A 57,671-nucleotide genomic window follows, 5' to 3' on the forward strand; every position below is an offset into this window, starting at 1 on the left:
CTATGCGTCATGAGCTTGCGGATCATCTTACAAGCGCTATTCATCAAGAATTAAAAGAACTATATATGGAAAAAACGAAATTTGAAGTGAGAATTATGAAGAGGGTAGGAAATGTAGAAGAACCTCTCGTGGAAGGAACACCGGTAAAACTTACGGCGGATGGCTACGATCATGTGGAATTTTATATTTCAACGAATCCGGGTGAACCGTTAAAGCCACTTTCAAAGGTTGCTTCTGGCGGAGAGTTATCTCGTATTATTTTAGCTTTAAAAAGCATTTTTTCTAAGCATCAAGGTGTTGCATCTGTTATTTTTGATGAAGTGGATACGGGTGTGAGTGGTCGGGTTGCGCAGGCTATTGCGGAAAAAATTTATCGTGTATCAGTAAACTCGCAAGTACTTTGTATTACGCACTTACCTCAAGTAGCTTCAATGGCGGACTCGCATTTATTTATTAGAAAACAAGTAGCGAATGATCGGACGATTACATCGGTTACTGTGTTAAGTACGGATGAAAAAGTAACAGAAATTGCTCGAATGATTTCTGGTGTTGAAATTACAGATTTAACGACAGAGCATGCGAAAGAGTTACTTACGCAAGCGCATCATTTCAAACAGACAGCAGAGGCTATCCAGTAATGGATAGCTTTTTTTTCTCAAATGACGATTTCTTAATTCTTCCGGTTATAAATAAAGCACTGCAAGGAGAGATTAAAAAGTGAAGCCAAGAGGCTGAATGTGGGTAGGAGCGAGGAGAGTGAACAAATTGAAATTAGAAAGATTTCGAAAAATAATAGGTCTTTGTCTCCTTGTTTCTCTAGTTTTTATTGGATGTTTTAAACCGCTTCGAACGTTTATTTCATCGCCGAAGCAACTTGTTGTTTTTGAAGGACAACAATCAGAAATAGCATCATTACCAGTTTTTAAGGCTTCATCTACAAATCGTAATGTATTTACTGTAAGTTCAAATGAACAAGAACTTATGGTAAATTCTCACCAAAATGGTGAAGCTGATATGGTGTTTCAACTTGCTGGTTTTCCAGTGAAAAAAGTAAATGTGAAAGTATTAAAAGATTTTAAAGTTATTCCAGGTGGACAATCGATTGGTGTAAAATTGAACACAAAAGGTGTACTTGTTGTAGGCCATCATTTAATTCAAACTGAAAAGGGTAAAGTATCTCCTGGTGAAACAGCTGGTGTACAGATTGGAGATATGATTACTGAAATCAATGGTAAAACAATTGAAAGAATGAGTGATGTAGCACCATTTATTCATAATAGTGGAGAAACAGGTGAACCGCTTAATCTTGTTTTATTAAGAGATGGAAAATATATTCGTGCTAAGCTAACACCACAAAAAGACAATGGTGAATCTTCTTACCGAATTGGATTGTATATTCGTGATTCAGCAGCTGGTATCGGAACGATGACGTTTGTACATCCAGATTCTATGAAATACGGAGCGCTTGGTCATGTAATTTCCGATAATGATACAAAAAAGCCAATTCAAGTAGAAGATGGACAAATTATGCGTTCGACAGTAACGTCTATTGAAAGAGGAAGTCACGGGAACCCGGGAGAGAAATTAGCAAGATTTTCACCGGATCGTGAAGTGATTGGTAATATTACAATAAATAGCCCGTATGGTATTTTTGGGAAATTAAATACAAATATGACAAACGGCATAATGGATAAAGCAATGCCTATCGCATTATCCAATCAAGTAAAAGAAGGGCCAGCGAAAATATTAACAGTTATTAATCAAGATAAGGTGGAAGCGTTTGATATTGAAGTTGTTAGTACAGTACCACAAAAGTTCCCGGCTACAAAAGGTATGGTTATAAAAGTGACAGATAAACGTTTACTAGCAAAAACGGGTGGCATTGTACAAGGAATGAGTGGAAGTCCGATTGTACAAAATGGGAAAGTAATTGGTGCGGTTACACATGTATTTGTAAATGATCCAACGTCAGGATACGGTGTTCATATTGAATGGATGTTACATGAGGCTGGAATTAATATTTATGATCAAGAGAAAAAAGCGAGCTAATACATATTAGCTCGCTTTTCTTTTGAAAAATTCGTTGAAATTTTGTAAAAGCTCCGCAAGAGCTGTTTTTTGTTGTAAAATATAAGCAAAGGGTTGAACGTTTCGCTGTAATTCTATGATGGAATGTGTTGCGAAAGGAAAAAAATGAACGATAAACATATTTTTTTGTGATTTTATCGGAAAGTAAGAAACTTTAAAGGGAATTTTCACACAATTGTCGAACAATTCATGTAGCCTAGAAGCTTACACATGTCGGAAGAATCGATTCGGTAAGGGAGGAAAAACTGTGGAGAAAATTAAAGTATGTCTTGTGGATGATAATAAAGAATTGGTATCGATGCTAGAGAGCTATGTTGCTGCTCAGGATGATATGGAAGTTATTGGGATTGCTTACAATGGTCAAGAATGTTTAAACTTATTGAAAGAAAAGCAGCCTGATATACTCGTTTTAGACATTATTATGCCACATTTAGATGGTCTAGCTGTGCTAGAGAAAATGCGACATATTGAAAGGTTAAGACAACCTAACGTTATTATGTTGACAGCATTCGGACAAGAAGATGTGACGAAAAAAGCGGTTGATTTAGGGGCATCATATTTCATATTAAAACCATTTGATATGGAGAATTTAACAAGTCATATTCGTCAAGTTAGTGGTAAGGAAAATTCTACCATAAAACGTCCATTACCATCTTTCCGATCAGCAACAACGATTGATGGCAAACCGAAAAACTTAGATGCGAGTATTACAAGTATCATTCATGAAATTGGTGTACCCGCTCATATTAAAGGATATATGTACTTACGAGAAGCAATCTCTATGGTGTACAATGATATCGAATTACTAGGATCTATTACGAAAGTATTATATCCAGATATCGCAAAGAAATATAATACAACAGCAAGTCGTGTCGAGCGCGCAATCCGTCACGCAATTGAAGTAGCTTGGAGCCGTGGGAATATTGATTCTATTTCGTCCTTATTTGGTTATACAGTATCCATGTCAAAAGCAAAACCTACGAATTCCGAGTTCATCGCAATGGTTGCGGATAAGCTAAGACTTGAACATAAGGCTTCGTAAACGCTGATATAACAGTATCTGACGCGAATCTAACGTTAAAGATCGTTGAGCAATAAATATCTTTTTTGACCGATAAATAACACGGTCATTTGGTGATAAACACCGTTCTTTTGGTAGTTACTAAAACTATCGAGAGGGCGGTGTTTTTTTGTTGTCTGATTTCGGATTTCAAATCGAAAACTTTATGTTGTATTGTACGTCGAAGAATCTTTCGATTAAGACTTTGAAAAGTTACGAACAAACACTTAAGTTATTTTCAGCGTACATAAAGAACGAATTTGATATAAGTGAAGTCGATAAAGTTAAATCGGCACACATACGTCATTATATTAAGTATTTGAGAGAACGCGGTAAGTATACGGTAACAGTTAACGAAAAATCTGCGACAGTTAATTTTCCGCATAAGTGAGACGATTATCGTAAGCCTTTAAGTTCTACGACGATTTCTAATTATATTCGAAATATAAAAGTGTTTTTTAATTATTTATACGAAGTAGAGCGGGAGATACGCAAGAATCCAGTCGAAGCGATAGAAAGTATAAAGCCAACGCATATCATTCCCCGTGCGTCGTATAGGTCTAGCCGATTGCGGGCATTGTACGGCAAGGGTGGAAATACGTTGTTACTACGGTAACAGGGTGTATCGAAAGATTTACGCACTATGGGACGTTTTGTGGTGTAGAAAGTCGATATTACGAGAAATCGTAAAGGACGGGGAATGCGTTACTACGATAAACTACAAGCGATCCGATGCTAGTAAACCGCCTTACCTCTTATTCGCATAGAAACTACGAAATTACGATGAAGTTTAAACGCTTCGTTATTTTTTCATCAATGCGAATAGGGGTGAAAACTGCGCCCAACTCAACCTAGCTTCGCTCACCTCGGCTAGTCGCCGTCCACCGATTGTCAATAGCATAAATTCGGTATTAAACGCCACTAGCGGAAGTGAGTTGAATATCGAAGGTCGACACAGGGCGCTATAAGAGGCGGAGGACTTACGCATGGAAAGACGACTTAATATAAGACAATACGCCATAAAGGCGAAGACATAAACGCAACATTAAACAGATTAGCGACTTTAGCTAAGAAGGAAGTGGGAGATTGTTACACTGGAATATGTGATAATAATAAATATAGAACGAAGGTCGAGGCGCACTACATACCGCTGATCGAACGGCTAGCCAAAGACAATTGGTATCGTATAAACAATGAAACGCATTTTATCGAGGATTGTTTCCGTAAAATAAGGTATGCGATTAGATCGTTTGATATAGATCGAAGAGACTTCGACAATCGAGTTAGATGGCTAGTATATCAAAGTGTACGACATTATTGCGGAAGTAGAGGGAAGGAGCGAGAGGCGTTAACGTTGATCGGGGATATTAACGTATTGGAAACGTTAGAGAATTGTACAGATACTACGGAAGAAAAAGCGATCTATAATATAAGTACATATGAAGAAACTTACGCAAGGTTATACAAAAATATATGCAAAAAGGAAATAGACTTTATTGTGCTAGATACTATGATACATACGGCGGATAATTACGATAAGGTTACGGAGGCTGAAATTTCTAGAGCATTATCGAAAAAGACGGGGCGATCATTTGATTCCGCTAGAAGTACGATAAGAAGCTTTAAGGAGAGGCTGCGTACAAGGAATGCTAGAAGGGAGGATATAGCGTGAGAAACAAGCGTAAAGAGATGTATCTAATTATATTCGCATAAAAGTTTGGGACGGTATATACATTGGTTCTGGGCAAGTTATCGGAGGGATTGTAGAAGGATCTGATTCACTAGACGATACAGTAACAAAAGAAAATATTAAGTATGCTATAGGTCACCCTATAGAGACAATTTCTACTGCTTGGAATACTGTTTCGGATTCATTTATGAATGATTTTTGGCATGGTGATGTGGAAAGTCGTACAAAATGGGGAACAAGTATTTTTATGGGGCTTGGATTAGGATTGATTGGTGATAAAGGAATAAGTAAAGTAACTACAATCGCAAAAGGTGCGAATCTAACAAAATTCTCAGAAGGTATCTCGTCCGTTTCGAATCAATTACCATTGAAAGAACGATTTGCATTTGCAGGTACTAGTGGCTTTGGTAGCAATCAGATAAAAACTTTTGAAGCTTTACAAGAAGCCCGTGATACATTTATGTTTTCCAAAACTGGTGGAAGAAGTAGGGTCAAAGATGTTCAAGAAGTAATAAAGGATTATGCAGATAAAGTTCTTGATAGAGTAGATGTAAAAAATGATTATCCCGATTCGTATACAGCATCTAAAGTATTACGTGAAGAACTTAAGGATGCAGGGATTGAACCACCCCATACTCTAATGCAGCACATCACATCGGACCTTGGAATGATAAAAGGGCGGCACAGGTACAAGAACTATTAGAAGAGTTTGGAATACATCCTGATTCTGCTGCTAATGGGGTATTTTTACCATATAAAGTGAACGATTATGTAACTACTGAAGCATTACATATAGGTAATCATAGTCCAGAGTATATAAGAAAAGTATACAGAGTATGAAGCGAAGTTAAACGCTTTGGGGGTAATCAAGCAGATGCATTTGCAGCTTTGCAGAATATAAGAGAAAGGTTATTGGATGGTAGTTTAAAACTAAATCAACCTAAATAATCTTAATTATTTTACTAATTAAATTATAAAGGAGTAAAAGGTATGAAAATTTGGCAATTAAAAAGCTTATTTGATAACTATAAATCTTTTCAACTATTAAATTTGAAAGAAGACCGTAAAAAATATTTTGATGAAAAAATTGATTTGGCAATAAAGCTATCTGATTCATGGGGAGAAATTCTTGTTGAATGTGTAGAAGGAGATAATCATAGTGATTGTCCTATGTTCTGGGGGGAACTTGGCACGCCAATGGTTAGTAGAAAAGCAAAAGAGGTATTAGAACCTCTAATTTGCAATAATGTTGAGTTTCTTCCGCTAACCCATGATGTTACAGGTGAAGTTTATTACCTAATAAACGTTTTAAATACAATTGATGCAATTGACTACAATAAAGCAGTTTTTGAAAAACTAAGTACAGGATTAATAATAGGTTTCGAAAAATACGTATTTTTGCCTAATGTAGTTGAAGGGCAGATAATATTTAAAACCTATTTAAATCAAAGATTACACTCCTCTACTGTTTTAGTGTCTGACGAATTTAGAAATGCAGTTTTAGAGAGTGATTTAAAAGGCTTTGAATTTGTAGAGGTATGGGATTCGGAATCAAATATGTAGTTAAAATGACTTTCAAAAGCTGACAGACATTATAAAAAAAGCAGAACCTCAGCTTTCATCAGGTTCTGCTTTTTTGCTACCTACTACCTCACATATACATAGGCTTCATTTGCTGTTACATAGTATGTTTTGCCATTGTAAATGGTTAATTAAAATTAAATAAACCGAAGAAGGAATAATTTTATTTATGCTAGAAAAATAGTAAAGGAGAAAAAAGATGAAAATTTGGGAATTAAAGAGTTTATTTGATGACTATGAATCTTTTCAACTATTGGATTTAGAGGAATATTCAAAAAAGTATTTTGAAGGGAAAATTGATTCAGCAGTAAAAGTATCTGAGTCATGGGGAGAACTACGTATTAATTGTGTAGAAGAAGGAAATCACAGTGATTTCCCTCATTTTTGGGGAGAAGTTGGCACACCGATGGTTAGTGAGAAAGCTAAAAAATCCTTAGAATCTATGCTGGGTGATAATGTAGAATTTCTTCCCCTAATTCATGATGTGACGGGAGAAGTGTATTATATAATTAACGTTTTAAATGCAATAGATGCTATTGACTATGAGAAAGCTATACTAAAGAAATTACGTTCTGGCTTAGTAATAGATTTCAAAAAATACGCATTCTTACCTAATATGGTTAAGAACCAAACAATATTTAAAGTTTACTTAAATGAAATATTACATATTCCTTCCGTTTTGGTATCAGATGAATTTAGAAATGCAGTGTTAGAAAGCGATTTAAAAGGTTTTGAATTTGTAGAGGTATGGGATTCAAAAGCAAACATGTAAAAGAAAGTTCTAAAATAACTGATAGAAGTTGAAGCAATGGTTTACATTAACTAGACACTTACAAGATGGAGATAGTGCAGATATAACTTGGTCTATACCCAAATATAATACCTATCCTAAAGGAAAATAAATACTCTTAGAAAGAAGTTTTTTATATGTGGAAAAATCTGATTTTAGAAATTGAAAAAATAGAGAAAAGTTTTAATGATGAACTGAATACACCATCAACAGATAGCGAAGTTCAGAAATTAAGAGAACATGCAAAAGAGAAATTTAATGTTGATTTACCGAGTGAATACGAAGAGTTTCTTAAAACTGTAAATGGTTTAGATTTTAATGGACTGGTACTTTACGGAGTTGACCCTTCTTTACTAGAAATAGAAAAAAATGAACAAATTTGCGGCTTTATAGAAACGAATGAGATTTGGTATGAAAATGAATTTCAAAAAGAGTATCTTTTCTTTGGAGATTCAAATATTGCGTGGTTTTGCAAAAACTTATCAGACGGTACGTATCTAGAACTTGATAAACCATCTGGTACAGTGATGAACACATATAATGATTTCAATACAATGCTTGAGGAAGCGTTAAAAATAACCCTTCTTTAATAGGAGGTATTAAAATGAACAATATTACATGGTCCTTTATGAGTAAAACGCCAATTACAGATGAAGAAATCCAAAAAGTAGAACAATATTTTAATATTAAATTACCCAACGATTTTGTTGCGTGCGTGAAGAAATACGACGGGGGATACCCTAACCCAAAAGTATTTGATGTACCAGGACAAGATGAAAATGTATTCAGTGACCTCTTAACTCTTCATAGAGAAGATGAATATTCGATTGTCCAAAACTATGAAGGTATAAAAGATAGATTAGTTGATAAAGTATACCCTTTTGCTAGAGACCCATTTGGCAATTTATTATGTTTTGATTACCGAGATAATCCTGAAGCCCCAACGGTTGTATTTTGGGAACATGAGGAAGAAGAGATAGAAAAAGCAATCTATCCTGTTTGTTCATCTTTTACAGAATTGCTTAATAGCTTACGTGATTATGACGATGAATAATATGTTTCATAAAATATATTAACGATTTAGCTTTACAATAATCTACATCATAAGAGAATATCACTTCAATTGAATCTAATGGAGGTAGTAAAAGCTATGTTTGATTTTTTGCAAAAATATGTTGTAGCAGACAGAAGTATCCGTTCTAAACAAGAACCTATTTTCTATCCTATATATCAAGAGGAAATAGATGAAGCGGAAAGCCTATTACAAATGGAACTTCCAAAAGAACTGAAACGCTTTTATCAAGAAATAGGTTGTGGGTTTTTAAAGTCTGATAAAAGAACGTTTTTTAACAGATTTATGGACCCAATTTCAGTTGCAGATTTCCGTTTAAGACAAGATATTTATGAATACAATCCCAACCTAGATGGTGTAGACGATGAAGAATCATTAGTGTTTTTTGAAGTGACAGAACTTAGCTTCTTAACAATTAAATTTAAGCAAGCAAATGAATTAGGGCAATGCCCTATATATTATGGTTCAACGAAAATAGCTGGTTCTTTAGAAGAATTTTTAATTAAAATGGATGAAAATCCTGACTATTATATTTAATCTTTTTGAGACTTGCTTTAAGGCGTAGGATTTGAAAAATATCTAATCATGAATAAAAAGCTTATGTATAACTTGCATAAGCTTTTGTAATGTCCATTACCTTTTTTAACTGAAAGTACTTTGAATAGATGATAGAATCAAATTTAGGTAAGCGATAAATTTTACACGTCTAACCAATGAATTTTATGATTCGTTGGTCTTTTTATTTTGTCGAGAAGAAACGGAATAGTGAGTTTGATTTTATCAAAGTTTTTTAGGTTAATGAAAGGGAGTTATTTAATTTTATGAGAGGATTAAATAAGCACAGATAGGGAGAAGGAAAATAAAATATTAACTTGGCTAGGAATAGTAGCAATTATGGGAACTCTTGCTGTTGCAGTTACTTTTGAAATATTAGAACTTGCAGATAATCCAGCAGATAAACATGCGAGTGTTGAAATAGATAAAAAAGAAGAATCAGAGGTAGTAGATGGTGTTCATCCTGCACTGATTATTAATCTTCACCAATCGAGATTCCCGACCTAACGTCTTCGCAAAATTGTGAGGTGATTTAGTGAATGGATAGCGGAAATTATGTAAATATATGTAGAAAACCTTAAGAGCAAAGCAGATTATACAGGGAATACAATACGGTGGTTTGACAGTGTAATTTTGATAGCGTATCATTAATTGGGAAATGCTAGAGATATAGGAGAATATAAGAATGTCTGTAAAAAAAATAGTGGGTCGATCGTACCCAATCATTGTCATGACGGTATTTTTGTCTGTGTTTTCAATGATAGTAAGTAAATTTTTTATTCCGAAAAAAATTTTGATGAGTGGAGAATTTCCTTATCCGACTGAGGAGTATACTGCAAGTGAAGTAGGTGTTGTTATAGTAGCGACAATTCTTTTGTTTGCACTCTTCTTGATGTATTATAAATGGGTTATTAATAAAATGAAAAGAACGTCTACAAATATCATGATTACTTTAGGTATAATGAGCATTTTGACGATAGAAATAATTATTACTTCTATAGCATTTAACCCTGTTGTGGGAGATTATGCCATCCTTAAAGAAGGAATTGTTTCTGTATTTAATGGGGATAATCATTTTTTAGAAATGGGACAGCTTCTATTTTATCCATATAATACACACATTGTATTACTCGGTGGGTATTTTGCAAAATTAATAGGGAGCGTAGAATTAGCAATAAAAATATTACCGATCGCATGTATAACAGGTAGTATTATTTTAAATGTATTGATTGTAAGGAAAATTACAAACTTTAAAGTTGCTCACATTTCGCTTGTGTTATCTGTGCTAAACATTTTTATATATTGGCAGGCACCGGTTTTTTACACCCATACATTAGTAGTATTTTTCATTTCAGCAACGATGTATACATATTTATGTTTGAAAACGGCGAAAACAAAAAAAATGAAGATTATTTTATGGATTTTATTAGGTGTTTTCGCAGCTTGTACTTATATTATAAGACCGACAGCATTGGCGGTAGCATTAGCGATTTTAATTGAAAATATTTTAAAGTTTCGTAAGGAATATTCTGTAAAGGTATTAAGTAGTGTTTTATTTTGTTTAATTCTCATTGTAAGTTTTAAAGGTATAACGACAAAACTAAATCTCAGTACCGATAATGAAATTGAAAAAATTCCGTATTCCCACTGGGTAAAAATGGGTGTTAACAAAGATACGTATGGTGTTTGGAATCAAGCGGATGCAGATTATATTGATGATGAAAACATGAAGAATACGAAGGACTTGAATGAACACAATAAAGAAGTTATAGTACAGCGTTTCAAAGAACTTGGTGTAATGGGTTACATAGAACATCTAAATGAAAAAATAACTAGAGAATGGGTATCGAGTCAGTTCTCCATGTACCGTATTGGAGAATGGTTTGAGCAGAAGAATGATATGGTAACTAATTTCGTATCGAACTATAGTTCAACGAATAATAAAATCGTTACTATATATTCGTATGTTATCAAATTATTCGTGTATGTAGCTGTTATGGCAGCTGTTATACTGTATAAAAAGAAAGATGAAACTGAATCAGAAGTTATCCGGATTGCGATGGTTAGTACATTAGGGGTATTTACTTTCTTGTTACTATGGGAAACGGCCCCTCATTATACTTATGAGGCATTTGCATTTATGAATATCCCAGCTTCTTTAGGGTTATATAAATTGTTTGCGATTTTTAACAAAGAAAAGAAAACTGCATAATTTGAGTAGCTGAAATGAATGGTAAAAACCCCCTCTTTTATTAAAAGAGGGGGTTTAACTTATAATTGATTATGAATGATTGAAGGAAAGAAAGATTAAATTGGATCGCAGCATGTCCGTTAAAGAATTTTAGTAGGGAAGTCATCCATGATATAATAGAGAAAAATAAAAAGCCCTGCAAAACAGGACTATATTATTCTTCGTCTTTATTTTGTTTTTCTAATTCAACTAATTTTTGGATTAAAATATGCTGAGGCATATGCATAAGTTGTTCAAGTGGAACACCTAACGCTTTTGATAGGCGGACTGCAGTGTCTGGAGAAATTTGTAATGGTCTCATAGAAGTACCTCCTTTTTCGTATAGTATAGCATAAGATTGGGGGAGTGAGGATGACTCTTATATTTGCGCATCGTGGTGCGGCGGGAACGTATCCGGAAAATACAATGATTTCATTTGAAGCAGCAGAGGCTTTCGGGGCAGACGGAATTGAACTCGATGTTCAATTAACGAAAGATGGAAAAGTTGTCGTTATTCATGATGAAACTGTGAATCGAACGACGAATGGAAAAGGTGCTGTTCGAAATTATTTATACGAAGATTTATGTAAGTTAGATGCAAGTTATAAATTTAGTGAAAAAATAGGCTTTTGTAAAATTCCTCTTTTAGAAGAGGTACTGGAATGGCTTGAAAAAACGCAATTGCTACTTAATATTGAACTTAAAAATGATAAAATTCCATACAGAGGTTTAGAAGAAGAGGTTATAACACTTGTGCGTAAGTTTAGTCTGGAGGATCGTGTTATATTTTCTTCGTTTAACCACTATAGTATGAAACGGTGCCATATGATGGCTCCTGATATTCAAACAGCTATTTTGTATCGGGAAGGTTTGCATAGCCCGTGGGCATATGCAAAAAAGATGGGTGCTACTGCAGTGCATCCGAATTATCGTTATCTTCAAGATGCCATCGCTGAATTAACGATGGAAAGTGGTGTAGAGGTTCGTCCTTACACGATAAATGAAGAAACGCTTATGCGTAAATATTTTGATATGAACATATCGGCGATTATTACTGATTATCCTGAAACAGCAAGAACTTTATTACCGATAAAAAATGAGACCTAATATAATGGTCTCATTTTTTTATCGGTATGTGAAAACTTTGTTCTACCTTCTGAAGCGGGCTTGCACTTTATTTCTCTTACGATCTCTGTGTAAGACGAAGCCGCCGAAAATATAAAACCCGAGTGCAAAGCAAAGAGCGCCGATTAAAAATTGTAACCATAATATAGGGATTGGGGAGAATAAAATCCCAAATACAGTATCTCTCATTAGTTTAATACCAAGCACGGCTAATGAAATCGGGATGAGTGCTAATGATAGAGCGAGGTAACGCTGCATACATAACGCTCCTTTTCAGATTATTTTGTTTATTTTAATGATGTTATATGAAAAGGGGGTTTGTCAAGAGATTGCTGAACGAGTAAGATAAGGATGTGAAAAATTTTGCAGAGATACTTCGAGAGGAAGTGTAATGTATGAAACAAAAGGTGTTAATTGTTGGAGCGGGTGAAGGTGGGAGTATACTACTGAGTCTGTTACAAAATTCGAATATATTTCAAATTGTAGGAGTTATTGATATTAATCCAATTGCGAAAGGATTACAAATCGCAAAGGAATATGGGACTCCGATTGGTGATAGTGTAACTCCGTTTCTTTCTATGCATATTGATGTAATGTTTGATATGACAGGTGATTATGATTTACATAAAGTTTTATTGGGAAGCAAGCATAAAGACACCCTTCTTATACCAGGGGATATTGCAAAAATTGTTACGAGACTAGCGCATGAGAAGGAAAGCTTAATTGGGAAGCTAGAAGAACAGACGCAACAAGGGAATTTAATTTTAAATTCTACGCACGACGGTATGATTGTTATAGACCAAGAGGGACAAGTTCGTCTGTTTAATAAAAGTGCAGAGCGTATTATCGGATATAAGAAAGAAGAGGCGATAGGAAAATATATTTTAGAAGTTATTCCAACGAGTAAGTTGCTTCGGATTATACGTACGAAACAAATAGAAGTGAATCATGAACTGACGCTAGAAAATGAAAATAAGATCATTACAACGCGTATTCCAATATTAAAAGAAGATGGAGAGGTTCAAGGAGCATTTGCGATTTTTAAAGACATTACAGAAGTTGTAGATTTAGCGGAAGAAGTTACAGACTTAAAAGAAATTCAAACGCTACTTGAGGCGATTATTAACTCATCTGAGGAAGCGATTTCGGTTGTTGATGAGAAAGGAAGAGGACTAGTTATAAACCCTGCTTATACGAAGTTAACGGGTTTGACTGAAGAAGAAATTATAGGGAAGCCGGCTACAACTGATATTGTAGAAGGTGAAAGTATGCATATGAAAGTACTTCGGACGCGCCGAGCGGTACGAGGAATACATATGAAGATTGGGCAAAAAAAGCGAGATGTAATTGTAAACGTAGCACCGGTTATTGTTGATGGAATATTGAAAGGGAGCGTCGGGGTAATTCGCGATGTATCAGAAATTCAAAAGTTAACAAATGAATTGAATAGGGCAAGACAAATTATTCGAACGTTAGAAGCAAAATATTCATTTGATGATATTGTTGGTGATTCAGATGAAACGACGGCAGCTATTGAACAAGCAAAACTTGGAGCGAATACACCGGCAACAGTATTGCTTAGAGGGGAATCTGGTACGGGGAAAGAGTTATTTGCACACGCTATTCATAACGGTAGTAATCGAAAATACAATAAGTTTGTACGAGTAAACTGTGCTGCTATTTCTGAGACCTTATTAGAAAGTGAATTATTCGGTTATGAGGAAGGTGCGTTTTCTGGAGCGAAAAGAGGCGGGAAACGAGGATTCTTTGAAGAAGCGAATAATGGAAGTGTTTTTTTAGATGAAATCGGAGAGTTATCTGCAAATACGCAAGCGAAGCTCCTTCGTGTGCTACAAGAAAAAGAAATTGTGAAAGTAGGGGGAACGAAAGCGATACCTATTAATGTTCGAGTGATCGCTGCGACGCATGTGAATTTAGAAAAAGCTATTTTAGAAGGGAAGTTCAGAGAGGACTTATATTATCGTTTAAATAAAATCCCGATTCAAATCCCTTCCCTTCGTCAGCGTAAAGGAGACATACCAGCGATTGCAGAAAGGTTAATTCAAAAAATTAATCAAGATTATGGTCGTAATGTAGAAGGACTCACCGATTCAGCCATTTCGTATTTACAATCATATGAATGGCCAGGGAATGTTAGGGAACTTGAAAATATTTTAGGACGAGCTATTATCTTTATGAATTATAACGAGATATATATTGATGTACATCATTTACCGCCTTTACATAAAGAAGAACAAGTAGAGACGAAACAAAATAATTTATTACCTGAATTAGAAGAGAAGGCCCTTGAACACCTAGTGACAGAATTTGAGGGGAATATTATCCGTGAATATTTAGAGAAATTTGATGGGAACAAAACGAAGACTGCAAAAGCGTTAGGGATTTCAGTTCGAAACTTATATTACAAGATAGAAAAGCACGACTGTGCAAAAAATAGCATGCAATAAATTGCGCACCATGCAATTTATTGCATGGTATACAAAAAGTGACAAAACGAGACAGAATATTTAGTTGTTTTCCAAAGTATTGATTTTACTGCATTTTGAATGCGTTTTCATTATTGGTAAGACCAATTTTAAAAGTTGGCACGGTATTTGCTTAATGAATAGACGAGGGACGACGGAAAGGGTTGATTACAAAATATGAAGTTAGAACACTTAATTGATCAAGCAGCAGGACAACCTAAAAAAACTGTGGCTGTAGCAGTAGCTGAAGATCATGAAGTAATTGAAGCTGTAGCGAAAGCAATCAAGTTACAGCTAGCTCAATTTCGTCTATATGGAAATCAAGAGAAAATAATAGGGATGCTACAAGAGCATGGGTTACAAACTTCAGAACATATTGAAGTGATTGCAGCAGCGTCAAGTGCTGAGGCTGCAGAACTTTCTGTTAAAGCCGTAAGAAATGGCGAAGCAGATGTGCTAATGAAGGGGAACATCCCAACAGCAAATATTTTGAAAGCTGTATTAAATAAAGAGTGGGGACTTCGTAAGGGCAGCGTACTTTCACACGTTGCAGCGTTTGAAGTTCCAAATTACGATCGTCTTATTTTTGTTACAGACGCAGCGATGAACATTGCACCTGATGTAACACAAAAAGCTGCTATTATACAAAATACTGTAGAAGTTGCCCAGGCAATAGGAATTGATTTGCCGAAGGTAGCGCCAATTGCAGCGGTAGAGGTTGTTAATCCTGCGATGCAAGCGACAATTGATGCAGCGATGTTAACTCAAATGAATCGCCGTGGACAAATTAAAAATTGTGTCGTTGATGGACCACTTGCTTTAGATAATGCAGTATCACAAATTGCAGCAGAGCATAAAGGCATAGTAAGTGATGTAGCAGGTAAGGCAGACATTTTACTCGTCCCAACGATTGAAGCTGGAAATGTGCTATATAAATCACTCGTCTATTTTGCAAATGCAAAGGTAGGAGCGATGATTGCTGGCGCTAAAGCACCGATTGTTTTAACATCACGTGCTGATTCAGCAGAAACAAAAGTATATTCATTAGCATTGGCAGTTGCGACTGCTTCAAAATAAACCAAATAGGGTAAAACAATTAGGGGGAAACGACAATGACATTAGAAATCTTCGAATACTTAGAAAAATATGATTATGAGCAAGTGGTATTTTGTCAAGATAAAGAATCTGGTTTAAAAGCAATCATTGCAATCCATGATACAACACTTGGACCAGCTCTAGGTGGAACAAGAATGTGGACATATGATTCTGAAGAAGCGGCGATTGAAGATGCATTGCGTCTTGCAAAAGGGATGACATACAAAAATGCAGCAGCTGGTTTAAACTTAGGTGGTGCAAAAACAGTAATTATCGGTGATCCACGTAAAGATAAAAGCGAAGCGATGTTCCGTGCATTAGGACGCTACATTCAAGGACTAAACGGACGTTACATTACAGCTGAAGATGTTGGTACAACAGTAGATGATATGGATATTATCCATGAAGAAACTGATTTTGTAACAGGGATTTCACCATCATTCGGTTCTTCTGGCAACCCATCTCCAGTAACTGCATACGGTGTTTACCGTGGTATGAAAGCAGCTGCAAAAGAAGCGTTCGGTACAGATAACCTAGAAGGAAAAGTAATTTCTATTCAAGGTGTTGGTAACGTAGCATATCACCTATGCAAACATTTACACGCTGAAGGAGCGAAATTAATCGTTACAGATATTAATAAAGAAGCTGTACAACGTGCAGTAGAAGAATTCGGTGCAACAGCAGTTGAGCCAAATGAAATTTACGGTGTTGAATGTGATATTTACGCACCATGTGCATTAGGCGCAACAGTTAATGATGAAACTATTCCACAACTTAAAGCAAAAGTAATTGCGGGTTCTGCAAATAACCAATTAAAAGAAGATCGTCACGGCGACATCATTCATGAAATGGGTATTGTATACGCACCAGACTATGTAATTAATGCAGGTGGCGTAATTAACGTAGCAGACGAATTATATGGATACAATAGAGAACGTGCACTAAAACGTGTTGAGTCAATTTATGACACAATTGCAAAAGTAATCGAAATTTCAAAACGCGATGGCATAGCAACTTATGTAGCAGCGGATCGTCTAGCTGAAGAGCGCATTGCAAGCTTGAAAAACACTCGTAGCACATACTTACGCAACGGTCACGATATTATTAGCCGTCGCTAATCATTCATATATAACTTTTACAAAAGGTGTGGTTACCTCTTATGAGGTTCCCACTTCCTTTTGAATTTATTAGTGGAGGTAGCAACATTGTCTGTAAATCGAATTCTTGTTATTAACCCAGGTAGTACATCCACAAAAATTGGTGTTTTTGATAATGAAAGACCCGTTCTAGAAGAAACTATTCGTCATGACGTAGAACAGATTGGGAAATATAAGCGAATTATCGACCAATATGAGTTTCGAAAAGAAACGATTTTAGAAGTTCTACATTCTCATGGTATTAACATTTCAAAATTAAACGCTGTTTGTGGACGTGGTGGATTACTTCGTCCAATCGAAGGCGGTACGTATACAGTAAACAATGCGATGTTAGAAGATTTAAAAAATGGGTTTAGCGGTCATCACGCTTCAAATCTCGGGGGCATTCTAGCTTATGAAATCGCTTCGGGATTAAATATTCCTGCATTCATTGTGGATCCTGTCGTTGTAGATGAAATGGAGCCAATTGCTCGTATTAGCGGTATTGCTGGTATGGAACGTAAAAGTATTTTCCATGCATTAAACCAAAAAGCGGTTGCTCGTAAAGTAGCAGATGAATTAAATCACAAATATGAGGATTTGAATTTATTAGTTACACATATGGGCGGTGGTATTACAGTTGGTGCTCATAAAAAAGGAAAAGTTATCGATGTTAATAATGGCTTAAACGGAGAAGGACCATTTAGTCCAGAGCGTGCTGGTACAGTACCGGTAGGACAATTAGTTGAAATGTGTTTCTCTGGTGAGTATTACCGAGACGAAATGGTTAAAAAACTTGTCGGACAAGGTGGACTTGTAAGTCTTATCGGTACAAACGATGCAATTAAAGTAGAGCAAATGGTTGAAAAAGGTGATCCTGAAGCAACTCTTATTTATAAAGCAATGGCATATCAAGTTGCAAAAGAGATTGGCGGAGCTAGTGCTGTACTTCACGGGAAAATCGATGCAATCGTATTAACTGGTGGACTTGCGTACAGTAAAATTCTTGTCGATGAAATAAAAGAACGTGTTCACTGGATTGCAGATGTTATCGTACATCCAGGAGAAGATGAATTACAAGCGTTAGCAGAAGGAGCACTTCGTGTATTACGTGAAGAAGAAGCTCCAAAAGAATATGTTGTACGAGAAAAACAAACAGTAGCTAGGGGTTGAGATAATGGCAAGAGAATATGATTTAGTCATCGTTGGCGGCGGTACTGGTGGATATGTTGCTGCTATTCGTGCATCACAACTAGGGTTAAAAACTGCACTTGTTGAAAAAGAAAATCTTGGTGGTACTTGTTTACACAAAGGATGTATTCCTAGTAAAGCTCTTTTACGTAGTGCGGAAGTATACGCAACTGCTAAAAAAGGAGAAGAGTTCGGAGTTATTGCAAGTAATGTAGAACTAAACTTTGCTAAAGTACAAGAGCGTAAAGAGAAGATTGTAACGCAGCTTCATAAAGGCGTTCAGCATTTAATGAAACAAGGTAAAATTGATGTGTTTGAAGGTATTGGCCGTATTCTTGGCCCATCTATTTTCTCTCCAATGCCAGGTACAATTTCAGTTGAACTTGCAAGTGGAGAAGAGAATGAAATGTTAATTCCAAAAAATGTACTTGTTGCAACAGGTTCTCGTCCAAATTCATTACCAGGATTAGAGTTAGACGGAGAGTATGTAATGTCTTCGGATCATGCCCTAAAAATGGAAACGCTTCCTAGTTCGATCATTATTGTTGGTGGCGGTGTAATTGGTATTGAGTGGGCATCTATGCTTGCTGACTTCGGTGTAGAAGTTACAGTATTAGAGTATGCGAAAAACATATTACCACTAGAGGATAATGACGTTTCAAAAGAAATGCAGCGTCTATTCAAGAAAAAAGGTATTAAAGTGGTAACTGGTGCAAAAGTATTACCAGAAACATTGGTAAAAGATAATGGAGTAACAATTCAAGCTGAACATAACGGTGAGAATAAAGCATTTAAAGCAGAAAAAATGCTTGTATCTGTAGGAAGACAAGCGAATACGCAAAATATGGGCTTAGAGAATACAGATATTGTTGTGGAAAAAGGATACATTCAAACAAATGAGTTTTATCAAACGAAGGAATCTCATATTTACGCAATTGGAGATGTAATCGGTGGCCTACAACTTGCTCACGTTGCTTCGCATGAGGGAATTGTTGCTGTAGAACATATTGCTGGTAAAGAAGTTACACCAATTGATTATTCTATGGTATCGAAATGCGTATATAGCAGTCCAGAAGTTGCTTCTGTTGGTTTAACAGAACGAGAAGCGAAAGAAAAAGGCTATAAGTTAAAAGTAGGTAAATTCTCATTCCGTGCAATCGGAAAGGCACTTGTATACGGAGAATCAGACGGTTTTGTAAAACTTGTAGTTGATGAAGAAACAAATGACATTCTTGGTGTTCATATGATCGGACCACACGTAACAGATATGATTTCTGAAGCAGGTCTTGCAAGAGTACTTGATGCAACACCTTGGGAAGTAGCACATACAATTCATCCGCATCCATCATTATCTGAGGCGATTGGTGAAGCTGCATTAGCTGTAGATGGAAGAGCGTTACACGCATAAAAATGTGGATTTAGGAGGTTATGAAAAATGGCAGAAGTAAAAGAAAAGCGCCATGAAGAGTTTGGTTTAAGTGATGAGCAAGTATTAGAAATGTTCCGTACGATGTTACTTGCACGTAAAATCGACGAACGTATGTGGTTATTAAACCGTGCAGGTAAAATTCCATTCGTAATTTCTTGTCAAGGACAAGAGGCTGCACAAGTTGGAGCAGCGTTCGCTCTTGATAGAGAGAAAGATTATGCATTACCATACTACCGTGATATGGGTGTTGTATTAGCGTTTGGTATGACAGCAAAAGAACTTATGTTATCTGCTTTCGCGAAAGCTGGAGATCCAAACTCTGGTGGTCGTCAAATGCCTGGTCACTTCGGTCAAAAGAAAAATCGTATTGTGACAGGTTCATCTCCAGTAACAACACAAGTACCACATGCAGTTGGTATTGCACTAGCTGGAAAAATGGAGAAGAAAGATTTAGTAACGTTCGTTACATTCGGAGAAGGCTCTTCAAACCAAGGTGATTTCCATGAAGGTGCAAACTTTGCTGGTGTACACAAACTACCTGTTATTTTCATGTGTGAAAATAATAAATATGCAATCTCTATTCCGGTTGAAAAACAATTAGCATGTAAAAACGTATCAGATCGTGCAATTGGTTACGGTATGCCTGGATATACAATAGACGGAAACGATCCGCTTGCAGTATATAAAGCTGTTAAAGAAGCAGCAGACCGCGGTCGTCGTGGTGAAGGCCCAACTTTAATTGAAACAGTATCATATCGTTTAACAGCACATTCTAGTGACGACGATGATCGTGTTTACCGTGATAAAGAAGAAGTAGAAGAAGCGAAGAAAAAAGATTCAATTATAACATTTGCAGCTTATTTAAAAGAAGTTGGCGTGTTAACTGAGGAATTTGAAAAACAAATGTTAGATGAAATTATGCATATCGTAAATGAAGCAACAGAATATGCAGAAAATGCTCCGTATGCAGCACCTGAAGATGCATTGAAGCACGTATACGCAGAATAGGGGGGAACGTTTCATGGCTGTAATGTCTTATATTGATGCTATTACATTAGCAATGCGCGAAGAAATGGAACGCGATGAGAAAGTATTCGTTTTAGGAGAAGATGTTGGTAAAAAAGGTGGCGTGTTTAAAGCGACACACGGTTTATATGATCAATTTGGTGAAGATCGTGCACTTGATGCACCGCTTGCAGAATCTGCAATTGCTGGGGTAGCAATTGGTGCAGCAATGTATGGTATGCGCCCAATCGCTGAAATGCAGTTTGCTGATTTCATCATGCCAGCAGTAAACCAAATTGTTTCTGAGGCAGCAAAAATTCGTTATCGTTCTAACAACGATTGGACTTGTCCAGTTACAATTCGTGCGCCATTTGGCGGAGGTGTTCACGGTGCATTGTATCATTCACAATCTGTAGAAGCGATGTTTGCAAACCAACCAGGTTTAAAAATTGTTATCCCTTCTACACCATATGATGCAAAAGGCTTATTAAAAGCAGCAATTCGTGATGAAGATCCAGTATTATTCTTCGAACATAAACGTGCATATCGCTTAATTAAAGGTGAAGTGCCAGAAGATGATTACGTATTACCAATCGGAAAAGCAGATGTAAAACGTGAAGGTGATGATATTACTGTTATTACTTACGGATTATGTGTTCACTTTGCTCTTCAAGCAGCTGAGAAATTAGCACAAGATGGCATTTCTGCACACATTCTTGATTTACGTACTGTGTATCCGTTAGATAAAGAAGCGATTATTGAAGCAGCTTCTAAAACAGGTAAAGTTCTTCTTGTAACAGAAGACAATAAAGAAGGAAGTATCATAAGTGAAGTGGCAGCAATTATTGCTGAAAATTGTCTGTTTGATTTAGATGCGCCAATCGCACGTCTTGCAGGCCCAGACGTTCCGGCAATGCCATATGCACCAACAATGGAAAAATTCTTTATGGTAAATCCAGATAAAGTTGAAAAAGCAATGCGTGAACTTGCGGAATTTTAATCGGGGGGACTATACATGGCTGTAGAAAATATCACAATGCCTCAGCTCGGGGAGAGCGTTACAGAGGGTACAATTAGTAAATGGCTCGTTAATGTTGGCGATCACGTAAACAAGTATGATCCACTTGCAGAAGTAATGACTGATAAAGTAAATGCCGAAGTACCATCTTCTTTCACTGGTATTGTGAAAGAGTTAATAGCTGGCGAAGGTGAAACGTTAGCTGTAGGTGAAGTTGTTTGTGTCATTCAAGTAGAAGGCGCAGATGAAGTAGCAGCAACAACTGTAGAGGAAAAAACGAAAGAAGAACCAAAGGCAGAAGTAACTACGCCTGAAAAAGCACCGAAAGCAAAACAACCAACTGATGGAAAACCACGTTTTTCACCAGCTGTGTTAAAACTTGCGGGTGAGCATAACGTTGATTTAGATTTAGTAGAAGGTACGGGGGCAAATGGCCGTATTACTCGTAAAGATATTTTAAAGCTAGTGGAATCTGGAAATATTCCGCAAGCAGGTGCGAAGAAAGAGGCAGTTGTTGCAGTAGCAGAGCGCCCAGAAGCACCAAAATCAGTGGCAGTAGCACCGGTAGCACAAAAAGTAGAAGCTGCAAAACCAGTTTCTGTGCCGACAATGCCTGGAGATATCGAGATTCCGGTAACAGGTGTGCGTAAAGCAATTGCAGCAAATATGTTACGCAGTAAACACGAGGCACCTCATGCTTGGATGATGATTGAAGTAGATGTGACAAACCTTGTATCATACCGTAACTCAATTAAAGGCGATTTCAAAAAGCGTGAAGGCTTTAACTTAACGTTCTTTGCTTTCTTCGTAAAAGCAGTAGCACAAGCGCTAAAAGAATATCCTCAAATTAACTCAATGTGGGCTGGCGATAAAATCGTTCAGAAGAAAGACATTAACCTTTCTATCGCTGTTGCAACAGAGGAAGAACTATTTGTACCAGTAATTAAGCACGCGGACGAGAAAACAATTAAAGGTATCGCTCGCGAAATTACAGAACTTGCAGGAAAAGTACGCACGAAATCATTAAAAGCTGATGAAATGCAAGGCGGAACATTTACAATTAATAACACAGGATCATTCGGTTCTGTTCAATCTATGGGTATTATTAATTACCCACAAGCGGCTATTTTACAAGTTGAATCAATTGTAAAACGCCCAGTAATTATGGATAATGGTATGTTCGGTGCTCGTGACATGGTTAACTTATGTTTATCACTTGATCACCGTGTACTTGATGGTTTAATTTGTGGTAAATTCTTAGGACGTGTAAAAGAAATTTTAGAAAATACGTCAGAGAACAATACATCTGTATATTAATAAAAAGCTCGCGTTTGCGAGCTTTTTATCATTTCATTTCTTCATTTGTATCCTACTATATGTACAAACCTTTCCCAGTAATCTTACAATGAATGATCATGTATTAGGAATTTGCGAAAATACATTGCTGATATATGGTATATAGATATAAAATAAAAAAAGAATAATTTTTTGGCAAATCTTACTGATGAAACTGTAGTATAATATATTGTATTGTATGAAAAAGAGAGTTATTCTATATAAGTGTTTTATAGATAATGTGTAATCAGTCGTCAAAACATGAAGAATGTTGACTCCTGGTTTTTTATTTTGCTGTAACAATGTTTCAGGAGGATGTCATGAAAAGAAGTACCGAGTTTCTAAAAAGTTTAGATGTAAAATTAATTTTAATTTTGTGTGCACTATGTGTTACGAGTATAGCTGCTATATATAGCAGTCAGCAAACCGGACAGTATGGAGATGCAAACTTTGCTATGAAGCAGGGAGTTAACTACATAATTGGGGTTGTATTGTTACTTCTTGTTGCAAGCATCGACTTAGATCAATGGCAAAAATTGTCTTGGCCACTTTATATCGCTGGGTTTGGTTCACTTATTCTTTTGAAAATACTACCGGTTTCCAGTTTTACACCTGAAAAATTAGGTGCAAAAAGATGGTTTGTTTTTCCAGTAGCTGGACAAATTCAGCCATCGGAGTTTTTCAAAATTTCATTGCTTCTCATAATAGCCAGTTTAGCGGTGAAACATAATGCTCAGTATATGGCCCGGACATTCCAAACTGATTTGAAATTAGTCGGGAAAATTATGTTAGTATCTCTTCCACCTATGGCCGTTGTATATAGCCAACCAGACACAGGAATGGTGTTCTTATATGCAGCAGCTATCGCATGTATTTTATTTATGTCAGGAATTCAAAAGAAATTAATTGCGATATGTACAGTCATTCCGGTGACCATATTGTCTACATTAATATTTATATTTGTAAAATATCCAGATTTCTTCTTTAATAAATTAGTTACTCTGTTAAAACCTCACCAACAATCACGTATTATAGGTTGGCTAGATCCATTTGAAAATGCAAATGAAGGCTATCAAACGCAGCAATCGATTTTAGCTGTAGGTAGTGGAGGTATGGAAGGTAAAGGGTACGGTGAAGGGAGCGTCTATATTCCGGAGAAACACACGGACTTTATTTTCGCTACAATTGCTGAAGAAGGCGGATTTATAGTAGCAGCACTAGTTGTGTTCTTGTTCCTGTTACTACTTTATCGAACAATTATTATCGGTTATTCTGCTGATAATTTATTTGGTACATTATTATGTGCTGGATCAATAGGAATACTAACGGTTCAAATATTCCAAAATATTGGTATGATCGTTGGATTAATGCCTGTAAAAGGTATCGCGTTACCTTTCTTATCATATGGGGGAAGTTCCTTATTCTCGAATATGATTATGATGGGGCTCATATTATCGGTACGGAAAACGTATAAAAAATATATGTTTTCAGTTAAGTAAAAAAAAGCTGACTCGTTTTTAAACGAATCAGCTTTTTTACATATATGCCCTTAAACGTTGCAAACTAAGACAGAATTGTAGTTTGCGACGTTTAAGGAGTGCAAAGTTATGCATATTTTTGAAGGAGCACGGCATCTTTCTAATGGCGAATGGGTTATCCGAGCGATTATAGCTTATATATTTTTAATTCTTGTTGCGAAAGCGATGGGGCAAAGGTCTATTGCGCAACTAAGATTTTTAGACGTTGTACTAGTGTTATTATTAGGGGGGAATATTTCTAACGCATTATCAGATGAAAAGGTTGGATTACTCGGTTCGATGATTACAACGTTCATACTCGTTGTACTTCATATAATAAGCTCTGTTTTAATGTTGAAATGGGATAGGTGGAGACGTTTTTTAGAGCCTGCACCTATTATTCTTATACATAATGGTTCCATTGATTTTAGTAACTTAAAAAAAGCGAGAATTACGGTGGAGTATTTATTTTCGGAACTTCGCGTACAAAATGTGAGCGATATTAAAACGATTAAATTAGCATTGTGGGAAGCGAGTGGTGTTGTTTCTATATTTCAGTATCCAGAATATGAAGCAGTTTCTCGGCTTGATCTTAAAGTGGCGGGGAAAAAATATCCAGTTGCTTTTATATTAGTGAAAGATGGAAGAATTCAGCAAGATGTTCTCGCTTTATTAGGAAAAACAGAAGAGTGGGCGAAAGAGTGTTTAGAGAAGAGTGCAGAAATCGAATCCATTATGTTAGCTACAGTTGATGAAGCGCATAAAATAAATGTTTTGTTAAAAAAATGAAAAATATACGCATTTTGTCGTTTCATACATATGATACAATAGTGTGAACAACGGAAAAATGGGAGGTGTTTCCATGGGATATGTAGAGGAGTTACGAAAAGTAGTTGGTCATCGCCCTTTAATTTTAGTTGGTGCTGTTGTACTCGTTATAAATGAAAATGGTTATGTTTTATTACAACAGCGAACAGAGCCGTACGGAAAATGGGGGTTGCCTGGCGGGCTAATGGAGCTTGGTGAATCACCAGAAGAAACAGCTTACCGTGAAGTATATGAAGAGACAGGAATAGAAGTAAAGAACCTCCGATTAATCAATGTATTTTCTGGAGCGAACTACTTTACAAAATTAACAAACGGTGATGAGTTTCAATCCGTAACGACAGCCTATTATACCGATGAATACGAAGGGAATTTTGTTATGAATAAAGAAGAAGCGGTTCAGCTTAGATTCTTCCCGGTAACAGAGCTACCTGATTATATTGTAGGATCGCATAAAAAAATGATTGTGGAATATATGAAAATTATGGAAAAAAAGATATAATAGTAGTGGAAGAAATACAAAAACACAGATCTGGTTGGTAGTCCAGACGCATGATTTTATGTCAGTAACCTTCCCCTCCGGGATGTCCAGTATTTCTAATTTTTTTAAGGAGGGGCTGTCAATGGAGTTGACAGTATATCATGATGGTCAATTTTTTGTGGGAATTATTACTCGCAAAGAAAAAGGGAAGTTGTTTGGAGCAAAGTATATTTTTGGGACGGAACCATCAGATGAAGAAGTACTTATATTTGTAAATGGTCCAATGTTAGCGTATTTCCAGCACTTTGCAAGATTTGGTGTGGAGATTAAAGAAAAACAGCGCCCGAAAAATAGTAAGCGTATCATACGGCAATCGGCCAAAGAAGTAAATGAAAAACGTTATACAAAAGCGCAAGAGGCAATTAGTTTATCTTACGAGTTGCATAAACAAGAAAAGCGAGTGCAATCTAAAGAGAAACGAGAAGCTGAAAAGCAAAGAAGACGTTTAATAAAAGTACAAAAGGCAAAGCAAAAACATCGAGGTCATTAAGAAAAGGTGTTAGAGCAAGAGCTCTAACACCTTTTCTACGCTCAAATACAAGTAAACTTACTTGTATTCTCTAAACATTAACTGGTAAGATACAAATAGGTAGAATTAGAGGAGGGAAAAGATTGATTAACTTTAACTTTTTTATGAATGATGTTGTCCGTCAAGCGCGTGAAGAGATCGTTTCTGCGGGATATACAGAGTTGACGACACCAGAAGCAGTCGAAGAAGCATTTAAAAGAAATGGTACAACACTTGTAATGGTAAACTCTGTATGTGGCTGTGCAGGCGGTATTGCTCGCCCTGCTGCTGCACATTCCGTACATTATGATAAACGCCCTAACCACCTTGTAACGGTATTTGCGGGTCAAGATAAAGAAGCAACAGCAAGAGCTCGTGAATATTTTGAAGGATATCCACCTTCATCTCCATCATTTGCTTTATTGAAAGATGGAAAAATTGTAACGATGGTAGAACGTCATGAAATTGAAGGTCATGAACCAATGCAAGTAATTGCAAAACTACAATCTTACTTCGAAGATAATTGCGAAGAACTATAAGGAAGAGAAAAAGCGGTACGTTCAGGAACAAGTGGACGTACCGCTTTTTTATTTATTTTTTATAATGATTGGACATGCATAGAGATGTTGATTTATGCATGTTTTTATGCAGTGGAAACGAACTTAATAATGTTTTTGTGTTTATTTTTATTTTAAATGTTGCATAAAAATGAAAGTATTGATACAATACAAACATCGAATAAATATTCTATTTAACTTTTAAATATACATTATTAGGGGGAAGAAAGATGAAGAAGTTATTATCAATATCATTTGCACTTATTTTAATTGTAAGTATGTTCAGTGCTTGTAGTAATGGGGAAGAAAAGACGAAGAGTGAGAATAAAAAAGTACTCGTTATGGGGACTTCAGCAGACTATAAACCGTATGAATACGTGGAAGCTTCAAAAAGTGATGAAATTATCGGCTTTGATGTTGATATTGCAAAATATATCGGAAAAGAACTTGGGTATGAAGTGAAAGTGAAAGATATGGATTTTGGAGGATTATTAGCATCTCTTAGCTCAGGAAAAGTTGATTTCGTTATGGCAGGTATGACGCCAACTGCAGAGCGTAAAAATAATGCTGATTTCACAGATATTTATTTTGTTGCTAAAAATATGATTGTTTCAAAAAAGGGTTCTAATATTAAATCCTTAGAAGATTTAAAAGGTAAAACAGTAGGAGTACAAACAGGATCAATTCAAGAAGAAAAAGCAGAAGAATTTAAAAAACAAGTCGATTTCAAAGCAGAGGGACGTGACCGTATACCAGAAATCGTACAAGAAATCAAAGCTGGTCGTTTTGACGCTGCAATTATAGAAGACACAGTTGCAAAAAATTATTTAGAAAAAATGAAAGAACTACAAGGGGCTGAAATTCAAGAAGCACCAGAAGAAGTAGGTGCAGCAATTGCCCTTCCGAAAAACAGTGATAAAACAGAAGAATTTAATAAAGTAATTAAGAAAATGCAAGAAAATGGAGAAATGGATAAATTAGTGAAGAAATGGTTTGGCAGCGGAAAATAAGCTGCCTTTCACTTTTCTGTGAGGGGAATGAAAAGGATGAATCTAGATTTTTCGGCAATTACGCCTTCAATACCATATATATTAAAGGGCTTAGAAGTTACATTGAAAATTGTAGCTGCATCAGCTTTGGCAGGATTTATTTTAGGGACGTTATTAGCGCTTTGCAAAATTGCTAGAATAAGAGTACTAAACATTGCAGCAGATATTTATACGTCAATATTTCGTGGCACACCGCTGGTATTGCAATTAATGATTATTTATTTCGGTGTTCCGCAAATGATTGGATATGAGATACCAGCCTTTTTAGCAGCTGTACTTGCATTTAGCTTAAATTCAGGTGCATATATGTCAGAAGTAATTCGTGCCGGCATTCAAGCGGTCGATAAAGGACAAACAGAAGCAGCAATGGCTTTAGGTATTCCGTACAGTAAAATGATGAGAAATATTATTTTTCCTCAAGCTTTAAAAAATATATTACCAGCGCTTGTGAATGAGTTTGCGACACTTACGAAAGAGTCGGCTGTAGTAACTGTAATAGGAGCGACTGATTTAATGCGCCGTGCTTATATTGTAGGCGGTGAAACATTTAAATATCTTGAGCCATTACTGTTTGTTGGCCTTATTTATTATATATTAGTAATTATTCTTACATTAGTCGGGAAGGCAATTGAAGGGAGAATGAAGAAAAGTGATTAAAATTGACAACCTTCATAAATCATTTGGAAAAAATGAAGTATTAAAAGGAATTACAACAACGATTGAAAAAGGAGAAGTTGTTGCAATTATCGGACCGTCTGGATCTGGAAAGTCAACGTTTTTACGCTGTATGAATGTACTAGAAGCACCGACAGCTGGTCACATTTGGATTGGAACGGAAGAAGTAACGAATCCGAAAACGAATATTATGCACGTTCGTGAAAATGTCGGAATGGTATTTCAACATTTTCACTTATTCCCTCATATGACTGTATTGGAAAATATTACGTATGCTCCTATCAATGTAAAAGGAGTAACGAAGCAAGAGGCTGAAAAAAAAGCTGAGAAACTTCTAGAAAAAGTGGGGTTATTAGATAAGAAAGATGCATATCCAAATCGTCTTTCAGGTGGACAAAAGCAACGTGTAGCAATTGCAAGAGCGTTAGCGATGGAACCGGAAGTTATGTTATTTGATGAACCGACCTCTGCGCTAGATCCAGAAATGGTGAAAGAAGTGTTAGAAGTTATGAAATCATTAGTTACGACAGGAATGACGATGGCAATCGTTACACATGAAATGGGATTTGCAAAAGAAGTAGCAGACCGCGTTCTCTTTTTAGATGGTGGAAAGCTAGTAGAAGATAGTAATCCGGAAGAGTTTTTTACAGCACCAAAAAGTGACCGTGCAAAAGAATTTTTGCAAAAGATATTGTAATATGTAAAGGTTAAGTGAACAATAGATAGAAAAGGATGACATAGCGTCATCCTTTTTTTATACTATTTTTAAATACATTTATACATATAGGGGTAATGATATGTTTAAAATTGGATATAGAACAGTGAAAACAGCGCTTGGAACGGGTGCGGCAGTTTTTATTGCTCAGTTATTAGGATTAGAATTTTATAGTTCAGCTGGTATTTTAGTCATTTTATGCGTGCAAAATACGAAACGAAAATCCGTTCAAGTATCGTTGCACCGTTTTTTAGCTTGTGTATTATCGATGGTATTTGCGTTTTGTATTTTTGAAACGATGGGTTATACACCATTTGCGATTAGCATATTACTGCTTACCTTTATTCCGACTGCAGTTATGTGCAAAATTCAAGAAGGGATTGTCACGAGTTCGGTTATCGTTATGCATCTGTATTCATTAAAGCAAATTACATGGTCTATAGTTGGTAATGAAATTGCTATATTAACGATTGGAATTAGTGTCGCTTTATTAGTAAACATGTACATGCCAAGCAGTGAGAATAAACTGAAAGAGTATCAAGGGAAAATAGAAGACCATTTCAGAACGATTTTGTTTGAAATGGTCGTTTATTTACGAAATCGAGATAGTAATTGGAGTGGGGCCGAATTAATTGAAACAGAAATGATGCTGAAAGAAGCAAAAGATTTATCATTTAAAAAACTTGAGAATGCATTTATGCGAGAAGATGACTATTACTATCGTTATTTTAATATGCGTATGCAACAATTTGAAATTTTGGAGCGAATGATACCATTAGCTGCATCACTATCTTGGACGTATGAACAAGCTGATATGATTGCAGACGTAATTGAAAATATAGGGAATTCTATTCGTCCTGAAAGTACAGGGGTCATTTCGTTAAGACAACTTCAAGAAATGCGAGAAGTATTTAGAGAAATGCCTTTACCAGTCTCGCGAGAAGAATTTGAGATACGTGCGAAACTTGTTCAACTTGTGTATGAAATGGAGCAATATTTACTCATTAAAAGTCGTTTTAAGGGAAAGGATAATATAAAAGAACTTATTTAGAAGGTAGGAATTATATATGCCGTATCTTCTTTCTTTATTATTATGTCTTTCTCTATCACCAATCTGGCCTCTTGGTGATAATCCACGTGCTGGAGATCCTTTTATAATTGTAAATAAAGCAACGAATAAACTAGCTTACATTGATGATGGGAAGATCCAAAAGGTTTTTCCAGTAGCGACAGGGAAAACAAATGAATTAACCCCAGAAGGAACCTTTGACATTGTATTGAAGGCGAAGGATCCCTATTATATTGCGAAGGATATTCCTGGGGGCTCTCCAAAAAATCCACTTGGATCGAGGTGGATGGGATTTAATGCAAGAGGAACGGATGGAAGTAAGTATGGGATACACGGGACAAACCAGCCTAGTTCAATTGGAAAATATATTTCGCAAGGATGTATACGAATGAAGAAACATGATGTGGAATATTTGTTTGATCGTATTCCACTTGGAACGAAAGTATCGATTGTGAAATCGAAAAAATCATTTCAGCAATTGGCAAAGGAAAAAGGGGCCATAGCATTTGGAAAAGTCAACGAAACGGTTGGCTTTTTTCTTTTCTATAAGTTGTCTTGACATGTGTACATAACCATGCGTTAATGAGAATATATAAAGATAATTGAGTAAAGGGGTTGCTCATATGTATTTAAATCCAAAAATTTCTTACATGCAGTTTTGTGTTGGTTTTCTATTTGTTATTACATTCATATTGGCAACTTTTAATATATGCTCTTACGTTGTAGCGATTGTATTTATGGCATTACTCAATCTTACTTTTGTTATTGGGGCATTTCAGCAGAAACAATATACAAGTTTTGTAATAGCACTTGTAATGGCCTTTTCCTTTAGCATTGTAGCAATTGTAATATATATATAATAATAAAATGTTCAATACAAGATAGACTATCTCGATTTCGAGATGGTCTATTTTGTATGTGTAAGCAGTAAAAAAAGGACGAGTGAATCGTCCTTTTTACCAAAACATACTTGCGCCAGTAAGTAATGTTGTTACAAGCATAGAAATTAGCATTATATAAACCATAATTTTTTGAGCTTTTTTATGCATCGTTAAACCTCCTTGCAAATCAGTACAATTTCATTGTAACGAGAAATGAAATTGTGGACAAGGGGAGAGAAATGACAAATTTCGAGAAGTGTGTGTAAAGTAGAACAGGAAATGTGTGTGTGTGTAGAGAATATATTAAAAGATAGAGTACTAGTTTTTTGTTATGCAAGCATGAAGAATGGAGATACGATGATGAAAATATACGAAACAGATCGTTTACATTTAAGAGAAATTGATGAGTCGTATGCGGAAAAAGTTCTTCAATATTACGACAAAAATCGTGAATTTTTAAAAGCGTGGGAAGAGTATAGACCGGAGGGTTTTTTCACGTTAGATTATCAAAAGAAAAAGTTACAAAAGGATAGAAAAGAGTTCGCGGAAGGTAAGATAATCAGGCTTTGGATTTTTAAAAAGGGTGATGATACAAAAATTATTGGATGTATTTCATTTAATCTAATTGTTCGCGGAATTTATCAATCTTGTGTACTTGGCTATAAATTAGATAAGGAAGAATTGAATAAAGGTTACACAACAGAAGCGCTTAGAAAAGCAATTCAAGTTACATTTGAAGAATTTCATTTACATCGTATAGAAGCACCAGTTATGCCACGAAATTTAGCATCTATACAAGTAGTGACGAAGATAGGATTTCAATATGAAGGTGTATCTCGAAAAATGCTAATGGTAAATGGCATCTGGGAAGATCATATGCGCTGGGTATTGTTAAACGAGTAATAGAAGGCAGATGGGTATCTAGATGTGTTAACCATCTGTTTTTTGTCTTGTATTTCGAAACTTTTGCGAAATTCTGTTATAATTAATGTTGTTACATACATAATGGTAGTGCAGGAGGCGCAGTCTTATGATTAATCAAGAACGTTTAGTAAATGAATTTATGGAGTTAGTACAAGTAGATTCTGAAACAAAATTTGAAGCAGAAATTTGCAAAGTGTTAACAGAGAAATTTACTGCTTTAGGTGTAGAAGTATTTGAGGATGACACGATGGGTGTGACTGGTCATGGTGCAGGTAACTTAATTTGTACTTTACCAGCAACAAAAGACGGTGTTGATACAATTTATTTCACTTCTCATATGGATACAGTAGTTCCTGGTAATGGAATTAAGCCTTCTATTAAAGATGGATATATCGTATCAGATGGTACTACAATTTTAGGAGCCGATGACAAAGCTGGATTAGCATCTATGTTTGAAGCGATTCGTGTCTTAAAAGAGAAAAACATTCCTCATGGTAAAATTGAATTTATTATTACAGTTGGAGAAGAATCTGGTCTTATTGGTGCAAAAGCGTTAGACCGTGAGCGTATTACAGCAAAATATGGTTATGCATTAGATAGTGATGGAAAAGTTGGTGAAATTGTAGTTGCAGCGCCAACACAAGCGAAAGTGAATGCGATTATTCGTGGGAAAACAGCTCACGCTGGCGTAGCACCAGAAAAAGGTGTATCTGCAATTACTATCGCAGCAAAAGCAATCGCAAAGATGCCACTTGGTCGTATCGATTCTGAAACAACTGCAAATATTGGACGTTTTGAAGGTGGTACACAAACAAATATCGTTTGCGATCATGTTCAAATCTTTGCAGAAGCTCGCTCTTTAATAAATGAGAAAATGGAAGTGCAAGTTGCAAAAATGAAAGAAGCATTTGAAACAACTGCAAAAGAAATGGGTGGTCATGCAGACGTTGAAGTAAACGTTATGTATCCAGGATTTAAGTTTGCTGCTGGCGATCACGTTGTAGAAGTTGCGAAACGTGCAGCTGAAAACATCGGTCGTACGCCTTCTCTTCACCAAAGTGGTGGCGGAAGTGATGCGAACGTAATCGCAGGACATGGTATCCCAACAGTTAACTTAGCAGTTGGTTATGAAGAAATTCATACAACAAATGAAAAAATTCCTGTTGAAGAATTAGCGAAAACAGCAGAATTAGTTGTAGCTATTATCGAAGAAGTAGCGAAGTAAGTAAAAAAGACGTGTGAACCAATTATGGTTTACACGTCTTTTTTTATTTTGATTCAAGTGCTTTCACAAGGCGGATAAGCCAATATAAGAAGACCCATGGAAGTACATAAGTTGTTGTAAAACGTATGAAATGAGAGAAGATTCCTAAAGCGTAAATGTTAATGTTAAAAAGGGGAAGTAACAAATAATTAATCGCAAGGATTACTATAATAATAATAAATACATAATTGAGTTTATTATGTTGTTTCATAACGATTCATCTCCTTTACAATAATATCCATTTGTTACGTACAGTATAGCAAAAAATAGATAGAGAAAAGCCAATAATTAGTATAACTTTTAAAAAAATTTGATATAATGAAGGAACAAATGTTCTTTGAGGGGTGAGTAGTATGCGAGAAATGTATCCGAAAAATGGACGTGTTATTTTACATGTAGATATGAATTGTTTTTTCGCATCTGTTGAAATTGCTCATGACCCATCATTACAAGGAAAGCCATTAGCGATTGCGGGGAATGAAAAAGAGAGAAAAGGGATTATCATAACATGTAGTTATGAGGCGAGAGAAAATGGAATACGTACGACGATGCCTCTATGGGAAGCAAAGAGATTATGTCCGCAATTAGTTGTGAGGCATCCTAATTTTACATTATATCGAGAAGCTTCATTTCAAATGTTTCAAATTCTTTCCCGTTTTACAGAAAAAATACAACCAGTTTCTATAGATGAAGGGTATTTAGATATTACAGATTGCTATGCGCTCGGTTCGCCTCCTGAAATAGCGAAGATGATTCAACAAGCGTTACTAACAGAGTTACAGCTTCCATGTAGCATTGGAATCGCTCCAAATCTTTTCCTAGCAAAGACTGCTTCAGATATGAAAAAACCTCTTGGTATTACAGTACTTCGAAAACGTGATATCCCAGAAATCATTTGGCCACGATCAGTTGCAGAGATGCATGGAATCGGAGAGAAAACAGCTGAAAAATTAAAAGACATTCATATACATACAATTGAACAGTTAGCAAAAGGAGACGAGCATATCATTCGCGCTAAAATTGGAAAGCATGGTGTTGATTTACAAAAACGTGCAAAAGGTATGGATGACAGGGAAGTTGACCCGAATCAAATGGGACAACATAAAAGCGTTGGAAATTCGATGACTTTCTCAAAGGATATGGACGAAGAAAAAGAATTACTTGATATGTTAGAAAGATTATCGAAATCAGTAAGCAAAAGGCTACAAAAACGAACTCTCGTTAGTTATAACATTCAAATTATGATTAAATACCATGATCGCCGCACAGTAACACGGAGTAAACAATTGAAAAATGCAATATGGGAAGAACGGGTTATTTTTCAAGCGGCATCCCGTTTATGGAAGCAACACTGGGATGGTGATTCTGTTCGTCTGTTAGGTGTTACAGCTACTGAATTAGAGTGGAAGACAGAATCGGTGAAACAGTTAGATTTGTTTTCGTTTGAAGAAGATGCGAAAGAAGAGCCGTTACTTGCTGTTATTAATCAAATTAATGATAAATACGGAACAGCTCTTTTACAGCGAGGTAGTCAACTATTACGTAAGCAAGAAAAGTCGTTTCAGCAAAAATTAGAAAATAAGTTTATGTAGAAAGTTTTAGAGATTTAAACCCTTATTTTTTAGATGGAAGAGAGGATCTAGCCATGCGTAGAAGCGGTCAAATCCTTTTTCAGCCCCATGCCAAGTTGAAAACAAGGAGAACAAACGAGTATGGATATAAATAAAAAGCACTGTTTACAGTGCTTTTTATTATAGATTATGAGATTGTAGGATTTTCAAAAATAACAATCTCTGAGCTATTTGTTGTTGAAACGCGTTGTGCGTAATATGTTAAAGCTGAAGAAATATATGTTGGTAACGTCTCATTTGTATGTGATGTTGTATATTCATGAATTAATTCTTTTAAAGTCGTCCACTCTAGTTTTGCTGGGTGATCAGAAACGAAAGAACTTACCCAGCGATCAAATGAAGATGAAAAATCAGTTTGTAAACGAAATACTTCTTTCATAATAAAACGCTCCCTTTATATGTGATATAGTTATATTACTACAAAAAGCGAACGATTGTTGAGTTTTTTATTTAAACGTTCGTGTTATATAGTTGTCTAGATGATTGTCTATGTAAATTCAATTTGCCATTTGAAATAACATTCCGTAAGATGAAAGATAGATTATATAAAGAGCTGGAGGAAAGAAAGTGGAATTTGTATTTTTAGGAACTGGTGCAGGTGTTCCTTCAAAAGGAAGGAACGTTTCAGCAATCGCCTTACAATTGTTAGAAGAACGAGGGCAAACGTGGCTATTTGACTGTGGTGAAGCGACTCAGCATCAAATTTTACATACATCTGTACGCCCAAGACGCATTGAAAAAATATTTATTACTCATTTACATGGAGATCATATTTTTGGTTTGCCTGGTTTATTAGGGAGCCGTTCTTTTCAAGGAGGAACGACGCCGTTAACAGTGTACGGCCCAAAAGGAATTAAACAATTTATTGAAGTAGCATTATTAGTAAGTACGACACATGTTAAATATCCACTTGAAATCATTGAGATTACGGAAGAAGGTATTGTGTTTGAGGATAATGAATTCTGTGTAGAAACAAAAAGGTTATCACACGGAATCGAATGTTTCGGATATCGAATTGTAGAGAAAGATATACAGGGAGCTCTTTTAGTGGATAAGTTGCTGGGAATGGGTGTGAAACCTGGTCCAGTTTTTAAACGTTTAAAAGATGGTGAAGTAGTTGAATTAGAGAATGGCACAGTGTTAAATGGAAAAGATTTTATCGGCCCGCCTCAAAAAGGAAGGGTTATTACAATTTTAGGCGATACACGATATTGCGAAGCGAGTAGAGAGCTTGCGCAAGATGCTGATGTACTTGTTCATGAAGCGACTTTTGCGGCAGAAGATGAACAGCAAGCACATGACTATTTCCATTCAACAACAGAACAAGCTGCGCGTATTGCATTAAATGCAAATGTAAAGCGATTAATATTGACTCATATTAGTTCTCGTTATCAAGGAGATACATATAAGGAATTGCTGAAAGAAGCAAGAGAGTTATTTTCTAATACAGAAATCGCGATGGATTTGAAATCATTTCCAGTAGAAAAGTGATATTCAAAAAATGGTAACATACGTTTGCCATTTTTTTTTATTTATAATAAATTTTTTTTTACTAAAACTGTTATCATTTTATTTTTATATTGGATGACACAGAAAGTTTTAATGATGTGAAGATATAGGATGGAAATACACAATACCGATTATTTAGAAAAACTGTTATATAAGTCAGACGACATACAAGTGATACAAATAGCGAAAAAGGGTTTTTATTCAGAACTTTTAAAATTCAAAAAAAGTAAGCGTTTTATAAAATACAAGCTATAATGAGGGCAGATTATAATTTATTGTAGGCTACATGCGTTTTAGCCATTTGTCGTAACAAGTGAAGTTGACTAAACCGAGAGAGAGCAACATGGAGATTACAAAAGGATATTACTATTATTTGTACTAAGTCTTTTTTCGCTCTTTAGCTTTGAAGCACCAAAAGGTATGGAAGCAATGGGAGTTTCACTTGTTTATGCTATGCTTGTAAGGGGTTCTGTGTTAAACTTTGGATTGCTACCAGACTTTATTGTGGATTATCTTATATCATTTTTAAATGAAGGTAATGCTAAGTTTCGTATTTATTATTATAACTGGTATTATTTCAAGATACATTGGTTCATTGTTATTCAAAAACTATCCAATTCGTACAGCGGAACAAATTCGTGGTACGACTGGAAAAGCAACCGTTTCGGCAGCTTAATAGAATAGTAGAAAATAATTTTTTCATAGAGGTTTAGGGGGAGTTATGATGAAGTATCGCTCAGTGTTTGATATTATTGGTCCAGTTATGATCGGCCCATCAAGTTCACATACAGCAGGCGCGGCAAGAATGGGGCAAGTTGCTCGTCAGCTGTTTCGTCATGAGCCAGAGAGAGTTAGCATTTCATTATATGGTTCATTTGCAAAAACATACCGTGGTCACGGTACGGATGTAGCGCTAATCGGTGGAATACTAGGATTTGAAACAGATGATTTACGTATTCCAAGTGCGTTAGATATTGCAAAAGAACGCGGGATTGAAGTGGAATTCATTGAAGAAGATGCAAATGCTCCGCATCCAAATACAGCGAAAATTCGTCTGTATAAAGGTGAAGAGGAAATTGAAGTTGTTGCTTGCTCAATTGGTGGCGGTAAAATTGAAGTAGTAGAATTAAACGGATTCGATCTTCAATTAACAGGCACGAGTCCAGCACTACTTATTGTAAATAACGATCGATTTGGTGCTATCGCAGCTGTAGCTTCGATCCTTGCTAAGCATGAGATTAACATTAGTACAATGAGTGTTTCTCGTAAAGAAAAAGGAAGAAGAGCGCTTATGGTCATTGAAACAGATGAATTATTAGCAGATGAAGTAATCGCAGAAATAAATGGGCAACAAAATATTTGTCAAGTAACTATTATGGATTAATTGCAGGGGGGACACACCATGTTTCGGAACGCAGCGGAACTAGTGGCGCAAGCTAAAGAGCAAAATGTAAAAATCGCAGAAATTATGATTCAATGTGAAATGAAAACAAGAAGTATCTCACGTGAAGAAGTAATTGCTGGAATGGAAAAGAACTTAGTCGTGATGGAGCAAGCAGTAGAACGAGGTATTCGTGGTGTAAAATCACCGACTGGTTTAACTGGCGGGGATGCTGTGAAAGTCCAAGCGTATTTAAAGAGTGGAAAAGGCTTATCTGGAGATACAATTTTGGACGCAGTGAGTAGAGCTGTCGCAACAAATGAAGTAAACGCGGCGATGGGAATCATTTGTGCAACACCAACAGCAGGATCTGCTGGAACAGTGCCAGGTGTACTCTTTGCACTGCAAGAAAAATTACAGCCGACACGCGAAGAAATGATTGAATTTTTATTTACAGCAGGAGCTTTCGGTATGGTTGTTGCAAATAATGCTTGTATTTCCGGCGCGGCAGGAGGTTGCCAAGCTGAAGTAGGTTCAGCAAGTGGAATGGCAGCAGCAGCAGCAGTTGAGATGGCTGGTGGAACACAAGATCAAGCAGCTACAGCGATGGCGATTTCATTAAAGAATATGCTTGGTTTAGTATGTGATCCTGTTGCAGGGCTTGTGGAAGTACCTTGTGTAAAACGTAATGCAGCAGGAGCTGCGAATGCCATGATTTCAGCTGATTTATCATTAGCTGGTGTAACTAGTACAATTCCATGTGATGAAGTCATTGAGGCGATGTTTAGAATTGGACAAACGATGCCAGTAGCACTTCGTGAAACAGCAGAAGGTGGACTTGCAGCAACACCAACAGGTCGTCGTCTGCAAGAAGAGATTTTTGGTAAGAGTAATAACTAAAAGCATATCATATGATTAAAGTAAAAAACGGAGCTCAAATAAAGTTGAGCTCCGTTTTTTATTTTTCTTTTGCTATTTTTTCTAATGTTTTTCCAAGATCGTGTGATCGTTTCGTTGCTTGTTTAATACAGGAAATTAATGCTTGTTGAAAATCATGCTCCTGTAACACTTCAATACCTGCTTCAGTTGTTCCCCCAGGAGAAGTAATTTCTTTTCGTAAAATAGAAGGGTGTTTTTCGCTTGCTTTTAGCATTTCAGCAGCACCAATCATCGTCTGAAGAATAAGTGATTTTGCAACATCTTCTTTTAAACCAATTTTTTTTGCTGCCTCTTCCATTGCCTCTACCACGTAATAAATATAAGCTGGTCCACTTCCGGATAATGCAGTGACAGCATGCATATCTTCTTCTTCTACAACAGAGACGAGACCAATCGTTTCAAATAACGATGTAGCAATGCGAATATGTTCCTCCGTTGTGTGTTCTGAAGGTGAGATAGCAGTAGCGGATTTTAAAATGGCCGCAGATGTATTTGGCATTGCACGAATAATCGGAACGTCTTTTTGAAGTAGGTTTCTAATTGAATGAGTAGAAACACCTGCTAATAACGAAATAATAAGCAAGTCATTATTTATGTATTCTTTAAGAGGAATAATCGCTTCTGCGACATCTTTTGGCTTCATCGCTAGAAAAAGAATATTTGCATCAGCAAGTAATTCCTTTTTATTATGTGTGCCTTTGACACCGTATTTTTTATGTAACTCCTGTAATCTTGTCTCGTTAGAACGATTACTTACAGTGACATTTTCTCCCTTAACAACATTTGCGTTTAATAAACCACCAATAATTGCTTCGGCAATAGAGCCTGCACCGAGAAAGGAAATGTTTTGCATAGACATGATGTGCCTCCTTTGAATTTGGTTAGAAATGCTTATAAATGTACATACATTCGTTTTTTTATGGAAAACACCTCTTTTTATCTGAAAATAATGACAAATTTATAGGGAAGTTGTAAACTGAAGAGGTATTCATTTTGAACCGGAAAAAGACAGGGGGGGCTAAGCATGACGGCGATTCATCGAATGGAGATTCCTGTTCCATTTGCAGTTGAGACAGTGAATGTGTTTTTAGTTGAGGGAGAAACATTAACGTTAATTGATACAGGGACAAATACAGAAGAAGCAAAGAAGGCACTAGAAAGTCAATTAGGTGCATTAGGGTATAAGATAGAAGATATTGAAACGGTAGTGATTACGCATCACCATGCGGATCATTGCGGACTTTTAAATACATTTTCTGAAAAAGTAAAGATTATCGGACATCCTTGGAATGAACCGTGGATTACACAGAATGCTGAATTTTTAAAGAGGTATCATGAATTTTTTAAAGAGACAGCCTTGCAGTTCGGCGTTCCAGCAGCATTTCTGACTGGTGAGGCGTTATTGACGACGAAGACACTTAAATATTCTTGTAATAGGTCGTTAACACATACCGTGAGAGAGGGAGATCGTATAGATTCGTTACCTGGATTTACAGTGATTGAAACCCCGGGGCATGCTTCCACTCATATTTCATTATATAGAGAATCTGATGGAATATTAATTGGTGGGGATGCTCTCATTAGTCATATTTCTTCAAATCCAATATTAGAACCACCATATGAAGGGCAAACAGAAAGAGCGCGTCCTTTATTGCAGTACAATCAAACGTTAAAACGTTTAAGTGAAATGAATATTTCACGTATTTTATCAGGGCATGGGGAAGATGTTCTGAATATGAAACAACTTATTGAAACAAGATTACAAAAGCAAGAGACACGTGCGTTTAAAGTGCTTGAACTATTAAAGGAAAAGCCAATGACAGCATTTGAAGTATGTGTAAAACTATTTCCGGTATTATATAAAGAGCAATTGCCACTTACTATCTCAGAAACTGTTGGACAATTAGACTTTTTAGCATATAATCAACAAGTGATGATTGATGAATCTTCACAACAATTGATTTATTATGCAAAGTAGGTGACAGCAATGACGGGACGTTTACAAGAAAAAGTAATCGTCATTACAGGTGCTTCTAGTGGAATTGGAGAGCAAGTTGCAATGCAGGTTGCAGAGCAAGGGGCGACGCCGGTATTAATGGCTCGAACAGAAGAGAAGCTACAAGCATTAGCAGACAAAATTAAAGAAACTTATAATACGCCTTGCTATTACTATGTATTAGATGTAAGTGAAGAAACGAAAGTACAATCTGTTTTTTCAAAGGTATTACAAGAAGTAGGACGTATTGATATATTGGTAAATAATGCTGGGTTTGGTATTTTTAAAACGTTTGAAGATGCGTCAATGGATGAAGTAAAGGATATGTTTCAAGTAAATGTATTTGGATTAGTAGCTTGTACGAAAGCGGTATTACCTAATATGGTAAAAAGGAACGAAGGACAAATTATTAATATTGCTTCATTGGCTGGAAAAATTGCAACTCCGAAGTCGAGTGCTTATGCAGCAACAAAACACGCTGTATTAGGATTTACGAATAGTTTACGTATGGAGTTATCTAACACAAATGTATATGTAACAGCAATTAACCCAGGACCGATAGAAACGAACTTTTTTGAAATAGCCGATCAATCAGGTACATATGTGAAAAATATGGGACGTTACATGTTAAAACCAACATATGTAGCAGAACAAATCGTAAAGGCGATGCAAACGAAAAAACGTGAAGTAAACTTGCCGAAGTGGATGGGAATGGGGCCAAAGCTCTACGCATTATTCCCAGGTTTATTTGAACGCGTTGCAGGCAAATCATTAAGTAAAAAATAGGAGATTTCCATATGGAAATCTCCTATTTTTTATTTTCCAGTCACATAATCGTAAACGATATCCTCAACAGCCTCGTATACATCAATTTCAGTATTTGAATGAATTATTATTTGAATATGTTTAATTAGCATTTCCTGATCCTCTTTTGAAACAGGATTACATTGATATTGCCGAAAACTTTTTATAATCATTTTCTCAATTAATTTTTTATTCATGTTTTTCCCCGCCTGTATGTATACATGTATTGTTTTATTGTACTTGAAGTGAAATGAAAATGCTACTATGCACTATTTTTGCATAAAAATCCACTTGTATATATTGCTTTTGTAGCAAAGTTAATATTTTGAAGTTTTTTAAAATTATAAATATTTAATTGACTTTATAATTATGCAACATTATAATCAAACTTAATTTAAAGAATAGATATGAGGAGGAGCTTATGAAAGTCGCAATTATTGGAGCAACTGGATATGGAGGTATTGAGTTAATTCGGTTATTAGAGCAACATCCATATTTTTCGATAGCATCTCTCCATTCTTTTTCACAAGTTGGTGAATTTATAACAAATGTATACCCGCATTTTCGAAATGTTCTTGTCCATACGTTACAAGAAATTGATGCGGAGAAAATAGAGAAGGAAGCTGAAATTGTATTTTTAGCAACCCCGGCGGGAGTATCGGCAGAGTTAACACCAAAATTATTGGCAGTAGGTTTAAAAGTAATTGACCTATCTGGAGACTTTCGTATGATAGATCCCTCGTCATATGAATTGTGGTATAAAAGGCCAGCTGCACAGGAAGAACTTCTTAGGAAAGCGGTATATGGATTAAGTGAATGGAAAAGGCCTGAGATCCAAAATGCAAATTTAATTGCAAACCCAGGATGTTTTGCTACAGCTGCATTATTAGCGGTAGCGCCGTTAGTACGTAGCGGCATGATTGAAGAAGCTTCGATTATTATTGATGCGAAATCAGGAGTATCTGGAGCGGGCAAAACGCCAACAACAATGACTCACTTTCCTGAGCTATACGATAACTTACACATTTATAAAGTTAATCAGCATCAGCACGTTCCTGAGATTGAGCAAATGCTTGCAGAGTGGAATCGTGAAACGAAGCCAATCACGTTTAGTACACATTTAATACCGATATCACGAGGGATTATGATTACACTTTATGCGAAAGTGAAAGAGGAAATGAAAATAGAGCAACTTCAAAAGTTGTATGAAGAAACGTATGAATACTCAGCTTTCGTTCGAGTTCGCTCGCAAGGAGAATTTCCAAGTCCGAAAGAAGTAAGGGGCTCAAATTATTGTGATATTGGGATAGCTTACGATGAAAGAACAGAAAGAGTTACGGTCGTTTCTGTTATAGACAATATGATGAAAGGTGCGGCAGGGCAAGCAGTTCAAAATGCAAATTTATTAGCGGGACTAGAAGAGACAACGGGTTTACAGCATATGCCGCTTTATCCATAAGGGGGAAATTATGATTAAAGCATCGTCTATTACAAAATTAGCAAATGGTTCAATTGTCACACCAAAAGGCTTTTTGGCAATCGGTACTGCAAATGGTCTGAAAAAGGTGAAAAAGGATATGGGTGCAATCGTTTGTGAGGTGCCAGCATCATGTGCCGCTGTGTATACAACAAATCAAATACAAGCAGCGCCGTTGCAAGTAACGAAGGATAGCATAGCAGCAGAAGGGAAATTACAAGCAATTGTTGTAAATAGCGGCAATGCAAATGCTTGTACGGGGATGAAAGGATTGCAAGATGCTTATGAGATGCGAACATTAGGAGCGGAACACTTTGGAGTAAAAGAAAAGTACGTCGCAGTCGCTTCAACAGGTGTAATTGGAGTACCTTTACCGATGGATATCATTCGAAAGGGAATTGAATCTCTTGTGCCAACAAAGGAAGTAAGTGAAGCTTATTCTTTTTGTGAAGCAATTTTAACGACAGATCTTATAACGAAAGAAACTTGCTATGAGATGATAATTGATGGGGAAGCAGTGATCATTGCTGGGGTCGCAAAAGGCTCAGGGATGATCAAACCGAATATGGCAACGATGCTTAGTTTTATTACAACAGACGCCAATATAGAGCATGAAGTATTGCAAACAGCATTATCACAAATTACGAATCATACGTTTAATCAAATTACGGTGGACGGAGATACGTCTACAAATGATATGGTCATCGCTATGGCAAGTGGATTATCAGAAACGAAAACGATGAATATGGAACATGAAGACTGGGAAACTTTCGTAGTTGCTTTACAAAAGGTATGTGAAGATTTAGCGAAAAAAATTGCACAAGATGGTGAAGGTGCTACGAAGTTAATAGAAGTAAACGTGTTAGGGGCTAGAACAAATGAAGAAGCAAAGAAAATTGCAAAACAAATAGTCGGTTCCAGTCTTGTGAAAACAGCGATATACGGTGAGGACCCAAATTGGGGACGAATTATTAGTAGTATTGGACAGAGTGAAGTAACTATTAACCCAAATACAATTGATATCACTCTTCAATCTATCGCCGTATTAAAAAATAGTGAGCCTCAAATGTTTTCTGAAGAGGAAATGACAAAGAAATTACAAGAACATGAAATAAAAATTAATGTGTGTTTACATTTAGGAGATGAAACGGGATCAGCTTGGGGCTGCGACTTAAGTTATGAATATGTGAAAATAAATGCTTGTTATCGTACATAAGGAGAGAGAAGATGAGTGATTATATTGTAGTTAAATGTGGCGGTAGCATGTTGAATCGATTAAATAGTGTCTTTTTTGATTGTATAAAGAAATTGCAAAATAAGTATAAGGTTGTTATTGTCCATGGCGGTGGCCCAGAAATTGATGCCAAGTTAGAAGACTCTAATATCGAGATAGAAAAGAAAGATGGATTAAGAGTAACGCCGAAAGAGGTTATGGATGTTGTTCAAATGGTGCTATGCGGAAGTACGAATAAAAAATTCGTAATGAATTTACAAAAACATGATTTACTTGCGGTGGGGCTTTCAGGATGTGACGGTAATTTACTTCAAGTTCAACCTGTTGGCGAAGCGATAGGATATGTAGGAGAAGTAAGTTATGTAGAAACAGCCCTATTGAAAGGGGTGATAGATATGAATTATATTCCTGTCATTGCCCCAATTGGGATAAATGGTAATGAGGTTTATAACATAAATGCAGATACCGCTGCAGCTGGAATTGCAGCCGCACTATCCGCAAAAGAACTCATTTTTATAACGGACGTAGATGGAGTATTACACGAAGGAAGATTGGTAAAGAAAACGGATGAATATGAAATTCTTACTTTTATAGAACAAGGTGTCATTACAGGTGGAATGATTCCGAAAGTACAGGCGGCACTTACATCGTTAAAAATGGGAGTGAAAAAGGCTAGTATCGTAAATGGTACAAAGGATTTTACTGAGGTTACAGGAGAGTGTGTTGGAACTACGGTAACGAAAGGAGTGAGTATTCTATGACAAGCCATCTTTTTCAAACGTATGGCAGGAGAACTATTGAGTTTGTAAAGGGGAATGGAACAACAGTCATTGATAAAAATGGTACGCAATACTTAGATTTTACGTCGGGGATTGGCGTATGTAACTTAGGACATTGTCATCCTACTGTTGTAAAGGCAGTAGAAAAGCAACTTGGAAACATATGGCATATATCTAACTTGTTTACGAACTCCTTACAAGAAGAGGTCGCATCGTTATTAACAGAAGATACAGCATTAGATTATGTATTTTTTTGTAATAGCGGGGCGGAGGCAAATGAAGCGGCTTTAAAGCTAGCACGTAAGCATACTGGAAAATCTCTCGTAGTAACATGTGAGCAATCTTTCCACGGGAGAACATTTGGAACGATGAGTGCAACAGGGCAAGATAAAGTGAAAGAAGGGTTCGGTCCATTACTTCCGTCTTTTTTACATACACCATTTAACGATATACAAGCATTAGAGGAAGTAATGAATGAAGAAGTTGCGGCGGTAATGGTAGAAGTTGTTCAAGGAGAAGGAGGAGTAATATTAGCTGATCCATCCTTTTTGAAGGGAATTGAAAAACTATGTAATGAGTACAATGCTCTTTTTATTATAGATGAAATACAAACTGGAATAGGCAGAACAGGAACACTATTCGCTTATGAGCAAATGGGAATAGAGCCTGATATCGTTACCATCGCAAAGGCGCTTGGGAATGGTATTCCAGTTGGAGCGATGATTGGCCGGAAAGAACTAGGTTCTTCTTTTACTGCAGGGTCACACGGTTCAACTTTCGGTGGGAATTATATCGCTATGACTGCAGCGAAAGAAGTATTGCAATGCATTAAGGAACAATCGTTTTTTAAAGAGGTACAGGAAAAGGGCGAGTACGTATTAAAGAAATTGCAAGAAGAATTACGACACGTTGAATGTGTTCAAAATATTCGTGGTAAGGGACTTATGATTGGAATCGAATGTAAGCATGAGGTTGCAAATTTCATAGAACAACTAGAAAAAGCAGGACTTCTCGTATTACAAGCAGGACCTAATGTTATAAGACTATTACCACCACTTATTGTAACGAATGAAGAGCTAGAACAGGCAGTATATATGATAAAAGAAGTGGTTTGTACAAAAAATGCATCAATAATATAAGGGGGAAATTTCATGTCAACTGTACAAGTACCGAAATTAAATACGAAAGATCTTTTAACGTTAGAAGAATTGACGCAAGAAGAAATCATTTCTTTAATTGAGTTCGCTATATATTTAAAAAAGAACAAGCAGGAGCCTTTATTACAAGGGAAAATATTAGGTCTCATTTTTGATAAACATTCAACTCGTACTCGCGTTTCTTTTGAAGCAGGGATGGTACAGCTCGGCGGACATGGAATGTTTTTAAGTGGAAAAGAGATGCAAATTGGCAGAGGAGAAACGGTTTCAGATACTGCGAAAGTACTATCTCATTATATTGATGGAATTATGATACGTACATTCTCGCATGCAGATGTAGAAGAGCTTGCAAAAGAGTCCAGTATCCCAGTTATTAACGGTTTAACTGATGATCATCACCCTTGCCAAGCATTGGCAGATTTAATGACGATATATGAAGAAGTTCATACGTTTAAAGGAATTACATTAGCTTACGTAGGTGATGGAAATAATGTATGTCATTCACTATTGCTAGCAAGTGCAAAAGTCGGAATGAATATGACTGTTGCGACTCCCATAGGGTATGAACCGAATGAAGAAATTGTTAAAAAAGCGTTAGCGATTGCAGATGAAACAGGGGCTGAAATTGAGATTTTGCATAATCCTGAATTAGCGGTAAGTGGAGCGGATTTTATTTATACTGACGTTTGGATGAGTATGGGCCAAGAAGGAGAAGCAGAGAAATATACTTTATTCCAGCCTTTCCAAGTAAATAAAGAGCTTGTTATACATGCAAAGCAAACATATCGTTTCCTGCACTGTTTGCCTGCTCATCGTGAAGAAGAAGTAACTGGAGAGATTATAGATGGGCCACAGTCTATCGTTTTTGAGCAAGCTGGTAATCGACTGCACGCGCAAAAAGCGTTATTGGTGAGTTTGTTTAAAAATATAGAGGAGCCTTCCTAAAAGGGAGGTTTTTTTATGTTGAAATGTCTGATGTATATTTAGTTAATTATCTCTATATCATTTATAATAAAAAGAGAAAACTAATTTTATCCCGCTATTTGCCGGGCAGTAAAACTCCCACCTCAAAATTCGGCTGGAGCAAAGAAGTTAGGTGGGAGATAAACTGCCCGTAAACGCCCGATTGGTGAAGGCTAATAATCAGTGGGGGATGAACAAAACCCCCACTGATTATAGTTTCACTTTATTTTTCATATCATGTAAGGACATACTAGATAAAAAAATATAGTTAAAGAGATGATGAATTTGAAAACAACTCAGAAAACATATTCGTTTTTTCAACGAATGTGGAGAATATTAAAGTTTCAATATTTTAAGTTGCTTCGATCGCCAGAAGGAGCAAAGAAAGTGTCGTTAGGTTTTGCTATTGGATTTGGTTTAGAAATGTTGGTGATTTATACGGCATCGCTCGTATATTTAATATTTTATCCAATTGTCAGGTTAGCAAAGGGATCTTTTCCAGCCGCAGTCATTGGTAATATTATTGGGAAAATATCGTTTCTCCCAGTGTTTTTATTTCCGTTTGCTTATGCGTTAGGGAAAATGATTTATCCATTTCATGTACAGAAAATACATCATGAACCATTTACGATATCAGATTTGTTTTCGAGCCATATTTTTACGATGTTAAAGAGCTTATTACAGAGTGAAGTATATGTATTAATTGGTATGACGATAATAGGAATTGTGTTTGGGGTAATTTCATATTTCGTAGTGCATTATTTATATGAAAAGAATCGTAAGTTACGTTTGAAGAAAAGAAAGAAACAAGTGAGAGAACCACTTGTACAAATATAAAGAATGTCACATTCATTTTCTCCTTTGAATATGTTTAAGAAAAAGGGGGAGAGAATGAATGTATTATTATTACGTACCTCAAGTATATCCGTATACAAATTATTATGCTGTAAATGATATGAGGCAGCAATTCGGAGTGTATCCACAGCAACAAATACAGCAAATACAACAGCCTCAGCAGCAACCTGTTCAAGAACAAAAGCCGTATTTAATGACATGGCCATATTCAAATGTATACTATGGTAATTATTACGAATCATAAAGCTGCTTCTATTTAGAAGCAGCTTTATGCGTTTGTTTTCAAAATTAAATTTTGAATGGTTTTAAGAGAATGAATGAGCTTTTCACGCTCTTCCTCAGATAATGTTTGAAAATTTTCTTTTAGTTTGTCTAAAATGAATTGCTGATACTGATTTACTAGCAATTTCCCTTCAGTTGTTAGGGAAATTAAAATGACCCGTCGATCTTTTTCGCTATAATGACGCTCTATTAGTTCTTCTTGAATAAGTTTGTTTAATAGAGGGGTCATGTTAGGCCGTGAAATCGCTAGCCGCTTGCCAATTTCTGAAACTGCTAATGTACCATTTTCATGCAAAAGCAGTAACACTTGCGTATGCGATGGCGGCATATGTCTTTGAGAAGAAAACTCTCCAGGAAGCATAAATTTGCGATAAAAAAGAGGCACTAGCGAAAGAAGATGATCAACAATACGTTCCCACTCGCGTGATTCCATATAACGGCCCCCTTCCACTATCATTGTAACAAAAAAGACAAGGTATAAAAATAGAATTGTTTCATGGTAGCCTTAATATTTGTAGGATAACACTTGCTTTGTAAATGTATTGGCAATAATCGCATAACCGTTATCATTTGGGTGTACTTGGTCAAATAGTAACTCTTTTTTATCATTCGATATTAATTTGCGAATTGGTAAAACGATCGACGGTTGATGTGCTTTTGAAATAGAATAAATAGAATCATTCCAACCGTCTAAAAACATATCTGCATAACTTGCGATGGAGTCCTCTAGTTGTAAAGGGTTATAGAGTTCAGAGAGAATGAGTAAAGCATTCGGATTTTGATCTCGAACGGTCTTTACAATATTTTTTACATCCGTTTCAAAACGGGCTTTTTCTTTATTTAACATTTTAATACCATCTATAACACCTACATCACGATTTAAGCGGAATAAATTATTTCCTCCAATACTAATAGTAATGATATTTGCTTCCCTAATTTTTTGATGAACTTCTTCTGACTGGACTTTCTTAACGAGACGATCTGTAGTGAGACCATTTACACCGAGGTTTTCTACTGTAATTGGTTTATGAATTTGTCCTTCTAATTGTCTAGAAGCTAATTCGGCAAATCCACCTTGTGTTGATCCATATCCTTTAGCGAGTGAATCACCTAATACGAGGTGATAAAAGGAGTCGTTTGTTTGCTTATCAATCCAACTTGGAGCAGATGTTTTCTCTGTTTTTTCTTCAGGTTCGTTTTGTTTTGTCTCATCGTTCTTTTCAAAATTAGAATAAGAAATGATTAGAAGGAGGAGACAAACAATTGTTAAGATGACTTTTTTCATAAATTCATCCTCCTTGTAATTGGTAATTGTATCATATTCAGCAGTATTAGCAATGTAAGGGCATATTATATGTTTATGAAAAGTTTATAATAATTTTACAGAAAATTTGTTGAAGTTTGTCAAAAAATATTGACGATATGAAAGAACTTTATATATGATAATGTCAGATAAGGTGAAATTCTGCTTAGTGGGAGCTTTATTTTCCGTTAATTGTTAGTTTTCATCAATCGGGCGTTTAAGGGGACTACTCGTTAGCGCAGGATGAAATGAAAATCGTGTCTCTAATAGAAGAAAAAAGGTATGTGGTTAGAGGCAGATAGGGATTCATTTCATTATTTCTGGTAATTGTATAAGGGGGATTTTTTGTGAAAAAGTCAAAAAAAATGCTAGCTGGAGCAACTCTTGCTATTGGCGTTATAGCACCACAAGTGTTGCCAACAACAGCTCATGCGGATGAGAAAACTGGGGAGAGTACAGTTAACTTACGAATTCTAGAAACATCAGATATTCACGTTAACTTAATGAATTACGATTATTATCAAACGAAAACAGATAATAAAGTAGGTCTCGTGCAAACTGCAACACTTGTTAATAAAGCGCGTGAAGAAGCGAAGAACTCTGTCTTATTTGATGATGGGGATGCATTACAAGGTACGCCACTTGGGGATTATGTGGCGAATAAAATAAATGATCCGAAAAAGCCGGTTGATCCGAGTTATGTACATCCATTATATCGTCTAATGAATTTAATGAAGTATGACGTCATCTCTCTTGGAAACCATGAATTTAACTATGGCTTAGATTATTTAAACAAAGTAATTAGTAAAACGGAATTCCCAGTTATTAACTCGAACGTCTATAAAGACGATCACGATAATAATGAAGAGAACGATAAAAATTACTTTAAACCATATCATATTTTTGAAAAAGAAGTAGAGGATGAATCTGGTCAAAAGCAAAAGGTGAAAATTGGTGTAATGGGATTTGTTCCACCTCAAGTTATGAACTGGGATAAAGCAAATTTAGAAGGAAAAGTAAAAGCGAAAGATATTGTTCAAACAGCGAAGAACATGGTACCGAAAATGAAAGAAGAAGGTGCAGACGTTATCGTTGCGTTAGCTCATTCAGGTGTTGATAAGAGTGGATACAACGTTGGAATGGAAAATGCATCGTATTATTTAACAGAAATTCCTGGTGTTGATGCAGTATTAATGGGACACTCACATACTGTAGTAACAGATACATTTAATGGTGTTCCGGTTGTAATGCCAGGTGTTTTTGGAAGTAATTTAGGGATTATTGATATGCAATTGAAAAAGGTAGAAGGAAAATGGCAAGTACAAAAAGAGCAATCTAAGCCACAAGTTCGTCCAATTGCTGATAATAAAGGGAATCCATTAGTAGAATCCGATCAAAAACTAGTTAATGAAATTAAAGATGATCATGAAGCAACAATTAACTATGTAAATACAGCTGTAGGTAAAACGACAGCACCAATTAATAGTTATTTTTCATTAGTACAAGATGATCCTTCCGTACAACTTGTGACGAATGCACAAAAATGGTATGTAGAAAAGTTATTCGCTGAAAACGGACAATATAGTAAATATAAAGGAATTCCGGTATTATCCGCAGGAGCACCATTTAAAGCAGGTGGCCGAAACGGTGCTACATATTATACGGATATTCCAGCAGGGACGTTAGCAATTAAAAACGTAGCGGATTTATATGTATATCCAAATACATTATATGCTGTAAAAGTAAGCGGGGCACAAGTGAAAGAATGGCTTGAAATGTCTGCTGGTCAATTTAATCAAATTGATTCAAAGAAAACAGAAGAACAGCCACTAGTAAATATAGGTTATCCTACATATAATTTTGATGTTTTAGATGGCTTAAAATACGAAATTGACGTAACGCAACCAGCGAAATACGATAAAGATGGCAAAGTTGTAAATGAAAATACGAATCGTATTGTAAATATGACGTATGAAGGTAAGCCTGTAGCTGACAATCAAGAGTTCATTGTAGCTACAAATAACTATCGCGGAAGTAGCCAAACGTTCCCTGGTGTAAGTAAAGGCGAAGTTGTATACCAATCGCAAGATGAAACACGTCAGATTATTGTGAAGTACATGCAAGAAACACCAGTTATTAATCCAGCAGCAGATCAAAATTGGGCGTTTAAACCGATTATTGCAGATAAATTAAATACAACATTTGATTCTTCACCAAATGCACAAAAATATATAAAGAAAGATGGAAAAATATCATATGTTGGACCATCTGAAAATGAATTCGCTAAATATGCAATTGATATAACGAAGAAGAACGACGGTGGTAAGGAAACTGGTGGAGAGAATCCAACGACACCGCCAACAGGTGATGGCAATAATGGAGAGAATCCAACGACACCACCAACAGGTGATGGCAATAATGGGGAGAATCCAACGGCACCGCCAACAGATGAAGGTAATAATGGAAATGAACCAAAACAAGATGGAAACAACGCAGGATCTGGACAAACTACAACGGATAATCAAAATACAAAAGAAACAACAACTGTAAGTGAAAATAAAGAGGAACGTGATTTACCGAAAACAGGTGCGAGTATTGCTTCTACAATTGGAGTTGGTCTGGCGTTTGTTGGAGCGGGATTACTTATGTTATTTAGAAGAAAGAAAGCAAATAAATAGATAGTAAAGTGTTGTATGAAAAAAGGATTACCGATTACGGTAATCCTTTTTTTATTCTATATTATGAAACTGGTACTGCTTTTTCTTTCTTCCATGAAAGACCAAATCCAGTGAAACCAACAATAATTGTTAAGACTGGGCAAGCTAAACAGAAGATTGCGTATGGAACATAATCGAATGTTGGAACGCTAAGGACGTTTGTTAAGAATACGCCGCTTACACCCCATGGTACGAGCGGATTAATTACTGTACCAGCATCTTCTAATACTCGTGATAAATTACGACGTTCTAAACCGACTTCATCGTATTTGTTAGCGAATGCTTGTCCTGTTAAAACGATTGATAAGTATTGTTCGCCAAGTAAGAAGTTTACACCAATTGCAGTGAAAGCGGTAGAGACGATTAAGCGTGTACTATTTTTTACGAAGCTAGAGATGATATTCATCAGCTGCGTGATAATGCCCATTCCTTGTAGTAACCCCCCCATACAAAGAGCGAGGAAAATAAGAGCAATTGACATCATCATACTTTGTAAACCACCCCGAGATAATAAGCTATCAATATCTTTTATACCAGTTTTAGAAACGTAACCATCTTGCATAATTTTCATTAAATCAGCTAAAGAAGTACTAGGGTTAAAAATAAAGAGAATGATGATCCCTACTACGATTCCTGCAAGTAATGTTGGAACTGCGGGTACTTTCTTAAATGCGAATAGGAACAGTAATAAAATCGGAATAAGTGTAACGATAGAAATCGTTGCATTTTTTTCTAACGTACTAATAAAGTTTGTGAAATCAACGTCTCCTCTAGTGCCGCTTCCTAAAATGAAAAATGCGATAAAAGCAATAATGAAAGCAGGGACTGTTGTCCAAAGCATGTTGCGAATATGTTCAAATAAATCTACACCAGTTACAGCTGGAGCTAAGTTTGTTGTATCAGATAAAGGAGACATTTTATCCCCAAAGAATGCACCAGAAATAATTGCACCAGCAATAAGAGCTGGATCGTATCCGAGAGCACTACCCATTCCCATAAAGGCAAGCCCTACTGTTGCTGCAGTTGTAAATGCACTACCGATACTTGTTCCAACAATTGCACAAACAACAAAAACAGTAGGAACGAAAATTTTTGGAGATACAAGTTGGAATCCGTATACCATTAAAGTTGGAATTGTTCCAGCTGCGATCCAAACACTAATTAATACTCCTACAAGTAAGAAAATAAAAATAGATGGAATACCAGCTGAAATACTACTTATCATCCCTTTTTCCATAGTAGACCAAGAGATTTTTTTCATAAATCCAAACGCTAATAAAATAACGATGCCGAATAAAATTGGGATATGTGGTGAAACTTCTAATTGAATAACACTAAAGCCAATACAGAAAAAGATAAAAAATGTTAAAAGAATAGATTCAATTTTTGAAATCATTGTTTTCCCCTCCTAATTAATCTAAAATAGCTCTTTTTTATATAAAATTCGCCAATACTGTATATTCCTTTATGAAATTTAGAATCTTGTGACAAATTACCGGTAATTGTTTTTCATCATAAAGTTTAAAAAATCGGGATTTATCAAGCTTTGTATCTCTCCTATCTCAAATTTTTAGGATAATCGCTCAATAAAGATTGGAATAAAAAAACGCCCCTGCATATAATTATGCAGGGACGAAGAAATCGCGGTACCACCCTAGCTTGTGAAAGGAATGTATCACAAAATAAAGGACCATATGATATGCGCTAATAAAATAAAAACGCCCCTGCAATATATGCAGGGACGAAAAATTCGCGGTACCACCCTAAATTGTGAAACAGTGTCGTTTCACCACTCTTTAGACATAACGGTCTAAACCGTCTTTCACTACTCCTCACGTTTCGTAAAAGAAGCTCCAGGGGGTAATTCATAAATCGCTCTGTACTGGTTCGCACCGACCACCAGCTCTCTGAAATCAGAAAACGAAATACTACTAAATCCTATCAACGCCGATTCATATGATGTTAGTTAAATTTTTATCATATATTCATCATACATGTCAATAAAAATATTCGATATTTTTTTAGGGGAATAAAGGAGAAATGGTTTTTATACTATAAAAATGTGCGTTATAATGAATTTGAAAGGGGAGGAAAGAGTGAAGAAAAAAATAATTCTTTTTACCACCTTACTAGTCGTTGGCGGAAGTGCTGGAATTTACACAGCTTTTGCAGCTGAATTAGAGCAGTCGAAACAAACGCAAATACAGCAGTCAGAAGTGAAGAAAGTGAAAGAAACTGAAGAGAAGAAATCGATGGAAAAATCAGCTGCAAAACTAGGAGTTTCTACTGAAGGGAAAACAAAAGAAGAGATTACGAAAGAAGTAGATACCGCTAGGTTTGAGCAGCGCCATGATTTATTAATTGAGCATGCTAAGCAACTTGGAATTGATACAGAAGGAAAAAAAGAGGAAGAGATTATTTTAGAAATTGGAAAGATACAACATGGAAAGTAGAACAACTTATCGTATGATAAGTTGTTCTTTTTTAAGAACTATTTGATTTAAAAATAATTGACAGTCATTTAATTTTAATGTTAACTATATTTATAAACAAGTTAACATTAGGGGTGACAATTGTGACTGTTAATAGTAACACGAGTAAAAAATCGTCTTATACATATGAAGAATTATCGAAGAAGAATAAAGATTACGTATGGCATCCATTTACACAAATGAAAGATTATTTAGAAGAAGATCCTGTCATTATTGAACGTGGAGAGGGAAGAAAGCTATACGATGTAAATGGAAATGAATATTGGGATGGTGTTTCGTCTATTTGGTTAAATGTTCATGGGCATCAAGTACCAGAACTAGATGAGGCAATTCGTGAGCAATTAAATAAAATTGCCCATTCTACTATGTTAGGACTTGCTAACGTTCCATCTATTTTATTAGCAGAAAAAATAATTGATGTTGTACCAGAAGGCTTGAAGAAAGTATTTTATTCAGACTCTGGTTCTACCGCTGTTGAAATTGCAATTAAGATGGCTTTTCAATATTGGCAGCATAAAGGAAAACCGAGAAAACAAAGATTTGTTACATTAAAAGAAGCATATCACGGTGATACAATAGGTGCTGTTTCAGTAGGAGCAATAGACTTGTTTCACCAAGTGTATAGTTCACTATTATTTGAGGCAATTAAAATGCCGTATCCATATACATATCGTTCTCCTTATGGAGATAATAAGGAACAAATTGTAAAGAAACATTTAGAAGAAATGGAAGAATTGCTGAAAGAAAAACATGAAGAAATTGCAGCAATTATTGTAGAACCTTTAATGCAAGGTGCTGGAGGCATGATTACAATGCCAAAAGGATATTTAAAAGGGCTACGTAATTTATGTACAAAATATAATGTTTTATTTATTACAGATGAGGTAGCGACTGGGTTTGGGCGTACGGGGAAAATGTTTGCGTGTGAACATGAAAATGTGACGCCGGACATTTTAACAGCTGGGAAAGGTTTAACAGGTGGATATTTACCAATTGCTGTTACGGTAACGACAGACGAAATATATAATGCCTTCTTAGGAGAGTATGAGGAACAAAAAACATTTTTCCATGGGCATAGTTACACAGGTAATCCGTTAGGGTGTGCGGTAGCAATTGCGAATCTAGAACTATATGAAAAAACTAATTTAATAGAATCTGTTGCGCATAAAACAGAATATGTAGCGGGGCAATTAGAAGCGCTTAATGAATATAAGCACGTAGGTGATATTCGTCAGTGCGGATTAATGATTGGTATTGAACTTGTGAAAAATAAAGAAATGAAAGAATCGTATGAATGGACAGAAAGAGTCGGTGTTCAAGTGTGTAAACGCTCAAGAGAGTTAGGCATGATTTTACGTCCGCTTGGTAACACCATTGTATTTATGCCTCCTCTTGCATCTACAATTGCTGAAATTGATGAGATGTTACGCATTTTATATAAAGCAATCTCGGATGTTACGGAGGAAGAATAATGAGTGGTTTTTTCATAACGGCAACTGATACTGAAGTTGGAAAAACTGTGGTTGCAGGTGCGTTAGCAGGTGTATTTAGAGAATTGGGATATAACGTAGGGGTATATAAACCGTTGCAAAGTGGACATGCTGCATCAAACGCAGAGGGAGATGCAGCAAGGTTAAAAGCCTTATCGGGTGTATCGACAAGAGAAGAAGAAATTTGTCCGTATTCTATTGAAGAACCACTTGCTCCGAGACTTGCTATGAAAAGAGCTGGAAGGACAGTAACGTTAAAAGAAATTACTGATCACTATAATGAACTACTAAAAGAGTTTAATAGCCTATTTGTAGAAGGGGCTGGTGGGCTTGCAGTCCCATATACAGAAGATGCTTTAGTAATCGATTTTGCAAAAGAATTACAGCTTCCTCTTATTGTAGTAGCGCGTCCTACACTAGGAACAGTGAATCATACTGTCTTAACGATTTCTTATGCAAGGGCACATGGCTTAACAGTAGCAGGTGTCATTTTGTCTGGTTGTAAAGAATGTGAAAAAGAAAGAGTACAAGAAAACAAAGAAATGATTGAAGAGTTGAGCGGGGTACCGGTTTTAGGTTTATTACCATTCCTTGAAGGTGATTTTACTAGGGAAGAATTATTGGAATCGGCAAAAGAACATATTATGATTTCAAAATTAGAGGAGTCCATCCAAAATGAATCAAAAGTGGCGCGCGCATCTTCAATCTAAAATAGAACAATTAAGAGAGCAAGGACAGTATCGTAATTTGCATGTGACAGAGAAAGCGGAAGAGACATGGCTTATTCGAAATGAGAAAAGGATGCTAAATTTAGCGTCAAATAATTATTTAGGGTTAGCTGGAGATGAAAGGTTGAAAGAAGCTGCTATTGCTTGCACAAGAAAATATGGAACTGGAGCGACAGCATCTCGTCTCGTTGTAGGAAATTATCCACTGTATGAAGAGGTTGAGAGAAGTATATGCAACTGGAAAGGTACTGAAAGAGCGTTAATCGTAAATAGTGGGTATACAGCAAATGTAGGTGTACTATCTTCTTTAGCTGGTCGTCACGATATTGTTTTTAGTGATAAATTAAATCACGCAAGTATTGTTGATGGAATTATATTAAGCGGTGCAGAACATAAAAGGTATCGTCATAATGATTTGGATCATTTAGAGAAGATGTTGAAAGTAGCGTCACCTGACAAGAGGAAATTAATCGTAACTGATACTGTTTTTAGTATGGATGGTGATACTGCATATTTGAGAGAT

At 36.0% G+C, this 57,671-nt stretch carries 62 protein-coding genes, 2 pseudogenes and 1 other annotated feature (2 of these 65 only partly in view); of the genes and pseudogenes, 54 read left to right on the forward strand and 10 right to left on the reverse strand.

What is annotated here, in order from left to right:
• From recN to JTF23_RS06090, 13 genes and pseudogenes are all read left to right on the forward strand, one after another.
• Nucleotides 1-638 carry the final stretch of a DNA repair protein RecN gene (recN, locus tag JTF23_RS06035; protein ID WP_016106127.1) on the forward strand. It extends 1,102 nt beyond the left edge of the window, so only the last 638 of its 1,740 coding nucleotides appear in the window; the start codon falls outside the window, past its left edge; it ends in the stop codon at nt 636-638.
• 118 nt (nt 639-756) lie between these two features.
• Nucleotides 757-2,049, forward strand: a complete 1,293-nt coding sequence (gene spoIVB, locus JTF23_RS06040; RefSeq protein WP_204208284.1) for a SpoIVB peptidase — start codon at nt 757-759, stop codon at nt 2,047-2,049.
• A 286-nt stretch (nt 2,050-2,335) separates the two neighbouring features.
• The gene (spo0A, locus tag JTF23_RS06045; protein ID WP_016100158.1) at nt 2,336-3,130 is read left to right on the forward strand and encodes a sporulation transcription factor Spo0A; all 795 of its coding nucleotides are present in this window, start codon (nt 2,336-2,338) and stop codon (nt 3,128-3,130) included.
• Between the two features lie 184 nt (nt 3,131-3,314).
• Nucleotides 3,315-3,539, forward strand: coding sequence for a site-specific integrase (locus JTF23_RS27715; protein ID WP_252187998.1), 225 nt, complete (start codon nt 3,315-3,317; stop codon nt 3,537-3,539).
• Nucleotides 3,540-4,134: 595 nt separating this feature from the next.
• Nucleotides 4,135-4,820 (forward strand): annotated as a pseudogene (locus JTF23_RS27720) (hypothetical protein).
• Nucleotides 4,821-4,860: 40 nt separating this feature from the next.
• A pseudogene (locus JTF23_RS06055) lies at nt 4,861-5,786 on the forward strand (AHH domain-containing protein); the annotation flags it as partial.
• Nucleotides 5,787-5,828: 42 nt separating this feature from the next.
• On the forward strand, nt 5,829-6,401 hold the full coding sequence (locus JTF23_RS06060) for an imm11 family protein (protein ID WP_204208285.1): 573 nt from the start codon (nt 5,829-5,831) through the stop codon (nt 6,399-6,401).
• Between the two features lie 217 nt (nt 6,402-6,618).
• Nucleotides 6,619-7,191 carry an imm11 family protein gene (locus JTF23_RS06065; protein ID WP_204208286.1) on the forward strand — a complete coding sequence of 191 codons (573 nt, stop codon included), beginning with the start codon at nt 6,619-6,621 and terminating at the stop codon, nt 7,189-7,191.
• 155 nt (nt 7,192-7,346) lie between these two features.
• A complete protein-coding gene (locus JTF23_RS06070) occupies nt 7,347-7,799 on the forward strand; it encodes a YrhA family protein (RefSeq protein WP_204208287.1) in 453 nt (150 codons plus the stop codon).
• Nucleotides 7,800-7,813: 14 nt separating this feature from the next.
• Nucleotides 7,814-8,263, forward strand: a complete 450-nt coding sequence (locus tag JTF23_RS06075; protein WP_204208288.1) for an SMI1/KNR4 family protein — start codon at nt 7,814-7,816, stop codon at nt 8,261-8,263.
• 96 nt (nt 8,264-8,359) lie between these two features.
• A complete protein-coding gene (locus JTF23_RS06080) occupies nt 8,360-8,818 on the forward strand; it encodes an SMI1/KNR4 family protein (RefSeq protein ID WP_204208289.1) in 459 nt (152 codons plus the stop codon).
• Nucleotides 8,819-9,175: 357 nt separating this feature from the next.
• Nucleotides 9,176-9,343 carry a hypothetical protein gene (locus JTF23_RS27725; protein ID WP_252188000.1) on the forward strand — a complete coding sequence of 56 codons (168 nt, stop codon included), beginning with the start codon at nt 9,176-9,178 and terminating at the stop codon, nt 9,341-9,343.
• Between the two features lie 178 nt (nt 9,344-9,521).
• Nucleotides 9,522-11,048 carry a glycosyltransferase family protein gene (locus JTF23_RS06090; RefSeq protein ID WP_204208290.1) on the forward strand — a complete coding sequence of 509 codons (1,527 nt, stop codon included), beginning with the start codon at nt 9,522-9,524 and terminating at the stop codon, nt 11,046-11,048.
• Between the two features lie 193 nt (nt 11,049-11,241).
• Here JTF23_RS06090 and JTF23_RS06095 read toward each other — a convergent pair whose 3' ends face one another.
• The gene (locus JTF23_RS06095; RefSeq protein ID WP_001247671.1) at nt 11,242-11,388 is read right to left on the reverse strand and encodes a YycC family protein; all 147 of its coding nucleotides are present in this window, start codon (nt 11,386-11,388) and stop codon (nt 11,242-11,244) included.
• Nucleotides 11,389-11,438: 50 nt separating this feature from the next.
• On the opposite strand from JTF23_RS06095, the gene JTF23_RS06100 reads away from it, so the two are divergent.
• Nucleotides 11,439-12,173, forward strand: a complete 735-nt coding sequence (locus JTF23_RS06100; RefSeq protein ID WP_016106125.1) for a glycerophosphodiester phosphodiesterase — start codon at nt 11,439-11,441, stop codon at nt 12,171-12,173.
• A 42-nt stretch (nt 12,174-12,215) separates the two neighbouring features.
• Here JTF23_RS06100 and JTF23_RS06105 read toward each other — a convergent pair whose 3' ends face one another.
• Nucleotides 12,216-12,449 carry a DUF2627 domain-containing protein gene (locus JTF23_RS06105; RefSeq protein ID WP_002111735.1) on the reverse strand — a complete coding sequence of 78 codons (234 nt, stop codon included), beginning with the start codon at nt 12,447-12,449 and terminating at the stop codon, nt 12,216-12,218.
• A 137-nt stretch (nt 12,450-12,586) separates the two neighbouring features.
• Here JTF23_RS06105 and JTF23_RS06110 point away from each other — a divergent pair, with 137 nt between their 5' ends.
• From JTF23_RS06110 to JTF23_RS06200, 19 genes are all read left to right on the forward strand, one after another.
• Nucleotides 12,587-14,659 carry a sigma-54 interaction domain-containing protein gene (locus JTF23_RS06110; protein ID WP_002160552.1) on the forward strand — a complete coding sequence of 691 codons (2,073 nt, stop codon included), beginning with the start codon at nt 12,587-12,589 and terminating at the stop codon, nt 14,657-14,659.
• A 195-nt stretch (nt 14,660-14,854) separates the two neighbouring features.
• The gene (yqiS, locus tag JTF23_RS06115) at nt 14,855-15,754 is read left to right on the forward strand and encodes a phosphate butyryltransferase (protein WP_002199395.1); all 900 of its coding nucleotides are present in this window, start codon (nt 14,855-14,857) and stop codon (nt 15,752-15,754) included.
• 35 nt (nt 15,755-15,789) lie between these two features.
• A complete protein-coding gene (locus JTF23_RS06120) occupies nt 15,790-16,890 on the forward strand; it encodes a leucine dehydrogenase (RefSeq protein WP_002111731.1) in 1,101 nt (366 codons plus the stop codon).
• Between the two features lie 87 nt (nt 16,891-16,977).
• On the forward strand, nt 16,978-18,081 hold the full coding sequence (gene buk, locus JTF23_RS06125; RefSeq protein ID WP_002111730.1) for a butyrate kinase: 1,104 nt from the start codon (nt 16,978-16,980) through the stop codon (nt 18,079-18,081).
• A gap of 4 nt (nt 18,082-18,085) precedes the next feature.
• Nucleotides 18,086-19,507 carry a dihydrolipoyl dehydrogenase gene (lpdA, locus tag JTF23_RS06130; RefSeq protein ID WP_002111728.1) on the forward strand — a complete coding sequence of 474 codons (1,422 nt, stop codon included), beginning with the start codon at nt 18,086-18,088 and terminating at the stop codon, nt 19,505-19,507.
• Between the two features lie 27 nt (nt 19,508-19,534).
• On the forward strand, nt 19,535-20,536 hold the full coding sequence (bfmBAA, locus tag JTF23_RS06135) for a 3-methyl-2-oxobutanoate dehydrogenase subunit alpha (protein ID WP_002111726.1): 1,002 nt from the start codon (nt 19,535-19,537) through the stop codon (nt 20,534-20,536).
• A 13-nt stretch (nt 20,537-20,549) separates the two neighbouring features.
• Nucleotides 20,550-21,533, forward strand: coding sequence for a 3-methyl-2-oxobutanoate dehydrogenase subunit beta (bfmBAB, locus tag JTF23_RS06140; protein ID WP_000290070.1), 984 nt, complete (start codon nt 20,550-20,552; stop codon nt 21,531-21,533).
• A gap of 15 nt (nt 21,534-21,548) precedes the next feature.
• Entirely contained in the window at nt 21,549-22,868 is a 1,320-nt protein-coding gene (locus JTF23_RS06145) for a dihydrolipoamide acetyltransferase family protein (RefSeq protein WP_002111724.1), read from the forward strand.
• Between the two features lie 338 nt (nt 22,869-23,206).
• Nucleotides 23,207-24,385 (forward strand): FtsW/RodA/SpoVE family cell cycle protein, encoded by a 1,179-nt coding sequence (locus JTF23_RS06150; RefSeq protein ID WP_002111722.1) that lies wholly within the window; start codon nt 23,207-23,209, stop codon nt 24,383-24,385.
• 108 nt (nt 24,386-24,493) lie between these two features.
• On the forward strand, nt 24,494-25,192 hold the full coding sequence (locus JTF23_RS06155) for a DUF421 domain-containing protein (RefSeq protein WP_199692607.1): 699 nt from the start codon (nt 24,494-24,496) through the stop codon (nt 25,190-25,192).
• Nucleotides 25,193-25,265: 73 nt separating this feature from the next.
• A complete protein-coding gene (locus tag JTF23_RS06160; protein ID WP_204208291.1) occupies nt 25,266-25,730 on the forward strand; it encodes an NUDIX hydrolase in 465 nt (154 codons plus the stop codon).
• A gap of 121 nt (nt 25,731-25,851) precedes the next feature.
• Entirely contained in the window at nt 25,852-26,259 is a 408-nt protein-coding gene (locus JTF23_RS06165; protein WP_199692605.1) for a YjdF family protein, read from the forward strand.
• A gap of 143 nt (nt 26,260-26,402) precedes the next feature.
• The gene (locus JTF23_RS06170; protein ID WP_002015097.1) at nt 26,403-26,816 is read left to right on the forward strand and encodes a BrxA/BrxB family bacilliredoxin; all 414 of its coding nucleotides are present in this window, start codon (nt 26,403-26,405) and stop codon (nt 26,814-26,816) included.
• A 248-nt stretch (nt 26,817-27,064) separates the two neighbouring features.
• Nucleotides 27,065-27,844 carry a transporter substrate-binding domain-containing protein gene (locus JTF23_RS06175; protein ID WP_204208292.1) on the forward strand — a complete coding sequence of 260 codons (780 nt, stop codon included), beginning with the start codon at nt 27,065-27,067 and terminating at the stop codon, nt 27,842-27,844.
• 36 nt (nt 27,845-27,880) lie between these two features.
• The gene (locus JTF23_RS06180; RefSeq protein ID WP_002160560.1) at nt 27,881-28,540 is read left to right on the forward strand and encodes an amino acid ABC transporter permease; all 660 of its coding nucleotides are present in this window, start codon (nt 27,881-27,883) and stop codon (nt 28,538-28,540) included.
• On the forward strand, nt 28,533-29,255 hold the full coding sequence (locus JTF23_RS06185; protein WP_002160561.1) for an amino acid ABC transporter ATP-binding protein: 723 nt from the start codon (nt 28,533-28,535) through the stop codon (nt 29,253-29,255). The genes JTF23_RS06180 and JTF23_RS06185 overlap by 8 nt, the downstream gene beginning before the upstream one ends.
• A gap of 100 nt (nt 29,256-29,355) precedes the next feature.
• Nucleotides 29,356-30,324, forward strand: a complete 969-nt coding sequence (locus JTF23_RS06190; protein ID WP_204208293.1) for an aromatic acid exporter family protein — start codon at nt 29,356-29,358, stop codon at nt 30,322-30,324.
• Between the two features lie 16 nt (nt 30,325-30,340).
• On the forward strand, nt 30,341-30,901 hold the full coding sequence (locus JTF23_RS06195) for a L,D-transpeptidase (protein ID WP_016106120.1): 561 nt from the start codon (nt 30,341-30,343) through the stop codon (nt 30,899-30,901).
• A gap of 64 nt (nt 30,902-30,965) precedes the next feature.
• Nucleotides 30,966-31,202 (forward strand): DUF3894 domain-containing protein, encoded by a 237-nt coding sequence (locus JTF23_RS06200; protein ID WP_204208294.1) that lies wholly within the window; start codon nt 30,966-30,968, stop codon nt 31,200-31,202.
• Nucleotides 31,203-31,298: 96 nt separating this feature from the next.
• On the opposite strand, the gene prli42 is transcribed toward JTF23_RS06200, so the two are convergent.
• Nucleotides 31,299-31,391 carry a stressosome-associated protein Prli42 gene (gene prli42, locus JTF23_RS06205; protein ID WP_000549036.1) on the reverse strand — a complete coding sequence of 31 codons (93 nt, stop codon included), beginning with the start codon at nt 31,389-31,391 and terminating at the stop codon, nt 31,299-31,301.
• 189 nt (nt 31,392-31,580) lie between these two features.
• On the opposite strand from prli42, the gene JTF23_RS06210 reads away from it, so the two are divergent.
• Nucleotides 31,581-32,126: a GNAT family N-acetyltransferase gene (locus tag JTF23_RS06210; protein WP_033711020.1), complete on the forward strand. Its 546-nt coding sequence runs from the start codon at nt 31,581-31,583 to the stop codon at nt 32,124-32,126.
• A 127-nt stretch (nt 32,127-32,253) separates the two neighbouring features.
• Nucleotides 32,254-33,372 (forward strand): tripeptidase T, encoded by a 1,119-nt coding sequence (locus JTF23_RS06215; RefSeq protein ID WP_002111705.1) that lies wholly within the window; start codon nt 32,254-32,256, stop codon nt 33,370-33,372.
• 43 nt (nt 33,373-33,415) lie between these two features.
• Here JTF23_RS06215 and JTF23_RS06220 read toward each other — a convergent pair whose 3' ends face one another.
• Complete coding sequence (locus JTF23_RS06220) at nt 33,416-33,622, reverse strand: hypothetical protein (protein WP_002111704.1); 207 nt, start codon at nt 33,620-33,622, stop codon at nt 33,416-33,418.
• A gap of 142 nt (nt 33,623-33,764) precedes the next feature.
• Here JTF23_RS06220 and JTF23_RS06225 point away from each other — a divergent pair, with 142 nt between their 5' ends.
• On the forward strand, nt 33,765-35,003 hold the full coding sequence (locus tag JTF23_RS06225; RefSeq protein ID WP_078172847.1) for a DNA polymerase IV: 1,239 nt from the start codon (nt 33,765-33,767) through the stop codon (nt 35,001-35,003).
• Between the two features lie 166 nt (nt 35,004-35,169).
• Here JTF23_RS06225 and JTF23_RS06230 read toward each other — a convergent pair whose 3' ends face one another.
• Nucleotides 35,170-35,421, reverse strand: a complete 252-nt coding sequence (locus JTF23_RS06230) for a DUF3932 family protein (RefSeq protein WP_204208295.1) — start codon at nt 35,419-35,421, stop codon at nt 35,170-35,172.
• A gap of 188 nt (nt 35,422-35,609) precedes the next feature.
• Between JTF23_RS06230 and rnz the strand changes: the two genes are divergently transcribed.
• From rnz to sdaAA, 4 genes are all read left to right on the forward strand, one after another.
• Nucleotides 35,610-36,533: a ribonuclease Z gene (gene rnz / locus JTF23_RS06235; RefSeq protein ID WP_204208296.1), complete on the forward strand. Its 924-nt coding sequence runs from the start codon at nt 35,610-35,612 to the stop codon at nt 36,531-36,533.
• A 556-nt stretch (nt 36,534-37,089) separates the two neighbouring features.
• Nucleotides 37,090-37,227, forward strand: a complete 138-nt coding sequence (locus tag JTF23_RS27730) for a hypothetical protein (protein ID WP_234813997.1) — start codon at nt 37,090-37,092, stop codon at nt 37,225-37,227.
• Between the two features lie 48 nt (nt 37,228-37,275).
• On the forward strand, nt 37,276-37,935 hold the full coding sequence (gene sdaAB, locus JTF23_RS06245) for an L-serine ammonia-lyase, iron-sulfur-dependent subunit beta (RefSeq protein ID WP_002088527.1): 660 nt from the start codon (nt 37,276-37,278) through the stop codon (nt 37,933-37,935).
• 18 nt (nt 37,936-37,953) lie between these two features.
• Nucleotides 37,954-38,832 (forward strand): L-serine ammonia-lyase, iron-sulfur-dependent, subunit alpha, encoded by an 879-nt coding sequence (gene sdaAA / locus JTF23_RS06250; RefSeq protein WP_204208297.1) that lies wholly within the window; start codon nt 37,954-37,956, stop codon nt 38,830-38,832.
• Between the two features lie 58 nt (nt 38,833-38,890).
• Here sdaAA and proI read toward each other — a convergent pair whose 3' ends face one another.
• The gene (proI, locus tag JTF23_RS06255; RefSeq protein WP_199659715.1) at nt 38,891-39,730 is read right to left on the reverse strand and encodes a pyrroline-5-carboxylate reductase ProI; all 840 of its coding nucleotides are present in this window, start codon (nt 39,728-39,730) and stop codon (nt 38,891-38,893) included.
• Between the two features lie 165 nt (nt 39,731-39,895).
• Between proI and JTF23_RS06260 the strand changes: the two genes are divergently transcribed.
• Entirely contained in the window at nt 39,896-40,849 is a 954-nt protein-coding gene (locus JTF23_RS06260; RefSeq protein WP_204208298.1) for an MBL fold metallo-hydrolase, read from the forward strand.
• Nucleotides 40,850-40,858: 9 nt separating this feature from the next.
• Nucleotides 40,859-41,653 (forward strand): SDR family oxidoreductase, encoded by a 795-nt coding sequence (locus JTF23_RS06265; protein ID WP_204208299.1) that lies wholly within the window; start codon nt 40,859-40,861, stop codon nt 41,651-41,653.
• Nucleotides 41,654-41,682: 29 nt separating this feature from the next.
• Here the strand turns inward: JTF23_RS06265 and JTF23_RS06270 are convergent, their stop codons facing one another.
• Nucleotides 41,683-41,868 (reverse strand): YqzH family protein, encoded by a 186-nt coding sequence (locus tag JTF23_RS06270; protein ID WP_204208300.1) that lies wholly within the window; start codon nt 41,866-41,868, stop codon nt 41,683-41,685.
• Between the two features lie 224 nt (nt 41,869-42,092).
• On the opposite strand from JTF23_RS06270, the gene argC reads away from it, so the two are divergent.
• The 7 genes from argC (at nt 42,093) to JTF23_RS06305 (ending at nt 48,380) form a co-directional block, all read left to right on the forward strand.
• Complete coding sequence (argC, locus tag JTF23_RS06275; RefSeq protein ID WP_002066994.1) at nt 42,093-43,130, forward strand: N-acetyl-gamma-glutamyl-phosphate reductase; 1,038 nt, start codon at nt 42,093-42,095, stop codon at nt 43,128-43,130.
• Between the two features lie 10 nt (nt 43,131-43,140).
• Nucleotides 43,141-44,364: a bifunctional glutamate N-acetyltransferase/amino-acid acetyltransferase ArgJ gene (argJ, locus tag JTF23_RS06280; protein ID WP_204208301.1), complete on the forward strand. Its 1,224-nt coding sequence runs from the start codon at nt 43,141-43,143 to the stop codon at nt 44,362-44,364.
• An 11-nt stretch (nt 44,365-44,375) separates the two neighbouring features.
• Entirely contained in the window at nt 44,376-45,143 is a 768-nt protein-coding gene (gene argB / locus JTF23_RS06285) for an acetylglutamate kinase (RefSeq protein WP_204208302.1), read from the forward strand.
• Nucleotides 45,140-46,300, forward strand: coding sequence for an acetylornithine transaminase (locus JTF23_RS06290; RefSeq protein WP_204208303.1), 1,161 nt, complete (start codon nt 45,140-45,142; stop codon nt 46,298-46,300). The genes argB and JTF23_RS06290 overlap by 4 nt, the downstream gene beginning before the upstream one ends.
• A 12-nt stretch (nt 46,301-46,312) precedes the next feature.
• Nucleotides 46,313-47,263: an ornithine carbamoyltransferase gene (gene argF, locus JTF23_RS06295; protein ID WP_204208304.1), complete on the forward strand. Its 951-nt coding sequence runs from the start codon at nt 46,313-46,315 to the stop codon at nt 47,261-47,263.
• A 303-nt stretch (nt 47,264-47,566) separates the two neighbouring features.
• Entirely contained in the window at nt 47,567-48,118 is a 552-nt protein-coding gene (locus tag JTF23_RS06300) for a DUF2062 domain-containing protein (RefSeq protein ID WP_002111684.1), read from the forward strand.
• A gap of 58 nt (nt 48,119-48,176) precedes the next feature.
• Nucleotides 48,177-48,380 carry a hypothetical protein gene (locus tag JTF23_RS06305; RefSeq protein ID WP_002111683.1) on the forward strand — a complete coding sequence of 68 codons (204 nt, stop codon included), beginning with the start codon at nt 48,177-48,179 and terminating at the stop codon, nt 48,378-48,380.
• Nucleotides 48,381-48,404: 24 nt separating this feature from the next.
• Here JTF23_RS06305 and JTF23_RS06310 read toward each other — a convergent pair whose 3' ends face one another.
• Nucleotides 48,405-48,851 carry a MarR family winged helix-turn-helix transcriptional regulator gene (locus tag JTF23_RS06310; RefSeq protein ID WP_002111682.1) on the reverse strand — a complete coding sequence of 149 codons (447 nt, stop codon included), beginning with the start codon at nt 48,849-48,851 and terminating at the stop codon, nt 48,405-48,407.
• 72 nt (nt 48,852-48,923) lie between these two features.
• Nucleotides 48,924-49,703, reverse strand: coding sequence for a GDSL-type esterase/lipase family protein (locus JTF23_RS06315; RefSeq protein ID WP_002111681.1), 780 nt, complete (start codon nt 49,701-49,703; stop codon nt 48,924-48,926).
• 365 nt (nt 49,704-50,068) lie between these two features.
• Here JTF23_RS06315 and cpdB point away from each other — a divergent pair, with 365 nt between their 5' ends.
• Nucleotides 50,069-52,399 carry a bifunctional 2',3'-cyclic-nucleotide 2'-phosphodiesterase/3'-nucleotidase gene (gene cpdB / locus JTF23_RS06320; RefSeq protein WP_204208305.1) on the forward strand — a complete coding sequence of 777 codons (2,331 nt, stop codon included), beginning with the start codon at nt 50,069-50,071 and terminating at the stop codon, nt 52,397-52,399.
• Nucleotides 52,400-52,460: 61 nt separating this feature from the next.
• Here cpdB and nhaC read toward each other — a convergent pair whose 3' ends face one another.
• Complete coding sequence (gene nhaC / locus JTF23_RS06325) at nt 52,461-53,834, reverse strand: Na+/H+ antiporter NhaC (protein WP_002160581.1); 1,374 nt, start codon at nt 53,832-53,834, stop codon at nt 52,461-52,463.
• Nucleotides 53,835-54,172: 338 nt separating this feature from the next.
• Nucleotides 54,173-54,392 (reverse strand) — a binding site (T-box leader).
• A 142-nt stretch (nt 54,393-54,534) separates the two neighbouring features.
• On the opposite strand from nhaC, the gene JTF23_RS06330 reads away from it, so the two are divergent.
• The 4 genes from JTF23_RS06330 to bioF form a co-directional block, all read left to right on the forward strand.
• A complete protein-coding gene (locus tag JTF23_RS06330) occupies nt 54,535-54,891 on the forward strand; it encodes a hypothetical protein (RefSeq protein ID WP_204208306.1) in 357 nt (118 codons plus the stop codon).
• Nucleotides 54,892-54,968: 77 nt separating this feature from the next.
• Complete coding sequence (gene bioA / locus JTF23_RS06335) at nt 54,969-56,402, forward strand: adenosylmethionine--8-amino-7-oxononanoate transaminase (protein ID WP_204208307.1); 1,434 nt, start codon at nt 54,969-54,971, stop codon at nt 56,400-56,402.
• Nucleotides 56,402-57,130, forward strand: coding sequence for a dethiobiotin synthase (gene bioD, locus JTF23_RS06340; RefSeq protein ID WP_002111673.1), 729 nt, complete (start codon nt 56,402-56,404; stop codon nt 57,128-57,130). The genes bioA and bioD overlap by 1 nt, the downstream gene beginning before the upstream one ends.
• Nucleotides 57,096-57,671 carry the 5' portion of an 8-amino-7-oxononanoate synthase gene (gene bioF, locus JTF23_RS06345; RefSeq protein WP_204208308.1) on the forward strand. 612 nt of this gene lie beyond the right edge of the window, so the window shows 576 of its 1,188 coding nt (coding positions 1-576); it begins with the start codon at nt 57,096-57,098; its stop codon lies off the right edge, out of view. Before bioD ends, bioF begins: the two co-directional genes overlap by 35 nt.

This window comes from Bacillus sp. RIT 809 (genome assembly GCF_016892495.1).
Classification (GTDB): domain Bacteria; phylum Bacillota; class Bacilli; order Bacillales; family Bacillaceae_G; genus Bacillus_A; species Bacillus_A cereus_U.

Coding starts and splice junctions, on each gene's coding strand:
- JTF23_RS06290 (WP_204208303.1), top strand. CDS start 45,140: ATGACAAGCCATCTTTTTCAAACGTATGGCAGGAGAACTATTGAGTTT.
- sdaAB (WP_002088527.1), top strand. CDS start 37,276: ATGAAGTATCGCTCAGTGTTTGATATTATTGGTCCAGTTATGATCGGC.
- JTF23_RS06110 (WP_002160552.1), top strand. CDS start 12,587: ATGAAACAAAAGGTGTTAATTGTTGGAGCGGGTGAAGGTGGGAGTATA.
- bioA (WP_204208307.1), top strand. CDS start 54,969: ATGTTAACTATATTTATAAACAAGTTAACATTAGGGGTGACAATTGTG.
- JTF23_RS06150 (WP_002111722.1), top strand. CDS start 23,207: ATGAAAAGAAGTACCGAGTTTCTAAAAAGTTTAGATGTAAAATTAATT.
- JTF23_RS06220 (WP_002111704.1), bottom strand. CDS start 33,622: ATGAAACAACATAATAAACTCAATTATGTATTTATTATTATTATAGTA.
- lpdA (WP_002111728.1), top strand. CDS start 18,086: ATGGCAAGAGAATATGATTTAGTCATCGTTGGCGGCGGTACTGGTGGA.
- bfmBAB (WP_000290070.1), top strand. CDS start 20,550: ATGGCTGTAATGTCTTATATTGATGCTATTACATTAGCAATGCGCGAA.
- JTF23_RS06095 (WP_001247671.1), bottom strand. CDS start 11,388: ATGAGACCATTACAAATTTCTCCAGACACTGCAGTCCGCCTATCAAAA.
- JTF23_RS27715 (WP_252187998.1), top strand. CDS start 3,315: ATGTTGTATTGTACGTCGAAGAATCTTTCGATTAAGACTTTGAAAAGT.
- JTF23_RS06145 (WP_002111724.1), top strand. CDS start 21,549: ATGGCTGTAGAAAATATCACAATGCCTCAGCTCGGGGAGAGCGTTACA.
- JTF23_RS06305 (WP_002111683.1), top strand. CDS start 48,177: ATGTATTATTATTACGTACCTCAAGTATATCCGTATACAAATTATTAT.
- JTF23_RS27725 (WP_252188000.1), top strand. CDS start 9,176: ATGGGAACTCTTGCTGTTGCAGTTACTTTTGAAATATTAGAACTTGCA.
- JTF23_RS06215 (WP_002111705.1), top strand. CDS start 32,254: ATGATTAATCAAGAACGTTTAGTAAATGAATTTATGGAGTTAGTACAA.
- JTF23_RS06060 (WP_204208285.1), top strand. CDS start 5,829: ATGAAAATTTGGCAATTAAAAAGCTTATTTGATAACTATAAATCTTTT.
- JTF23_RS06075 (WP_204208288.1), top strand. CDS start 7,814: ATGAACAATATTACATGGTCCTTTATGAGTAAAACGCCAATTACAGAT.
- nhaC (WP_002160581.1), bottom strand. CDS start 53,834: ATGATTTCAAAAATTGAATCTATTCTTTTAACATTTTTTATCTTTTTC.
- JTF23_RS06270 (WP_204208300.1), bottom strand. CDS start 41,868: ATGAATAAAAAATTAATTGAGAAAATGATTATAAAAAGTTTTCGGCAA.
- proI (WP_199659715.1), bottom strand. CDS start 39,730: ATGTCTATGCAAAACATTTCCTTTCTCGGTGCAGGCTCTATTGCCGAA.
- JTF23_RS06315 (WP_002111681.1), bottom strand. CDS start 49,703: ATGAAAAAAGTCATCTTAACAATTGTTTGTCTCCTCCTTCTAATCATT.
- JTF23_RS06210 (WP_033711020.1), top strand. CDS start 31,581: ATGATGAAAATATACGAAACAGATCGTTTACATTTAAGAGAAATTGAT.
- JTF23_RS06080 (WP_204208289.1), top strand. CDS start 8,360: ATGTTTGATTTTTTGCAAAAATATGTTGTAGCAGACAGAAGTATCCGT.
- JTF23_RS06175 (WP_204208292.1), top strand. CDS start 27,065: ATGAAGAAGTTATTATCAATATCATTTGCACTTATTTTAATTGTAAGT.
- JTF23_RS06100 (WP_016106125.1), top strand. CDS start 11,439: ATGACTCTTATATTTGCGCATCGTGGTGCGGCGGGAACGTATCCGGAA.
- JTF23_RS06065 (WP_204208286.1), top strand. CDS start 6,619: ATGAAAATTTGGGAATTAAAGAGTTTATTTGATGACTATGAATCTTTT.
- yqiS (WP_002199395.1), top strand. CDS start 14,855: ATGAAGTTAGAACACTTAATTGATCAAGCAGCAGGACAACCTAAAAAA.
- JTF23_RS06090 (WP_204208290.1), top strand. CDS start 9,522: ATGTCTGTAAAAAAAATAGTGGGTCGATCGTACCCAATCATTGTCATG.
- argC (WP_002066994.1), top strand. CDS start 42,093: ATGAAAGTCGCAATTATTGGAGCAACTGGATATGGAGGTATTGAGTTA.
- argB (WP_204208302.1), top strand. CDS start 44,376: ATGAGTGATTATATTGTAGTTAAATGTGGCGGTAGCATGTTGAATCGA.
- JTF23_RS06230 (WP_204208295.1), bottom strand. CDS start 35,421: ATGAAAGAAGTATTTCGTTTACAAACTGATTTTTCATCTTCATTTGAT.
- sdaAA (WP_204208297.1), top strand. CDS start 37,954: ATGTTTCGGAACGCAGCGGAACTAGTGGCGCAAGCTAAAGAGCAAAAT.
- JTF23_RS06155 (WP_199692607.1), top strand. CDS start 24,494: ATGCATATTTTTGAAGGAGCACGGCATCTTTCTAATGGCGAATGGGTT.
- JTF23_RS06070 (WP_204208287.1), top strand. CDS start 7,347: ATGTGGAAAAATCTGATTTTAGAAATTGAAAAAATAGAGAAAAGTTTT.
- JTF23_RS06225 (WP_078172847.1), top strand. CDS start 33,765: ATGCGAGAAATGTATCCGAAAAATGGACGTGTTATTTTACATGTAGAT.
- JTF23_RS06105 (WP_002111735.1), bottom strand. CDS start 12,449: ATGCAGCGTTACCTCGCTCTATCATTAGCACTCATCCCGATTTCATTA.
- JTF23_RS06160 (WP_204208291.1), top strand. CDS start 25,266: ATGGGATATGTAGAGGAGTTACGAAAAGTAGTTGGTCATCGCCCTTTA.
- JTF23_RS06180 (WP_002160560.1), top strand. CDS start 27,881: ATGAATCTAGATTTTTCGGCAATTACGCCTTCAATACCATATATATTA.
- JTF23_RS06310 (WP_002111682.1), bottom strand. CDS start 48,851: ATGGAATCACGCGAGTGGGAACGTATTGTTGATCATCTTCTTTCGCTA.
- bfmBAA (WP_002111726.1), top strand. CDS start 19,535: ATGGCAGAAGTAAAAGAAAAGCGCCATGAAGAGTTTGGTTTAAGTGAT.
- JTF23_RS06260 (WP_204208298.1), top strand. CDS start 39,896: ATGACGGCGATTCATCGAATGGAGATTCCTGTTCCATTTGCAGTTGAG.
- JTF23_RS06165 (WP_199692605.1), top strand. CDS start 25,852: ATGGAGTTGACAGTATATCATGATGGTCAATTTTTTGTGGGAATTATT.
- JTF23_RS06190 (WP_204208293.1), top strand. CDS start 29,356: ATGTTTAAAATTGGATATAGAACAGTGAAAACAGCGCTTGGAACGGGT.
- JTF23_RS06170 (WP_002015097.1), top strand. CDS start 26,403: ATGAATGATGTTGTCCGTCAAGCGCGTGAAGAGATCGTTTCTGCGGGA.
- JTF23_RS06195 (WP_016106120.1), top strand. CDS start 30,341: ATGCCGTATCTTCTTTCTTTATTATTATGTCTTTCTCTATCACCAATC.
- JTF23_RS27730 (WP_234813997.1), top strand. CDS start 37,090: ATGCTAAGTTTCGTATTTATTATTATAACTGGTATTATTTCAAGATAC.
- bioD (WP_002111673.1), top strand. CDS start 56,402: ATGAGTGGTTTTTTCATAACGGCAACTGATACTGAAGTTGGAAAAACT.
- JTF23_RS06200 (WP_204208294.1), top strand. CDS start 30,966: ATGTATTTAAATCCAAAAATTTCTTACATGCAGTTTTGTGTTGGTTTT.
- argJ (WP_204208301.1), top strand. CDS start 43,141: ATGATTAAAGCATCGTCTATTACAAAATTAGCAAATGGTTCAATTGTC.
- JTF23_RS06120 (WP_002111731.1), top strand. CDS start 15,790: ATGACATTAGAAATCTTCGAATACTTAGAAAAATATGATTATGAGCAA.
- JTF23_RS06265 (WP_204208299.1), top strand. CDS start 40,859: ATGACGGGACGTTTACAAGAAAAAGTAATCGTCATTACAGGTGCTTCT.
- argF (WP_204208304.1), top strand. CDS start 46,313: ATGTCAACTGTACAAGTACCGAAATTAAATACGAAAGATCTTTTAACG.
- prli42 (WP_000549036.1), bottom strand. CDS start 31,391: ATGCATAAAAAAGCTCAAAAAATTATGGTTTATATAATGCTAATTTCT.